Source organism: Thermogemmatispora tikiterensis, assembly GCF_003268475.1.
Taxonomy (GTDB): Bacteria; Chloroflexota; Ktedonobacteria; order Ktedonobacterales; family Ktedonobacteraceae; genus Thermogemmatispora; species Thermogemmatispora tikiterensis.
In genome coordinates this window covers 4,346,692-4,402,682 of the sequence record NZ_MCIF01000002.1, presented here as the reverse complement: position 1 = coordinate 4,402,682, position 55,991 = coordinate 4,346,692, and the positions used below count along the sequence as shown (strand labels likewise).

General features: G+C 61.1%; 58 protein-coding genes and 5 pseudogenes (1 of these 63 running past the window's edge). 18 read left to right on the top strand and 45 right to left on the bottom strand.

All coding sequences use genetic code 11. The features are described from left to right. The 3 genes from sdhA to sdhC form a co-directional block, all read right to left on the bottom strand. On the bottom strand, window positions 1-1,064 hold the 5' portion of the coding sequence (sdhA, locus tag A4R35_RS17645; RefSeq protein WP_112431641.1) for a succinate dehydrogenase flavoprotein subunit. The gene continues 673 nt to the left of window position 1, outside the view; only the first 1,064 of its 1,737 coding nucleotides appear in the window; its start codon is at window positions 1,062-1,064; the stop codon falls past the left edge of the window. Window positions 1,065-1,080: 16 nt separating this feature from the next. After that, window positions 1,081-1,500 carry a succinate dehydrogenase, hydrophobic membrane anchor protein gene (sdhD, locus tag A4R35_RS17640; protein WP_189361984.1) on the bottom strand — a complete coding sequence of 140 codons (420 nt, stop codon included), beginning with the start codon at window positions 1,498-1,500 and terminating at the stop codon, window positions 1,081-1,083. Between the two features lie 405 nt (window positions 1,501-1,905). Continuing rightward, window positions 1,906-2,286, bottom strand: coding sequence for a succinate dehydrogenase, cytochrome b556 subunit (gene sdhC, locus A4R35_RS17635; RefSeq protein ID WP_112431639.1), 381 nt, complete (start codon window positions 2,284-2,286; stop codon window positions 1,906-1,908). Window positions 2,287-3,103: 817 nt separating this feature from the next. On the opposite strand from sdhC, the gene A4R35_RS17630 reads away from it, so the two are divergent. From A4R35_RS17630 to A4R35_RS17615, 4 genes are all read left to right on the top strand, one after another. Further along, the gene (locus A4R35_RS17630; protein WP_189361982.1) at window positions 3,104-3,676 is read left to right on the top strand and encodes an RNA polymerase sigma factor; all 573 of its coding nucleotides are present in this window, start codon (window positions 3,104-3,106) and stop codon (window positions 3,674-3,676) included. A 52-nt stretch (window positions 3,677-3,728) separates the two neighbouring features. Then, window positions 3,729-4,706, top strand: a complete 978-nt coding sequence (locus A4R35_RS17625) for a QcrA and Rieske domain-containing protein (protein ID WP_112431635.1) — start codon at window positions 3,729-3,731, stop codon at window positions 4,704-4,706. Between the two features lie 13 nt (window positions 4,707-4,719). Then, entirely contained in the window at window positions 4,720-5,151 is a 432-nt protein-coding gene (locus A4R35_RS17620) for a FixH family protein (RefSeq protein ID WP_112431633.1), read from the top strand. A 187-nt stretch (window positions 5,152-5,338) separates the two neighbouring features. Next, a complete protein-coding gene (locus tag A4R35_RS17615) occupies window positions 5,339-6,472 on the top strand; it encodes a LolA family protein (protein ID WP_146747253.1) in 1,134 nt (377 codons plus the stop codon). Window positions 6,473-6,511: 39 nt separating this feature from the next. Here A4R35_RS17615 and A4R35_RS17610 read toward each other — a convergent pair whose 3' ends face one another. Further along, entirely contained in the window at window positions 6,512-7,057 is a 546-nt protein-coding gene (locus A4R35_RS17610; RefSeq protein ID WP_112431629.1) for a TRM11 family methyltransferase, read from the bottom strand. A gap of 638 nt (window positions 7,058-7,695) precedes the next feature. Here A4R35_RS17610 and A4R35_RS17605 point away from each other — a divergent pair. Then, window positions 7,696-9,267: an NAD(P)H-hydrate dehydratase gene (locus A4R35_RS17605; RefSeq protein WP_112431627.1), complete on the top strand. Its 1,572-nt coding sequence runs from the start codon at window positions 7,696-7,698 to the stop codon at window positions 9,265-9,267. 59 nt (window positions 9,268-9,326) lie between these two features. On the opposite strand, the gene A4R35_RS17600 is transcribed toward A4R35_RS17605, so the two are convergent. Next, a complete protein-coding gene (locus tag A4R35_RS17600; protein WP_112431625.1) occupies window positions 9,327-9,797 on the bottom strand; it encodes an NUDIX domain-containing protein in 471 nt (156 codons plus the stop codon). 257 nt (window positions 9,798-10,054) lie between these two features. Here A4R35_RS17600 and rny point away from each other — a divergent pair, with 257 nt between their 5' ends. The 4 genes from rny (at window position 10,055) to A4R35_RS17580 (ending at window position 16,386) form a co-directional block, all read left to right on the top strand. Continuing rightward, a complete protein-coding gene (gene rny / locus A4R35_RS17595; RefSeq protein WP_189361980.1) occupies window positions 10,055-11,620 on the top strand; it encodes a ribonuclease Y in 1,566 nt (521 codons plus the stop codon). A 143-nt stretch (window positions 11,621-11,763) separates the two neighbouring features. Next, complete coding sequence (locus A4R35_RS17590) at window positions 11,764-12,648, top strand: PHP domain-containing protein (protein WP_112431623.1); 885 nt, start codon at window positions 11,764-11,766, stop codon at window positions 12,646-12,648. Between the two features lie 146 nt (window positions 12,649-12,794). Continuing rightward, complete coding sequence (gene lepB / locus A4R35_RS17585; RefSeq protein ID WP_112431622.1) at window positions 12,795-13,382, top strand: signal peptidase I; 588 nt, start codon at window positions 12,795-12,797, stop codon at window positions 13,380-13,382. Between the two features lie 664 nt (window positions 13,383-14,046). Then, on the top strand, window positions 14,047-16,386 hold the full coding sequence (locus A4R35_RS17580) for a methyl-accepting chemotaxis protein (RefSeq protein WP_146747252.1): 2,340 nt from the start codon (window positions 14,047-14,049) through the stop codon (window positions 16,384-16,386). A 504-nt stretch (window positions 16,387-16,890) separates the two neighbouring features. On the opposite strand, the gene A4R35_RS17575 is transcribed toward A4R35_RS17580, so the two are convergent. The 3 genes from A4R35_RS17575 to rpmI form a co-directional block, all read right to left on the bottom strand. Beyond that, a complete protein-coding gene (locus tag A4R35_RS17575) occupies window positions 16,891-17,745 on the bottom strand; it encodes a TrmH family RNA methyltransferase (RefSeq protein WP_189361978.1) in 855 nt (284 codons plus the stop codon). 158 nt (window positions 17,746-17,903) lie between these two features. Next, on the bottom strand, window positions 17,904-18,281 hold the full coding sequence (gene rplT, locus A4R35_RS17570; protein WP_112431616.1) for a 50S ribosomal protein L20: 378 nt from the start codon (window positions 18,279-18,281) through the stop codon (window positions 17,904-17,906). A 115-nt stretch (window positions 18,282-18,396) separates the two neighbouring features. Beyond that, window positions 18,397-18,603: a 50S ribosomal protein L35 gene (gene rpmI / locus A4R35_RS17565; RefSeq protein WP_112431614.1), complete on the bottom strand. Its 207-nt coding sequence runs from the start codon at window positions 18,601-18,603 to the stop codon at window positions 18,397-18,399. Between the two features lie 977 nt (window positions 18,604-19,580). Here rpmI and rpsF point away from each other — a divergent pair. The 6 genes and pseudogenes from rpsF to recJ all read left to right on the top strand — a co-directional run bounded on the left by rpsF (window position 19,581) and on the right by recJ (window position 26,719). Next, a complete protein-coding gene (gene rpsF / locus A4R35_RS17560; RefSeq protein ID WP_112431612.1) occupies window positions 19,581-20,207 on the top strand; it encodes a 30S ribosomal protein S6 in 627 nt (208 codons plus the stop codon). Window positions 20,208-20,380: 173 nt separating this feature from the next. Continuing rightward, on the top strand, window positions 20,381-20,788 hold the full coding sequence (locus A4R35_RS17550; protein WP_223258383.1) for a single-stranded DNA-binding protein: 408 nt from the start codon (window positions 20,381-20,383) through the stop codon (window positions 20,786-20,788). Between the two features lie 227 nt (window positions 20,789-21,015). After that, window positions 21,016-21,279, top strand: a pseudogene (rpsR, locus tag A4R35_RS24770) (30S ribosomal protein S18); the annotation flags it as partial. Between the two features lie 714 nt (window positions 21,280-21,993). Then, complete coding sequence (locus A4R35_RS17540; protein ID WP_189361977.1) at window positions 21,994-23,451, top strand: peptidylprolyl isomerase; 1,458 nt, start codon at window positions 21,994-21,996, stop codon at window positions 23,449-23,451. A 210-nt stretch (window positions 23,452-23,661) separates the two neighbouring features. Next, a complete protein-coding gene (gene hemW, locus A4R35_RS17535) occupies window positions 23,662-24,885 on the top strand; it encodes a radical SAM family heme chaperone HemW (protein WP_112431606.1) in 1,224 nt (407 codons plus the stop codon). 25 nt (window positions 24,886-24,910) lie between these two features. Beyond that, window positions 24,911-26,719: a single-stranded-DNA-specific exonuclease RecJ gene (gene recJ / locus A4R35_RS17530; protein WP_112431604.1), complete on the top strand. Its 1,809-nt coding sequence runs from the start codon at window positions 24,911-24,913 to the stop codon at window positions 26,717-26,719. A gap of 95 nt (window positions 26,720-26,814) precedes the next feature. On the opposite strand, the gene A4R35_RS17525 is transcribed toward recJ, so the two are convergent. Both A4R35_RS17525 and A4R35_RS17520 read right to left on the bottom strand, forming a co-directional pair. Beyond that, window positions 26,815-28,068 (bottom strand): Glu/Leu/Phe/Val family dehydrogenase, encoded by a 1,254-nt coding sequence (locus tag A4R35_RS17525; RefSeq protein WP_112431602.1) that lies wholly within the window; start codon window positions 28,066-28,068, stop codon window positions 26,815-26,817. A 535-nt stretch (window positions 28,069-28,603) separates the two neighbouring features. After that, window positions 28,604-30,319 (bottom strand): peptide ABC transporter substrate-binding protein, encoded by a 1,716-nt coding sequence (locus A4R35_RS17520; protein WP_223258382.1) that lies wholly within the window; start codon window positions 30,317-30,319, stop codon window positions 28,604-28,606. 396 nt (window positions 30,320-30,715) lie between these two features. Between A4R35_RS17520 and rocF the strand changes: the two genes are divergently transcribed. Both rocF and A4R35_RS17510 read left to right on the top strand, forming a co-directional pair. Then, window positions 30,716-31,609 carry an arginase gene (gene rocF / locus A4R35_RS17515; RefSeq protein ID WP_112431598.1) on the top strand — a complete coding sequence of 298 codons (894 nt, stop codon included), beginning with the start codon at window positions 30,716-30,718 and terminating at the stop codon, window positions 31,607-31,609. A 214-nt stretch (window positions 31,610-31,823) separates the two neighbouring features. Continuing rightward, the gene (locus tag A4R35_RS17510) at window positions 31,824-32,789 is read left to right on the top strand and encodes a branched-chain amino acid transaminase (protein WP_223258381.1); all 966 of its coding nucleotides are present in this window, start codon (window positions 31,824-31,826) and stop codon (window positions 32,787-32,789) included. A gap of 301 nt (window positions 32,790-33,090) precedes the next feature. Here the strand turns inward: A4R35_RS17510 and rpsI are convergent, their stop codons facing one another. The 9 genes from rpsI to rpmJ all read right to left on the bottom strand — a co-directional run bounded on the left by rpsI (window position 33,091) and on the right by rpmJ (window position 39,425). Then, window positions 33,091-33,465, bottom strand: a complete 375-nt coding sequence (gene rpsI / locus A4R35_RS17505; RefSeq protein WP_112434285.1) for a 30S ribosomal protein S9 — start codon at window positions 33,463-33,465, stop codon at window positions 33,091-33,093. 145 nt (window positions 33,466-33,610) lie between these two features. Further along, window positions 33,611-34,102, bottom strand: coding sequence for a 50S ribosomal protein L13 (gene rplM, locus A4R35_RS17500; RefSeq protein ID WP_112431596.1), 492 nt, complete (start codon window positions 34,100-34,102; stop codon window positions 33,611-33,613). Window positions 34,103-34,260: 158 nt separating this feature from the next. Then, window positions 34,261-35,139 (bottom strand): tRNA pseudouridine(38-40) synthase TruA, encoded by an 879-nt coding sequence (gene truA / locus A4R35_RS17495; RefSeq protein ID WP_112431594.1) that lies wholly within the window; start codon window positions 35,137-35,139, stop codon window positions 34,261-34,263. A 274-nt stretch (window positions 35,140-35,413) separates the two neighbouring features. Beyond that, window positions 35,414-36,040, bottom strand: a complete 627-nt coding sequence (locus A4R35_RS17490) for a bL17 family ribosomal protein (RefSeq protein WP_189361975.1) — start codon at window positions 36,038-36,040, stop codon at window positions 35,414-35,416. 5 nt (window positions 36,041-36,045) lie between these two features. Then, window positions 36,046-37,035 (bottom strand): DNA-directed RNA polymerase subunit alpha, encoded by a 990-nt coding sequence (locus tag A4R35_RS17485; RefSeq protein WP_112431592.1) that lies wholly within the window; start codon window positions 37,033-37,035, stop codon window positions 36,046-36,048. Between the two features lie 62 nt (window positions 37,036-37,097). Further along, window positions 37,098-37,727, bottom strand: a complete 630-nt coding sequence (gene rpsD, locus A4R35_RS17480) for a 30S ribosomal protein S4 (RefSeq protein WP_112431590.1) — start codon at window positions 37,725-37,727, stop codon at window positions 37,098-37,100. A 41-nt stretch (window positions 37,728-37,768) separates the two neighbouring features. After that, window positions 37,769-38,167: a 30S ribosomal protein S11 gene (rpsK, locus tag A4R35_RS17475; RefSeq protein ID WP_112431588.1), complete on the bottom strand. Its 399-nt coding sequence runs from the start codon at window positions 38,165-38,167 to the stop codon at window positions 37,769-37,771. 268 nt (window positions 38,168-38,435) lie between these two features. Beyond that, entirely contained in the window at window positions 38,436-38,819 is a 384-nt protein-coding gene (rpsM, locus tag A4R35_RS17470; RefSeq protein ID WP_112431586.1) for a 30S ribosomal protein S13, read from the bottom strand. A gap of 489 nt (window positions 38,820-39,308) precedes the next feature. Then, on the bottom strand, window positions 39,309-39,425 hold the full coding sequence (rpmJ, locus tag A4R35_RS17460; protein WP_112431582.1) for a 50S ribosomal protein L36: 117 nt from the start codon (window positions 39,423-39,425) through the stop codon (window positions 39,309-39,311). A gap of 160 nt (window positions 39,426-39,585) precedes the next feature. On the opposite strand from rpmJ, the gene A4R35_RS17455 reads away from it, so the two are divergent. Next, window positions 39,586-39,783, top strand: a complete 198-nt coding sequence (locus A4R35_RS17455) for a hypothetical protein (RefSeq protein WP_112431580.1) — start codon at window positions 39,586-39,588, stop codon at window positions 39,781-39,783. Between the two features lie 268 nt (window positions 39,784-40,051). Here A4R35_RS17455 and infA read toward each other — a convergent pair whose 3' ends face one another. The 26 genes and pseudogenes from infA to rpsJ form a co-directional block, all read right to left on the bottom strand. Next, complete coding sequence (gene infA, locus A4R35_RS17450; protein WP_112431578.1) at window positions 40,052-40,273, bottom strand: translation initiation factor IF-1; 222 nt, start codon at window positions 40,271-40,273, stop codon at window positions 40,052-40,054. A 630-nt stretch (window positions 40,274-40,903) separates the two neighbouring features. Beyond that, window positions 40,904-41,653: a type I methionyl aminopeptidase gene (map, locus tag A4R35_RS17445; protein ID WP_112434281.1), complete on the bottom strand. Its 750-nt coding sequence runs from the start codon at window positions 41,651-41,653 to the stop codon at window positions 40,904-40,906. A gap of 105 nt (window positions 41,654-41,758) precedes the next feature. Then, window positions 41,759-42,430 carry an adenylate kinase gene (locus A4R35_RS17440; protein WP_112431576.1) on the bottom strand — a complete coding sequence of 224 codons (672 nt, stop codon included), beginning with the start codon at window positions 42,428-42,430 and terminating at the stop codon, window positions 41,759-41,761. A gap of 51 nt (window positions 42,431-42,481) precedes the next feature. Beyond that, window positions 42,482-43,813, bottom strand: coding sequence for a preprotein translocase subunit SecY (gene secY, locus A4R35_RS17435; RefSeq protein WP_112431574.1), 1,332 nt, complete (start codon window positions 43,811-43,813; stop codon window positions 42,482-42,484). A 279-nt stretch (window positions 43,814-44,092) separates the two neighbouring features. Further along, window positions 44,093-44,629, bottom strand: coding sequence for a 50S ribosomal protein L15 (gene rplO / locus A4R35_RS17430; RefSeq protein WP_112431572.1), 537 nt, complete (start codon window positions 44,627-44,629; stop codon window positions 44,093-44,095). Further along, window positions 44,629-44,811 carry a 50S ribosomal protein L30 gene (gene rpmD / locus A4R35_RS17425; protein ID WP_112431570.1) on the bottom strand — a complete coding sequence of 61 codons (183 nt, stop codon included), beginning with the start codon at window positions 44,809-44,811 and terminating at the stop codon, window positions 44,629-44,631. Before rpmD ends, rplO begins: the two co-directional genes overlap by 1 nt. 366 nt (window positions 44,812-45,177) lie before the next feature. Then, a pseudogene (rpsE, locus tag A4R35_RS17420) lies at window positions 45,178-45,675 on the bottom strand (30S ribosomal protein S5); the annotation flags it as partial. 33 nt (window positions 45,676-45,708) lie between these two features. Beyond that, window positions 45,709-45,864, bottom strand: a pseudogene (locus A4R35_RS25370) (50S ribosomal protein L18); the annotation flags it as partial. A 279-nt stretch (window positions 45,865-46,143) separates the two neighbouring features. Further along, window positions 46,144-46,338, bottom strand: a pseudogene (locus A4R35_RS17410) (50S ribosomal protein L18); the annotation flags it as partial. Between the two features lie 258 nt (window positions 46,339-46,596). Then, window positions 46,597-47,184 carry a 50S ribosomal protein L6 gene (rplF, locus tag A4R35_RS17405; RefSeq protein WP_112431567.1) on the bottom strand — a complete coding sequence of 196 codons (588 nt, stop codon included), beginning with the start codon at window positions 47,182-47,184 and terminating at the stop codon, window positions 46,597-46,599. A 15-nt stretch (window positions 47,185-47,199) separates the two neighbouring features. Next, entirely contained in the window at window positions 47,200-47,595 is a 396-nt protein-coding gene (gene rpsH, locus A4R35_RS17400; protein WP_112431565.1) for a 30S ribosomal protein S8, read from the bottom strand. 228 nt (window positions 47,596-47,823) lie between these two features. Beyond that, complete coding sequence (locus tag A4R35_RS17395; protein WP_112431563.1) at window positions 47,824-48,009, bottom strand: type Z 30S ribosomal protein S14; 186 nt, start codon at window positions 48,007-48,009, stop codon at window positions 47,824-47,826. Window positions 48,010-48,014: 5 nt separating this feature from the next. Next, a complete protein-coding gene (gene rplE / locus A4R35_RS17390; protein ID WP_112431561.1) occupies window positions 48,015-48,557 on the bottom strand; it encodes a 50S ribosomal protein L5 in 543 nt (180 codons plus the stop codon). Between the two features lie 5 nt (window positions 48,558-48,562). Further along, on the bottom strand, window positions 48,563-48,961 hold the full coding sequence (rplX, locus tag A4R35_RS17385; RefSeq protein WP_223258380.1) for a 50S ribosomal protein L24: 399 nt from the start codon (window positions 48,959-48,961) through the stop codon (window positions 48,563-48,565). 28 nt (window positions 48,962-48,989) lie between these two features. Further along, window positions 48,990-49,358, bottom strand: a complete 369-nt coding sequence (rplN, locus tag A4R35_RS17380; protein ID WP_052890664.1) for a 50S ribosomal protein L14 — start codon at window positions 49,356-49,358, stop codon at window positions 48,990-48,992. Further along, window positions 49,355-49,684 (bottom strand): 30S ribosomal protein S17, encoded by a 330-nt coding sequence (rpsQ, locus tag A4R35_RS25365; RefSeq protein WP_399358745.1) that lies wholly within the window; start codon window positions 49,682-49,684, stop codon window positions 49,355-49,357. The genes rplN and rpsQ overlap by 4 nt, the downstream gene beginning before the upstream one ends. Window positions 49,685-49,785: 101 nt before the next feature. Further along, a complete protein-coding gene (rpmC, locus tag A4R35_RS17370; RefSeq protein WP_146747251.1) occupies window positions 49,786-49,995 on the bottom strand; it encodes a 50S ribosomal protein L29 in 210 nt (69 codons plus the stop codon). After that, complete coding sequence (rplP, locus tag A4R35_RS17365) at window positions 49,982-50,413, bottom strand: 50S ribosomal protein L16 (protein WP_069805725.1); 432 nt, start codon at window positions 50,411-50,413, stop codon at window positions 49,982-49,984. Before rplP ends, rpmC begins: the two co-directional genes overlap by 14 nt. A 709-nt stretch (window positions 50,414-51,122) precedes the next feature. Beyond that, window positions 51,123-51,818, bottom strand: a pseudogene (gene rpsC / locus A4R35_RS17360) (30S ribosomal protein S3); the annotation flags it as partial. Window positions 51,819-51,859: 41 nt separating this feature from the next. Further along, window positions 51,860-52,210: a 50S ribosomal protein L22 gene (rplV, locus tag A4R35_RS17355; protein ID WP_112431555.1), complete on the bottom strand. Its 351-nt coding sequence runs from the start codon at window positions 52,208-52,210 to the stop codon at window positions 51,860-51,862. A gap of 61 nt (window positions 52,211-52,271) precedes the next feature. Continuing rightward, window positions 52,272-52,559 carry a 30S ribosomal protein S19 gene (gene rpsS / locus A4R35_RS17350; protein ID WP_052890667.1) on the bottom strand — a complete coding sequence of 96 codons (288 nt, stop codon included), beginning with the start codon at window positions 52,557-52,559 and terminating at the stop codon, window positions 52,272-52,274. 48 nt (window positions 52,560-52,607) lie between these two features. After that, window positions 52,608-53,441, bottom strand: coding sequence for a 50S ribosomal protein L2 (gene rplB / locus A4R35_RS17345; protein ID WP_112431553.1), 834 nt, complete (start codon window positions 53,439-53,441; stop codon window positions 52,608-52,610). Window positions 53,442-53,451: 10 nt separating this feature from the next. Beyond that, a complete protein-coding gene (gene rplW / locus A4R35_RS17340) occupies window positions 53,452-53,751 on the bottom strand; it encodes a 50S ribosomal protein L23 (RefSeq protein WP_112431551.1) in 300 nt (99 codons plus the stop codon). Window positions 53,752-53,754: 3 nt separating this feature from the next. Continuing rightward, window positions 53,755-54,528, bottom strand: a complete 774-nt coding sequence (gene rplD / locus A4R35_RS17335) for a 50S ribosomal protein L4 (RefSeq protein WP_112431549.1) — start codon at window positions 54,526-54,528, stop codon at window positions 53,755-53,757. Between the two features lie 9 nt (window positions 54,529-54,537). Further along, complete coding sequence (gene rplC / locus A4R35_RS17330) at window positions 54,538-55,332, bottom strand: 50S ribosomal protein L3 (RefSeq protein ID WP_262982340.1); 795 nt, start codon at window positions 55,330-55,332, stop codon at window positions 54,538-54,540. Between the two features lie 270 nt (window positions 55,333-55,602). Then, window positions 55,603-55,920: a 30S ribosomal protein S10 gene (gene rpsJ / locus A4R35_RS17320; protein WP_052890671.1), complete on the bottom strand. Its 318-nt coding sequence runs from the start codon at window positions 55,918-55,920 to the stop codon at window positions 55,603-55,605. Window positions 55,921-55,991 lie beyond the last annotated feature (71 nt).

Here is a 55,991-nt window from a genome sequence, read left to right as displayed (position 1 = left end):
TCGGTCGGGATGCCGCCCATCGCATAATGGGCCGTCGGCTGGATCGGCACCGGCTCGCGAATCGGCTCCACGCCCAGGTAATTGCGCGCGAACTCGGTGATATCAGGCAGCTTCTCCGTGATCACCTTCTCGCCCAGGTGGCGCAGGTCAAGATAGACATAATCTTCGCCATTGACGCCGCGCCCCTCCTTGATCTCTTTAATGATGCAACGGGAGACAATATCGCGCGGCGCCAGGTCCTTGAGGGTGGGCATGTAGCGCTCCATAAAATACTCGCCCTTGCCGTTCAGCAGGCGCGCTCCCTCGCCGCGGGCGCCCTCGCTCAGCAGCACCCCCACCTTATAGAGGCCCGTAGGATGGAACTGATACATCTCCATATCTTCCAGGGGAATGCCGCGACGATAGGCGATCGCCATGCCATCACCCATACAGGCAAAAGCATTGCTGGTCACCCGCCAGGCACGACCATAGCCACCAGTGGCAAAGAGGACCGCCTTGGCATGGAAGGTATGAATCTCACCCGTACGAATCTCCAGGGCCACCACGCCACAGACGCGGCCTTCGTTGATCAGCAGATCCAGGGCCAGAAACTCATTAAAGAAGCGCACCTGGTTCTTGATGGCGTTCTGGTACATGGTCTGGAGCAGCATATGCCCCGTGCGATCGGCGGCGTAGCATGAGCGGCGTACTGGCGCTTCGCCGTAGTTGCGCGTATGGCCACCAAAGCGGCGCTGATCGATGCGCCCGTCCGGCGTGCGATTAAAGGGTAGCCCCCGATGCTCCAGCTCATAGATCGCGTCGATGGCATCGCGCGCCAGGATCTCCGCCGCTGGCTGGTCGACCAGATAGTCGCCGCCCTTGACGGTATCGTACATATGCCACTTCCAGTGGTCTTCCTCAAGATTGCCCAGCGCTGCCGCCACTCCTCCCTGGGCTGCACCCGTATGGGAGCGCGTGGGATAGACCTTCGAGAGGACGGCCACGCTGGCGTTGGGAAGCTGCATCGCTGCCATCAGCCCGGCGCCGCCAGCGCCGACGATGACCACATCAAATTTCTGGTACATAACGATTCCCCTCTCTCTAGTGGGTCACACAGGAAGCACCCTGCAATGCACTGGCCACAGGCTGGAAGGTCACAATCGTAATCGTTCCGAGCAAGAAGAACGCCAGCGTCGCCAGCCCTACCAGCGAGAGCAAGAACAGGCGCCAGCCACGACTGCGAACATAGTCATCGATAACAACGCGCAAACCATTCATACCATGCAACAGCGCCAGCGTCAGCAGCAGCCAGTCATAGAGGCGCCAGTAAGGATTTTGATAGCGATGGGCTACAAACTGATAGCTGGTGCAGGCTACATCAGTAGTGACGTGCATGAGAATCAGATGGATGATCGCCAGAAAAATAAGTGCGACCCCTGAGACACGGAAGAAGTACCAGGAAAAGGTCTCAAAGCCGCCGCCCGTAGGACGCGGGCCATAGCCACTGGAAATACGTAACATAGCTACAGCACTCCTCTTCACGAGAGCAAGATCGTCATCATAGCAGGCAGGCGCGACAGTGGGCCGCAGGAGCCGACTGGTCAGCAAGTCCTCGTCTCCGCTGCTGCTCTTCTTTGTTCGACCTCCCCTTCTTCCTTCAGCGACCGCGTCTCCCGCAGGTCTTCCAGCAAAGCAGGATTGATCGAGAGAGAGCTGATGCTCACTGACCTTTCCGCGGCACTCAGTCGCCGCCGCGCTCACCAGGGAGTTGTCGGGGAGCCAGGCTGACTGCGCGGGATGCACTCCCTCGCTGGTTCGCTCGCTCGCTGGCAGGCAGGGCAGAGTGGGCAGTCAGCAGGCGAGGCGCAGGGCACAGGCCCAGGGCGCGATGCCCTGTCTCCTTATCGTCCTCGCCGCCTACTCCTCTCACATCGGCAGCGCCACGGCAGAGGTACCGGGCTGGAAAATGGGCGCCACCACAAAATAGGCCATCGGCAGGAAGCAGAGAATCGTGATGATCATCACTACCGCAAACATGATCCCCTGGTAGCGAGCACCCCGTGGCCAGAAATCAATGAGCATAATGCGCACGCCGTTGAAGGCATGGTAGAGCACGGAGGCGATCAGCCCGAGCGAGATGACGCGCACAATGCCAGTGCTAAAGAGGGCAATGCCTTCGTTGTAGACATCGGGGCCAAAGGAGAGCAATCCAATATCGACGATGTGCACAAGCAGGAAGAGAAGAACCGCCAGTCCTGTCACGCGATGCAGCAGCCAGGACCACATTCCAGATTGTCCTTTATACATGCCGCTCCTCGATTCTCATCAGGCGGAGGCGGGGGAAAAGCGCTGCACGGACGGGCCGGGAGATATTGAAGTCGTTGAAGCCGGGAGCTGTCTCTTCTTTTCCCTTCCTCCTTCCCCCCATCTCGCTTGCATGGCGTACCAGGCGCGGCCCCGCGCTTCACTATCCCCTAGCCTCGGGATGTCTAGCAACGTCGTACCTGCTTGCTGATCTTTGATAGGAAGGCCATCCAGGACAACCTCTTCGAGTGCACTCACCCACCGCTCCCGCCTCTGATGTAGTCGTAATGTTGTGCTGTTGCTTTGCTGGCTTTGCTTCTGTTGATAGCGCTGAACGAGACGCGCCGCTCAGCGCTCAGTCAGACAGCCAGGGTGTGTCGTGTCGTTTTCGCTCTCTGCCTGTCGATACCTCCCCGGTCAGCCCGGAGAGAGCGCACGGGAGGATCAGGCGCGCATCCCTGGCGCTTCGTTCGGTGGCCCAGCAAGCCGATCAGTTGGCGTTCTCTTGCTTGCTTTGCCTGGCCGCCTCTCCTCATGACGCGCTTTCCTTCGCGCCGCAGTGCTCCCCGCGGCGCCCCTCACTGGGTGGGTGCGCCGACGCTCCTGCTGCATTGCCTATTATACTGCAGTTGCCATCGTCACGCAAACCTGGCGCGCCTCAGCTTCCGCTACTCGCTCGCTTGCCCCAACCCAGGGGAACCCTCTTATCTTACTGTAACCCGCTGACGTAATAGGTAGGTGGCTATCTGAGATAGACTGTAACTGATCGACGTAGCTGTTGGGCCTCGGCCTGTGCGCAGGCAGGGCGAGGAGGGCCAATGTGAATACCGCACGCCAGAGCAAACAGGAGCGAAACCTTGCAACAGGACAGGATGCCGTGGATGTGCAAGCATTTCAACGCTTCTATGAGGATAATCTTCATCTCATCTATCGCTATGTCTACAGCAAAGTGGGCAATCGTGAAGAGGCCGAGGACCTGACCTCGCAGATCTTCATGAAAGCCGTGCGCCTGCTAAGCAGCGAGCGCGGCACTGGCAGCCCGAGCTGGCAGCGCTGGCTCTTCCAGGTCGCCAGGACCACTCTGGCCGACTACTGGCGCAGTCATTATCGCTTTCCTCTTGATTCTCTTGAGGAGCTGCTCGATGCCGGCTGGCAGGGGCCAAGCGAGGAAGTGTCGCTCTCCTGCCCTGACGAGCGACCAGCCGAGCGCGTCCAGCGTATCCTGCAGGCCCTTCCCGCCCATTACCGCGAGGTGTTGATCTGCCGTTTTCTTTTGAATCTCTCGATCAAGGAGACCGCCCTCCGTCTAGGGTTGAGCGAGGCCAATGTGAAGGTCCTTCAGTTCCGGGCGCTCAAGCGCGCCGCCGAATTGGAGAGCGTTGTGACAGGCTAACGAGAATGGAGGCATCCGGTGAAGGTAACGGACCGGAAGGGAGGCGAGGTTTATGCCCGAGGGAGACCAGGAACGCTTTGAGGACTATCTGGAGCTAGAGCGCTATCTTGCAGCGTTGCAGGAGGATCGCAGGCCACCGCTGTCCGCGGAGCTGACGCCAGCGCAGGCGCGTCTCTATCGCCTGGCAGCTCTCTTGCGCGCAGCGGCTCCCGGCGCCGCGGAGCCTCGCCCGGAGTTCGTGGCCGAGCTGCGCGCGCGCCTGGAGCGTGAGCTGGCCACCCAGGAAGAAGAGCCGGGCGAGTCGGCGGAGGCCGTCGGGTCGAGTACGGCGAGCGCATCCCCCACCGGGGAACCGCTGATCTTGCCCGCCGTTTCTCCTCCCACCACCTCCTCTCCGTCCCCCGCCGCGAGACGTTCTCGGCTCTCGCGTCGTCGTCTGTTGGCAGGTAGCGCGGTGGCTGCCGCCTCGCTGGTGGCCGGCGCCGGGCTTGATCGCGCCCTCCAAGAGGCCAGTGGCCGGCCTCAGGGGGGGGCAGGCCAGGCCACCCCAGCTCCCACGCCGACGAGCACGGGGCCAGGTGCTCCTCCGGCCTACCCAGCCCTGATCGGGGCCAATGTGCCTTCGCGCTGGCACTTTGTCGCTGAGGTCTCGGCCCTGGGTCAGCAGCCGGTGCGCTTTGTCACCGAGACGATTGCTGGCTTTGTGATCCGTCAGGAGCGCAGCCCTGGCAGCAGTAGCGAGTATGGATCAGGGGCCTGGTCTGGCGGCAATGAGTCTGCGACCGCGACCTCTGGCGAGGAGATCATCGCTTTTTCAGCGGCCTGCACACATATGGGATGCCTGGTCGAGTGGCAGGAGAGCGATGGCAAGTTCCATTGCCCCTGCCACGGCGGCGTCTTCACCGCCAGCGGGGCGGCAGACCCGACCGCCGGACGCCTGCGCTACCTGGCTCCCCTGCCGCGGCTTGACATCCGCATCGAGGATGGTAAGATCTACGTGAGAATTCCCGCCACCACATCATCTTCTTAAGAGTAAAAACAGAATGAGACGCAATTTACTCGTTATACTGCTCGGCCTGCTCTTTCTGGCCCTGCTGACCTGGCTGGGGGGCTTGGTGGCCAACCTCCCACCAGCCTCCTCGGAGTCAGGGCAACAGCAGGTACGTGCCGGCCCCTATGAGGTCACCCTCCAGCTGAGTCCCGACCCGCCTCTCAGCACGCAACCCGCCACCATCGTGTTGCGCATTGCCGAGGTCGCCAGCGGTACGCTGATCAACGATGCGCACGTTCAGGTAGAAAGCACAATGCCAGAGATGGATATGGACCTGCCCACGGTCTCCGCCCTCCCCAGCAGCGACGGCCTCTATCGCGCCCGGGTGCAATTTGTCATGGCTGGCCTCTGGCAACTGCATGTGACCATCCAGCGCTCCGCCCACCCTGATACGTCGCTTCTTTTTCAGGTCACTGCTCACTAATGCTCGTAGCCTCTCCGCCTGCCCTGCCCGTCAGCTCCCTGCTCTCTCTTTCCTACCTCCTTGCCCTTGGGACCCCACCAGCGTAGAATAGGAAGGCATCTTTACGATGCTTCTCTCTGTAGTCTAAAAATTTTGACTTGCATATCCTGATGTAAAGATGTGCCATTCTGCAACGGAGAGGCCCTCTATGTCTACCCTCACTAGAAGATGCTGCTATTCTCTTGCTCTCTCGCTTATGATGCTGCTCCTGTTGGTAGCCTGCAACAGTGGCCAGGCCCAACAGCAGACGCCCGCCAGTACCAGCGGTGCTAATGCTCAACAGCTGTTACAGCAAAGCGAGCAGCAGCTGACGGCAGCACGGACACTGCACGCGGTGGTAACTATTCAAATTGACGGCGAAACCTATCAGGGAGCATTAACAAGTGAGATCTGGAAAGCGGCCCCTGCCAGAAGCCGCAGCCTGATTCTGCGCTCGACTCTGAGTGACTTTCCCGTTGGCGAGCTGACGGTCAGCAACGGGGAGAAGCTCTGGATCTATAATCCCGCGCGGCACATTGTCTACGCCGGAAGCATCAATAGCCAGGGCGGCTCGGCGCTTTTCGGCAGCAGCTCCAACCCGGTCAATCAGTTGACACTCAACTTGATCGATCCCATCTTCAGCCAGAGCCAGGCCACGCTGGCCTCGCAGACGGTGACTGTCGACGGCCATAGTGCCACTGTCGTCCATGTCACCTCTCAGCAATCCGCCGCCTCCGGTCCCGACTATAGCGGCGATGTCTACCTGGATCGCAGCAACGATCTGCCCATCAAGCTGGTTCTCAATCTGCAGGGTTTCGCCCAGGTGACCCTGCAGCTGCCCACGCTGGAGCTGAATCGCTCTCTGGCCGACAGTCTCTTTAGCTTCACCCCACCCGCCAATGCCCAGGTGGCCCCGCTGCTGCAAGCCAGCGCCACCCCCACCAGCGGCACGCTGACCCTTGGCCAGGCGGAGCAGCTGGCCGGCTACCATCTGCTGAGCATCCCCTCCTCGCAGAGCGATTACCAGCTTGAGGGTGTCGATGTGCTCTCGACCGCCAGTGGACAGGTCTTTGTGCTCCACTATCTGAAAGGCGACCAGAGCTTTTCGATCCTCGAAGGCAAGGCTCTGGCCAATGAGCCGTTGCCCAGCGGCACGACGCTCACCCTGCGCGGCACTACAGCGACCTATTCAACAGGCAGCGATAACCCCACCCTGGCCTGGAAAGAGCAGGGTCTGGGCATTCGCATCAGCGGCGATCTCGACGAGCAGGAGGCCATTGCCATCGCCAACCAGCTCAGTTGAATGGGGCTGAGCGCGACGATCCTGGCCTCCTCCCTCCACTCAGGCTTTGACAGCGACGAGCAGGTCGCGCTTTTTGATGACACGATCCACCGTGTGCGCAAATTGCGTGTATGGTGGATCGTTGCGCGTCTGCAGACCGCTGTAGCGTTCAACAAGAGCGCAGATGTCGTGGCGTGGGAGGCGCGTGGCGTTCCAGGCGAGGGCTAGCGTCCCTCCAGGCAGCAGCAGCTCGCTCCAGGCCGGGAGGGCCTGCTGCAGAAGTGCACCGACCTCGCCGAGATGCTGAATGCCATAGGGGAGATCGCCGACAATGGCATGAACGCGCGGTCCTCCGGGAATGTTGCGCAGATGTAGCGGGGCCTCGCTGCTATCGCCATGCACCAGAATCAGCAGGCGCGCCTCGCCGCCCTTGCCCGCCGGCCTGACCTCAAACTGGTAACGCTTGCCGCTGCGACGACGCTCGCAGATCTCTTTAAAGGTAATCCCCTCGCCAGTGAGGTACTGGCGCAGAAAGACCGCCGTCGTCTCGACATCCTGACGCTTCTGCTCGATGCCGAAGGCGTCGTAGCCAGCAGCCAGGGCCACAAAGAGGGTCGTCCTCCGCCGGCCAGGGGATCAAGAATGCGCAGGCGCTCGCGGCTGGTAGCATAGGCTCCGGCGAAGAGGGCCACGTTCAGCAGGACGCGGGTGAAGATTTCGTTGGTCTTGCCCTTGTAACGCCGTACCTCAGCGATCTCCGGCGAGATGAACGGTTGCCAGGGCCAGGCAAGGGGGCGAAGAAAGGGACCCTCGACGCCGCCGACCTCGGCAAAGTATTCGTAAATCTCGCTAATGGTTCCCAGGTGAGCCAGCAGACGTAAACACTCCTCACGGTCGAGCCGCCCCTCTTCTATCCTCGCCAGCAGATAACTCTGCCCACCCAGTACGATGCGCTGCAGCTCCTCGATGGCCGGGCCGAGGGGACTGGCGCGTAGCTCTGGCTCGGCGAGGGTCTCGACCATGTTGCTGTACTGATTGCTTCGCTGCGGCCTGATCTTGAGTGCCAGTCTCATGGAGTGGAGTATAGCAGGTCAGGTGGCCTTTGTCGCGCCTCTTTGAGGTGTATTATTCGCTGTCTCTCTCTGCCTTGCCGGCCGATCCTCACCAGGAAGCCCCCTGAGCTGGCGTGACAGGGCCAGAGCCACCATGTAGAATAAAGAACAGAAAGCAGGGAGAGGAGAACTATGCATATCGTTGACGTTGCCCGCATGCGCGAACTGGAGATGCGGGCGGATCAAGAATACGGGCTGAACACCTCCATCTTAATGGAGAATGCCGGTCGCAGCGCCGCCGAGCTGCTGGCCCGCTATATTCGTGAGCGACAGCGGCGTTCGCTGAGCGAGTGCGAGCTACTCTTTCTGATTGGTCCTGGTAACAACGGCGGCGATGGCCAGGTCATGGCCCGGCATCTGGAGGCCGAGGGAGCGCATATCAATCTCTACCGCTGGAAGGAGCGGCGGCTGACGCGCGAGGGCCGAGAAGTGCCAGCAGAGCAGGTGGAGGCTGAGCTAAACGCCCTGCTCCAGCGCGTCGGCTATGTCGTCGATGCCTTGCTGGGCACCGGGCGCTCGCGTCCCCTGCCCGAGGACATGCGCGCTCTCCTGGCCCGCGTTGAGCAGGAGCGAGCCCGTCGTCCCGGCGAGCTGCTCGTTGTGGCAATCGACCTGCCGACCGGCGTCAACGCCGACACTGGCGAAGTTGATCCTGGCAGTATCCGCGCCGACCTCACCATCACCCTGGCCTGCCCCAAACAGGGCTTTTTCTTCTTTCCCGCTCGCTCCTATCTCGGCGAGCTGTTCGTCGGCAGTATTGGCCTGCCCGAGGAGCTGGAGCGTGACCTCAGCGATGAGATGCTGGATGCCACCCTGGCACGGACGCTGCTGCCGCCACGTCCTCTAGAAAGCAATAAAGGCACCTTTGGACGGGTGATGCTCTTCTGCGGCTCGCCCCCCTATCCAGGCTCGGCTTACCTGGCCGGCAGCGCCGTTCTGCGGGTCGGCGCAGGCTTAGTCACACTGGCCGTCACACCCGACCTGCTGCCCATCTACGCCTCCTCGCTGCATGAGGCCACCTACGTTCTGCTGCCAGCTGGCGAGCCGGGCGAACAACGCGGCCAGGAGCAGGCTCGGACGCTCTTAGAGCACCTGAGCGGCTACCGGGCGCTGCTGATCGGCCCAGGCCTTGGTCGAGCACCAGCCACGCGCAGCGCCATCCTGGCCTTGCTCGACGCTCTGCGCAGCCTGCCCGAGGACGAGCGTCCGGCGCTGGTCATCGATGCCGACGGCCTCAATAACCTGGCCGACGTTGAAAACTGGTGGCAACGGCTGCCGCCGGGCACCGTCATCACTCCTCACCCGGGCGAGATGAGCCGCTTGCTGGGAGAGACCAGGGTCTCAGGCGGTGGTATCGATCGGCTGCAGGTGGCACGCCATTGCGCCCAGGCCTGGAACGTCATCCTTGTCCTCAAAGGGGCCTGTACGCTGATCAGCGAACCAGCGGGACGCCTGCGCATCAACTGGGAAAGCAACCCGGCCCTTGCCAGCGCCGGTACGGGCGATGTCCTGGCGGGCATGATCGCAGGCTACCTGGCGCAACGCCTCACCCCCTTTGACGCTGCCAGCCTGGCCGTCTACTTACACGTGGCCGCTTCCAAGCTGGTCAGCCAGCACTGCGGCGACGCTGGTCTGCTGGCCTCAGATCTGCTGCCACAGATCCCCGCCGCTCGCCTGCGACTGCTCCAGCCTACCTCCACCTGAGTGGCCCGCGCATCGCATCGCGGGTCGCCACTGCGGTGCGGGCCAGCCCACAGCTCTGCTCAGGGCTGGCTCTCACCCCGCTGCGCCGATTCGTAGGCTTCTTTGAGCAGGGGCACCGTCTCATAGCGCTCCAGCTCAGCCGGAGGAATCCAGCGCATGGTCACTGCTTCCCAATCGGTCCGAATAGCCTCGGGGGCCAAGACCTCAAAGAGGAAGGGGTGAATAATCCAGTGGCGGCCCAGCTCCTGATCACGATGCTCAACAACCGCGCCACGTTTGAGCAGGCGCACCTGCTGCGGCCCCAAACCAGTCTCTTCGCGGATCTCCGTGTAGGCCTGCTCCTCGGGACTGACCCCCGGCTCGATAAAGCCACTGATGCCGGCCCAACGTCCTTGATAGCTGCCAACCCGCTGGCTGCGCTGGACGATCAGCAGCTGGGGGCCCCCAGGCTGGTCGAAACGCAGGAGGAAGCTGGTGACCACGGGCGTGGGACGCAGGGGAGCAGTGGACTCCGCTGGTTGCTGTGTCATGATGTAACTCCCGTAGAGATTGATTGCAGCAAACTAGAAAAGGCTGCGAACCTGCTAGAGAAACAATCGATCTTCTCAATTGAGCGTTCTTGACAGCCCCTCAACGCTCTTATATAGTATGCTTGGCGTACTATACGCCTTCTATATAGTATACTTAGCATATACCGTCTCTCGATACGATGGAACACAGCACTCGGTCATCACAAGCCCGGCGGGCGGGTCTGTTTGCCCTTTTATCACTCTGGAGGTAGGCTAACGTGACGCCGACCATCATCGCCATCCTCGCAGCGGGCATTATCCTGGCGGCGCTCCTTGGAGCCGGGATCGCACTTGTCATCGGATACCGCTTAGGGGAGGCCCGAAATAAAAGCAAGTTTGAGGAGCGTCTCCGTCTTGAAAAAGAGGCCAGTGAGCGTCTTCTTCTGGAAATGCAGCAGCAACAGCGTGAGGCTCTGCATGAGGCCCGTGAAGAGACAGCGCGCTTCCGCGCCACCATTGAGAGAGAAAACGCTGAGCGGCGTGCTGAGCTGCAGCGTCAAGAGCGTCGACTGCAGCAGAAGGAAGAGAGTCTGGAGCGGAAGATCGAAGCCCTGGAGCAACGTGAGCGTCGGCTACAGGCACGCGAGCGGGCTGTTGAGGAGCTGCGTCAGGAAGTCGAAGAGCTGAAGCGCCAGCAGCAGAGCGAGCTAGAACGCATCTCCCACCTGAGCGAAGAGGAGGCGCGCGAGCTTCTCTTGAGTCGCATGGAGGCCCTGGTCCGGGCCGAAGCCTCGCGGCGGGCGCGCATCATCGAAGAGGAAGCGCGCGAGGAGGCTGAGGCGAGGGCGCGTGAGATCATCACGCTGGCTATCCAGCGCTGCGCCTCCGACCAGGTCTCTGAGGCTGTAGTCTCGGTCGTCCCTCTGCCCAATGAGGAGATGAAAGGCCGCATCATTGGCCGGGAAGGTCGCAATATTCGGGCCTTGGAGGCCGCGACCGGTGTTGACCTGATCATCGACGACACACCGGAAGCGGTCATTCTTTCGGGTTTTGACCCAGTGCGTCGCGAAGTGGCGCGCCTGGCCCTCAACCGCTTGATTCTTGATGGGCGTATCCACCCCACGCGCATTGAAGACGTGGTAGCCAAGGCCCAGCAGGAGGTCGACAGCATCATCCGTGAGGCCGGAGAGCGGGCGGCGATGGAGGCCAATGTCCACGGCCTGCAGCCCGAGCTGCTCAAGATCCTGGGGCGGCTCCATTTCCGCACCAGCTACGGTCAGAATGTGCTGGCTCACTCCGTCGAAGTGGCTATTCTCGCGGGCACCATCGCCCATGAGCTGGGAGCCGATGTGAACGTCTGCAAGACCGCCGCCCTGCTGCATGACATCGGCAAGGCCATTGATCAGGAGGTCGAGGGGCCGCATGCCGTCGTTGGCGGCGAGATTGCCCGTCGTTTTGGCAAGTCGCCCAAGATTATTCATGCGATGGTAGCTCATCACGCCAGCGAGATGGAACCGCAGAGCCTGGAGGCCGCCATTGTCCAGGCCGCCGATGCCATCTCCGCTGCCCGGCCTGGGGCGCGGCGCGAGACCATCGATCTCTATCTCAAGCGCCTCGAAGCCCTGGAGAGCATCGCCAACTCTTTCCCCGGCGTCGAGAAGTCCTTTGCTATCCAGGCCGGGCGCGAGGTGCGGATCATCGTCAAGCCCGATGAGATCGATGAGTACGGCGCCAATCGCCTGGCCAGCGAGATCGCCCATAAGATCGAGGAGAGCCTTGACTACCCCGGCCAGATCAAAGTCTGCGTGGTGCGCGAGACGCGCGCCGTTGACTATGCCAGATAAGTGGCCTGGCTCGCGCGGAACCCGGAGACAGGAGAGAGGAACGCGCCTGATGTGGCCAGCAGTGGGCGAAAACACAGCCATAGCTCGCTCACTGCCTCAATCCATCCCAGCGATCACGCCGGGTCAATCAGGCTGGAGGAGATATGACCGATTACGCCATTGATCTGCACACGCACTCGACCGCTTCGGACGGCCTCTATGCGCCGCAGGTTCTGGTCCAGAAAGCCTACGAGGCGGGGGTGCGTGTGCTGGCCCTTACCGATCACGACAGCACCGAAGGAGTGGCGGAGGCCGCTGAGGCCGCCACCCAGCTAGGCATCGATTTTATCCCAGGCATCGAGATCAACACCGAAACTTCCGCTGGCGAAGTGCACATGCTTGGCTATTTTCTACACTACCAGCAGGAGGCTTTTCAGCAGGCTCTGCGTACACTGCGCGACGCACGCCAGCGCCGTGGCCAGCGGATGGTCGAGCTGCTCAACGAGCAGGGCATCGCCATCAGGTGGGAGCGTGTGCGCGAGCTGGCTCAGGGAGCAGTGGGACGGCCTCATGTGGCTCAGGCCCTGGTCGAGGCTGGCTATGCGCAGAGCATCGAGGAGGCCTTTGCGCGCTACCTGAGCAAAGGGTGCCCAGCCTACGTACCGCGTTACAAGCTCTCGCCCCAGGACGCGGTGCGTCTCATTGTTAGCGCCAGGGGCCTGCCAGTGATCGCCCACCCTCTGGAATTACCAGGCCCTGAGATCCTGCGGCAGTGGCTCCCCGAGTTATGTGCCCTGGGACTGGCGGGCCTGGAGGTCTACTATGGTCCTTATACCGCTGAGCAGGAGACGCTGCTGCTCACCCTGGCGCGCCAGTTCGACCTCATCCCCACGGGCGGCAGCGACTATCATGGTCCTGGCATCCATCCGACGCCCTTGGGGGGCCACCCTGTTCCGGCTGAGAGCGTGACGCGTTTGCAAGAAGCAGCGGCGGCTCGCAGCCACCAGACGCCGCCTCCATTCACGCTTCCAGAACCGGCTGCCGAGTAAGCTCAGCTGTCGATATGCCAACACCGCCGGTAGAGACCGCTCTTTATGAGCGGGCCAGGGAAGAAGGGGCCTCCATCGGCAATGCTTCTTCCAAACAGATCGTCGAGCACTGACCCTAAGATAGAATAGGAGGCAAGGCAAGGGTTTTGAGCGCAAAACCAGAGAAAGAGGAGAGGGGCCACCGGCTCCTGCGTGACATCCTGGAAACGGTAGCATTGACGCTACTGTTGCTCCTCGTGGTACGCCTGACAGTCCAGCATTACTATATCGATGGGCCAAGCATGGAGCCGACGCTGCATAACCAGGAATATATCCTTGTCGATCGGCTCGCTTACCTTTTTCATCCGCCACAACGCGGTGATATTATTGTCTTCCACTATCCACGCGACCCGAGTGTAGACTATGTGAAGCGCATTATTGCTGTTCCCGGTGACACCATCACCGTCATCGGCCAAACGGTCATTGTCGATGGGGTCACCCTGCATGAACCGTATACCAATCCCAACGACCCGGCCAGCCTGGCCGTCTACCCGCCGATCCGCAACCTGGTTATCGGCCCTGATCAGTACTTTGTGATGGGCGATAATCGCGGCGACAGCTCTGATTCGCGTCAATGGGGCACCGTCCCCAAACAAGATATCGTCGGCAAGGCCACCCTGGTCTACTGGCCGCTGGGAGCCAATAACTTTGGCCTGCTACCCGACGAGAGCAGCGTTTTCGCCGGTATTAAATGATTACTACCCAGGAGGCAGCGGGCCAGGATGGGCCCCCAGGCAGAGGAGTGAGCAAGCTCTGCCCCCAATGGCAGCAGGGCTTCTTCTCCTCTGCCGCTTGCTTTCCTGATGATCAACTAACTGGCCCCCTTCCTCCGCTCCCTTCAGGACAGGCTATAGCGAGCATGAGAGAATCTAGCCAACAGCTAGCTAGATAGATAGAAACATGACATCATAAATCAGCAAAAGAGGCACGAAGGCCAGAGGCGCGAGAGCTTGCCAGAAGGGAGGAGAGGCCGCCACCAGCCGCCAGCTCAGAGAGCACCCTATGAGGGGAGAACGCTTGCTGGAAGCGCCCTTTTCGGCTATCGTTAATACAGTGTAGCGCAGGCAGTGATTCGCCCACCTCTGCCGCCAGCAGAGCGGAGCGGAGTGGCAGAGCCTTATTGCTTCTTACCCCCATGCTGTCCGCGCCACGCATCTAGGAAAAAGAGGGTAATCTCTCACAAGAGAGTTTCAAAATCGCCCAGGGTGGAGTACACTACCTTGGGAGTCTTTTGTCAGGTTGTTCCAGGTCTCATTGACGTTTGCCCATACATCAACAACAGGCTGGCAACGGCAAGGTCCATTCCTTTAAGCAATACAGAGATCATTGCGTACCTTCTTAGAGGGGGCGAGAGCTGTCATGAGAGCAATTACGCGCATGCCTATTTTTCTCCGGCTCTTCCTGGCCTTCGCGCTGGCTGCGATTATTCCCGCCATCGTGATTATCGTGCTGGGAACCTTCTTTCTGAACACGCTGACCGTTCACGGCCAGGCAATGCAAGTAGCCAACCAGGCGACGACGATCTCCATGCAGGCCATGTCTGATCTCGAGCGCATGAACGCACTGCTGGGCGAGTACCACTCGACGCTCTATGCTAACGATGGCCCCTACGGCCTCAATAGTGGTGCTATGACTCGCATGGCCACCTCTGCCGAGACGGAGATCCTCGACCTGGAGCACAGCTTCGGCAACGAGTTGAGCACCTACCAGCAAAATTTCCTGCTGGGATCGTCCCCGAATATGGACAGTGTGCGCCGGAGCCTTCCGGGCGATATCAATAGCCTGGCCTCCAATCAGGCCCAGGTCTTCCGCACGGCCAGTCAGCAGTGGTCGGATTATAAGCAGGCCCAGGACGCTGAGCTGACAGCGCTGAAGGCCAATCTCCCGCACAGCCAGACCCATAGCCTCCTCGAACAGGCCAACACCAAGTACGCCTCGCTCCTCACAAGCTGGCAGCAGCTTGTGACTACGACCCAAACGATCAGCAACGAGGTGACCTCCATCGGCTCTAACCAGATCGGGATGATCACCCTCGGCACGGTCATCGCCATCCTGGCCACAGCAATGGTGGTGATCACCATTGGCTATATCATTAACCTGACCATCACCCGCCCCCTGCGCCAGCTCGCCAACCTGACCAAGCGCATCAGCAAGGGCGATACGACAGCCCGTGTCAAGATCAACAGCCGCGATGAGATCTACATCGTGGCGAACTCGATGAACAATATGCTCGATAACATCGTGCGCTTGATTCAGGAGACCCAGGCGCAGCGCGATAACCTGCAGGCCCAGGTGGAGAAGCTGGTGAGCGAGGTCAGCGGCGTCGGTGAGGGCGACCTGCGCGTGCAGGCTGAGGTGACAGCTGATGCCCTCGGTGTGCTCGCGGACTCCTTTAACTACATGGTCGAGGAGCTGGGGAATCTGGTGATCCGCGTTAAGACGGTGGCCCGCGAGGTGGAGCAGACCACAAGCCAGCTGATCGATGGCATGACCCAACTGGTGGAAGAGGACGACATGCAGATCCGCCAGATCAGCGAGGCCGCGGTCGAGGTCGAGCAGATGGCCGAGGCCAGCCGCCGCGTGGCTGAGCGCGCTCAGCTGCTGCACAACGTGGCCGTCGAGGCGCGTAAAGATGCGCAGGGGGGCCGCGAGGCTGTGGAGATGGCCGTCGCCGGGATGGGCCGCATCCATGAGAACGTGCAAGCGACTGCTAAGAAGGTCCAGGTGCTCGGCGACCGCTCGCGTGAGATCAATAATATCGTAGAGGCGATCTCCAGCATCGCTCATCAGACCAATCGTCTGGCTCTCGACGCCGCTATCCAGGCCGCCATGGCCGGTGAGCATGGCAAGGGCTTCGGCGCCGTCGCCGCCGATATCCGCCGCCTGGCCGAGCGCGCCAAGGAGCAGGCCAGCAACGTGACGCGCATTGTCCGCAGCGTTCGCGAGGATATCGGGGCTGTGGCTGTGGCTATGCAGGATACGGAGCGCGAGACGGAGGCTGGAGCACGCCTGACCCAGGAGGCCGGTAGCGCCCTGGAGACAGTCTTTGCGGTGATCGAGCAACAGGCCCACGAGATCGAAACGATCAACCAGATGGCTAACCAGCAGCTGGAGTCATCCAGCTCTGTGGTGCAGATTATGCACAGCGTCTCGGAGGCAACCCAGCGCAGCAGTACGACGACACGCGAGGCCGCCCAGGCTATGGGGCGCCTGGCTCGCCTGGTGGAGCGCTTGCGCGCTTCGGTAGAGGCGTTCAAGCTGAATGAGGATCAGAGCTACCTGTCGACTACGGGCTTCACCGATGCCCTGACGGTCCAAGACGGCGTGGAGGGTCAGCAGTCCCTGAGCGGCGCTTTCCGTACAGTCACGGCCACCGCTCAGGCCCAGCCGACACCAACCCATGCTGGCATGTATAATGCTCTCCCCCCGGCCCGCCAGCCAGGCGCTGGCCCAAGTCCCGAGGGTTTCTCGCCCTTCCAGCCGCTCTCGCCCTCTCCCTCCTCCACCGGTAACAGCGAGTGGAGTCAGCCGCTGCCTTCAATGCCAGCAGGAGGCAGTGGCCCGCAGCCGGGCTGGCCCTACTCACCACCAGCGACTGGCTTCCCCACTACGCCAACTCCCAAGGCGGCACCCTTCGAGCAGTCTCCGTATGACCCCTGGAATCCCGGGATGCCCGGCAACGGCAGCGGCCTCCCATAAAGACCGCTCGCCAGGCCAATGGCTCCCAATTTAATGGAGCTACCAGGCTGGGCAGGCTAGCAGGCGGATGCATGGAAGGCCGGACGAACAGGTAAACCGACAGAGGGAGCGGGAGCCAGTCCCCTCAGAGCTGCGCCTCGGGGGATTGGTCCCCGCTCTTTTTCGCCAAGGCCAGCTGGCGCCTGCCAGCCAACTCAGAGGCGGGTTCTTCTTCGCTTGACCCGGCCCACCTGGCGTTGCCCTCCGGCCTCCTTCCCTACTATAACCTTTTTGTTATAGATAGTATCTGCAACCTCTATCTTGTTTCATAGACAAGCGTCTAATTCCTCTGTTAGACTGATGATGTAGGTTATAGTTAGCGAGAGCCGGCAGACTGCCGACCACCTCTTGCAGACTACTTCTTCTCTGGCTAACGACACTGCCCCCTCTTACCCGCAGAAGCGGCAGGGCTTACGACGAGCGTCGGCGCCGTAGGTCCTGCCGTCTCTGTTATCTCTCCGGTCGTCATTGCTTCTCAGTGGAACGACGCTGGCGCTGCTGACGCACGGCTTCGTAGAGCAGGATGCCGGTAGCCATTGCCGCATTGAGCGACTCAACCCCGTTGGCGAGGGGAATGCTCAACTGGCTGGTGGCCAGGGCGCGAGCCGCCGCTGAGGGGCCGTGAGCCTCATTGCCAATAATGAGGGCAAACGGCTGACATAGGTCCTGCTCGTAATACAGCTGCGGCGCTCCTGCCTCAGCCAGAAAGACCCGCAGCTGCGGACCGCAGTGCTCTCTCACCCGTCGCCCAATTTCGTCCCACTGCTGTTCCTCAGCGAGCGGCAAGGCCAGATGGGCCCCGGCAGCCGCCCGCACGACCTTGGGACTGAAGGCGTCCACACAGCCCGGCGTCAGCAGAACCGCGGCGACATCCGCCGCCAGGGCCGTGCGCAGGATTGTGCCAAGGTTGCCCGGATCAGCCAGCCGATCGAGGATCAGCAGGGTGGGCCGCAACGCGGGAGGCCGGCGTGCCGCTACCTCCTCATAGCTGAAGGCCGCGAGCGGCAGTACGGCCACTACCCCCTGTGAAGTCTGCGCGTCTCCTAAAGCCTCTATGACACGCACACTGACCTGGATCAGGGCCTGCTTTGCCACAGCCCCGGTGAGTAGCCGCTCTAACAGCGCCTGCCCCTCAGCCGTGCGCGCCAGCAAGTCGGGCTGATAGTAGACTTCGAGAGGTAAGACAGCCCGGTCGAGTAGCTCCTTGAGCAAATGCGGCCCTTCCATCAGAAAGAGGCCGTGCTTCTTACGTCCGCGCGGCGTGTGCAGCTCACGCAGGAGCGCGACTCGGGGATTGAGCGGACTGCTAATTACCGGCATGGGAGAGCCACCTCCCTGAAACATGCAGAAGGGGCGACCGCCGGAGCAGTCGCCCCTTACACCGCTTCTGCACTGCACTGTCCCGCCTGGCAACATGAGAGGCAACCTCAGCTTTGCCAGATAGATAGGACAGCCCGAGCAGAATACCAGCCTTGTTGCTAGCCTTGAGGTTGATTCTGACTCTGCGCCGCGGCCAGGGCCGTTTTGACCAGCTCGGCAAAGGCAGGCCGATCGTTGACCGCCATCTCAGCCAGAATCTTGCGATCAACACTGATGTTGGCCACGCGAATCGCATGCATCAACTGGCTGTAGGTCACACCGAACATGCGAGCGGCAGCGTTGATGCGTGTGATCCAGAGCCGACGCATATCGCGCTTGCGGTTACGCCGATCACGATAGGCATAGGCCAGGGCGTGCATCATGGACTCACGCGCCCTCTTGATCAGACGGCGGCGTGTGCCACGATGGCCCTCCACAAACTGCAATACCTTTTTATGCTTCTGACGCGCCGTAACGCCTCGCTTTACTCTTGGCATGGCGTCTTTGTCCTTCCCTCTTCTTCTTCTTTCTGCTTACGAAGTCGACGAAAACGTGCGATCAGGGTGCCCACCTCACTCAGAGCCGACGAGCCGGCAGCAAGGGGGCCAGGCCCTACCGACCAGCATAGGGGAGCAGGCGACGAACGCGACGGGCATCTCCCCGCGCCAGGGCAAAGGCCTTATCAGCCGCACGAACCGAGCGAGAAGCCTTGTTACGGCGCAGGTGGCTGATCGCAACTTTGCGGCGCAAAAGCTTACCGGTGCCTGTGATCTTAATACGTTTGGAGATGGCTTTATGTGTCTTAAGTTTCTGCTTCATGAGATACACACTCTCTTTCTTTCTTCTCGTGCGGGGCGGTGGGCAACACAGCACTTGACCTCTCCCTGACGGCCCTCCCGCCAGGAATAAAAGGAGGGAGACCGCGACCAGCGAAAGACGAGGCTGTCGGCTCACAAGAGAGAGGAGCTTGTATGCCCGGCGCAAGCTGGACTGGCGGGCTGGGCCTGTCAGCCAGCTCTTAGTGCGCGCGTGACAGTGTCATAGAGAAGAATAGCTCCATCGAAGGCGCAGAGAAGCCTTTTTCAAGAGCAAAGAAGCCCCGCATGCCGTCTGCGAGTATAGCACAGATTGCCCCCGCTGTCCAGTAGGGGGCGGCCCCTCTCTCATCTCACGCCTTCGGCGATCAGATTAGCAGGGCAGTGCCTTGCAGCCTGTCCGACCGACTGCGCGCCCGGATCTGAAGGGAACGGCGCGTAGCCCGCAGGCGTTACGGTGAGCAGTCAGGGGCAGTGAACAGGGTCGCAACATTTCCACCTCAGCAAGCAGCGCCAAGAATAGAAGAGCAGGAGAGAGAGATCAGCAGGGGGCAAAGCGCCGGGCCGAACGAAAGTCCGCCCTGGCCCTGGCCGTGGCTCTCGCTCTGGCGAATAGGAAACGGCCTTCTCCCGTTCCTTAGCTCCGTCCTGCCCCATCCCGTCAGCACGCCGGTTCACCGGAGGACGGGGCGGGGTGGGCCAGCCGCTCAGCAAGATGGGCCTTCTCTTGTCAGACAGGGAGGACAATGCTATAATAGCGGGGCACTGTACCGACTCTCTCAACAGCCATAGATCACGCCTGCCCGCCAAACGTGCAGAGAGCAAGAGTGGTTGGCAAGAGTAAGAGCAAGAGAGGTCAAAAGACAGCGGCAGAGCGGATGGCGAAGATAGAGATCGCCATACTCCACCTGCTCCGGCAGCAAGACGAGTCCAGATAACCGCGACTGACCGCGAGCAAACCCAGAGGAAGGAGGTGGCTTCGTGAGGAGAGACTACGAGCTTGGCTTTATTCTCCATCCCGAAGTCAGTGAAGAGCGAACACGTACTATTCTTGAACGGATCGAGCAGATCGTAACCGCCCATGACGGCCAGGTTGTCAGGGTGAATTACTGGGGGCGGCGACGGTTGGCCTACCCCATCGAGCATCACCGCGATGGCATTTATGTCTTTGTCGATATGAGTGTCTCCCCTGAGACCCTCCCGGAACTGGACCGTACCCTCAAGGTATCTGAGGAAGTGCTGCGGCACCTGATCAAACGACGCGATCCGCGGGTGGTACAGAAGGAGCGCGAGGCCTACGCCGCCGCCAGCGCCGCCGGGGCTACCCCAGCCCCTGCCCCTGCCAGCGTCGCGAGCGAGGAGCTTGCCGGCGCCAGTGCGGAGGCCGAGGTCGCTGCAGCAGGCAGTGCCCCCGAAGCCGAAGCGGAAGCTGAGGCCCCTGCCGAGGCCCCTGAAGCAGCTGCCCTGTCAGAATCATCGGAATCAGAGTCATCGGAATCAGCAGTAGGAGATCAAGAGGCGCCCGCCGTCTCGCATGAGGAGATGGAGAGTGCCCCTCCCGCGCTCGATGAGCAGCCAGCCCCAGCCTCCGAGGCTGAGCAGGCTTAGGCGCTTTAGCGATCGGTTCGGGAATGAGCACACAACAAACGAGACAATGGTTCGCTCAGACAGAACGCCAGTGAGTAGCAAGCCAGTCAGGAGTGGGCCAGCCAGCCCTGCTCCCATCTGACTTCAGCGAAGGATGGTGCGGCGTCTCCCAGTGCGACGAAAGGATCTAAGCGATGCTGAACAAAATCATGCTGATCGGCAACCTGGGCCGTAATCCGGAAATGTCCTATACCGATAATGGGACAGCTGTCACTCGCTTTTCGCTGGCAGTCAGCCGTACCTATAAGACCCCCAGCGGCGAGAAGCGCGAGGAAACTGAATGGTTCAACGTGGTCGCCTGGCGCTCGCTGGCCGAGCGCTGCTATCAGTACCTGCGCAAAGGCAGCAAGGTCTATGTGGAAGGGCGGGTCGCACAGCGCAAGTATACCGATAAGAACGGTGTCGAACGCACCGCTTTCGACGTGATCGCTACTGATCTGCGCTTCCTCTCGCCTAAGCCACAAGAGGCCGATGTCTCGGATGAGTTCCCGACCGATAGCGGCGATTTCCTTGAAGATCTGGACGATTCTCAGCCCTTCTAATTGCCACCAGGCAGCAGAGCTGGCGAATCGCCCTCTCAACGAGACGTACCCTGTCGTGTGTTCGAAGGAGGAGAGGACAGTCCGTGCAAAAACGTAACGAAGCGGCCAATCAGCCAACAGCATCAGCCGCCCAGCAGGCTACTCAGAGCCAGGGCCAGTCAACGCCAGCCGGCAGCGCCAGCGCTCAAGCCCCAGGCCAGGGCCAAAACCAGGGCCAGGCGCCCGCTCAGCCCCAGACCACTGCTCGCCAGGGCCGCCGCGAGGGCGTCCGTGGCCCCCGGCGCAAGGTCTGCCAGTTCTGCCACGACCGCGTGCGGGAGATCGATTATAAAGATGCCGCCCGCTTTCTGAAACGCTACATCTCCGATCGCGGCAAGATCGAGCCTCGCCGCAAGACAGGCACTTGCGCCAAGCACCAGCGCGCACTGAGCCGCGCGCTCAAGCAGGCCCGTTTTATGGCCCTGCTGCCCTATACCGCAGAGCATATGCGCAGCATGTAGCGGCAAGCTAGATCTTCAGCTCAGCTTAGCACAAGAGGCACGCTTCGCTGCCGGCAATGGCAACGGCTGCGCCGCTCGCCCGGGCGGCAGACAGATAGACAGATAGACAGACAGACAGACAGACAGGCAAGAAGAAGAGAGGTGGAGGCACCCAGGCACACATTAAGGGAGACGAGGGACGGGACAGGAATCGCCCTCACAGGCCAGAAGCAGCCACTCCTGTGATGTCCCGCTCTGCAGCGTTTTGTGCCGCCTGCGCCTCCATCTCTCACCCGCTCCTGCTACGGGCAGGAGTCCCAGCAGCTGATCTCTGTTCGGTCTTCGCTTGGCTCTGGCCACACCACAGATGATCAGGCTGGGATAGTAGACCAGGCCAGCAGGGAAGAGAAGAGAAGAGAAGAGAAGAGACTGACAGAGGCCAGCGTAATCAGGCCGGCCTCTGCTGGAGGAGAGCCTGTAACACAAGGAGGAACTGGCTCATCCATCAGGCCGAGCAGGCCAGGTCAGAACAGGTAAGAGATGAGCTATGGCTCCACGCACGCCTCCTTCTTTTCTAGGCCAGGAGAGCAGTACATGGATTGCTCGCTCGTCTCCCTGGCTTGTTCTGACGTTGGTCGACGCTTGCCCTCTTGTCTCATAGGCCATTCCTGTGTATCATGGAGCCATGAGCAGCCATTGCTGAAGGCAGGAAAGGGTTCTTCCACTATGACGAGTCAAACAGCGCGTGCACCCCAAAACCAGCGGTCAACGCGAGCAAGCCGCCCGGAGAAGGCCAAGCCCCGGCGCTATGTCCGCCAGACTGCCCTTGTGGCAGCCCGACGAGATGGCAAACCCCTGATCTTCGGTTGGGGCAGCCACCTCTCTCAGAGCGAGAAAAACCGTATCCGCGTTCGGGCTACCTGGGCCCTCACCATCCTTATCTTGTTAACCATCGTCGGCGTTCTCATCGGTTTCTGGATCAACATCAACGTGATTGTGCCAAGTCTGCCGATCACGTCGGTCAATGGCCACGACATCCCCCAGTCCGAGTACCACAAGCTGGTGGTCCTGCAGACACAGCTGGAGATCAATAAGCTCTACGGGCCCAATGGCCTCTTCGCCCAGCGCACGAACCTCGAAAAGGCCGTCGCCCAGCAACAGCAGGCGATGAATAACGCCTCCAAGCAGATCGACGATCTCAATCAACAGCTCAGCAAGCTACCCGCTGGTCCCAGCCCCCAGCGCACCCAGCTCACCAAGGAGCTGAACGCCGCCAAGCAGACCTACGCCAACGCTCAGTCGCAGCACGATAAGCTGCAGTCTCAGCTGAACAATCTGACCCAAAATACCATTCCTTTCGAGCAGGAAGGTCCTTTCACACAATCCCAGATCGGCAACGATAGCGCGACCTGGCTCCAGGATGATGAACTGATCCGCGAATGGCTTCAGACGCAGCCCGCTTCGGTCCGCGCCCGCATCGAGCCGACCCCCGCTCAGGTCGAGCGCGCGCTCAACGACCTGAAGGCCAATATGCCAAAATCGGGCCAATATGCGCGCACCTATCAGCAGATGCTCGCGCAGGACGGCGTCACTGATGCCGATATGCACGAGATGATGGCCCTGAAGCTGCGCCGCGACAATATGCAGAATTACCTGGCCTCGCAGATTAAGTCGCCCACCTACCAGGTGCTGGCTCGTACGATGACGCTCAGTACCAAGGCCGACGCACAGAAGATTCTGGATCAGCTGAAGAAGGGCGCCGATTTCGCCACCCTGGCTCGTCAGAAGTCGGTCGATACGACGACGAATACAAAGGGCGGTTACCTCGGTTGGCTGGCTCGCGGCCAGTATGCCCACCAGGAGGGCCAGGCCTACGTGGATAACTGGCTCTTTGACCCCGCCCGGACGATCAACGAGATCAGCCCGATCATTATGGAGAATGGCGCTTATCACATCGTCCAGATCCTCGGGATCGATCCGTCTCGTCCCCTGGACCAAAGTACACTCCAGACCCTGAAGGATAATGCTCTCTCCGACTGGTCTCTTGAGATCCGAGCTTTGCCAACGACGCATATCACACCCGCCGATCAGAATCGGCTCTTTGATCCAATCAATATGCCGACTGAGCTGCCTGTGAGCGGTCCTTCTCAGAACAGCGGCGGCTTGACGGCACCGAACCAGTAGTCGCCCCAGAGGCTGTATCATCTAGTGAGGGAGGGAGCTGGCCAGCTTCGGCCCCTGCTCCTCGGCCTGGCTCAACTCAGGCCGCCAGGCAGGGAGGATAAGGCCGCCAGCTCCTTCCCACTCCTTCCCTCAACGGTGGGGCAAGCAGGAGCGTGGCAGGGCAATGGCTATCCTTGTCTCGCTCTTTCTCTCTCAAGTAGGCAGGAAAGTATGTCAACTACTCTCAGCAGCGCTCCTTACACAGTGTTCTTCGATGAGCCGCTCTCAGCTTTGCTAGAGAGCGTTTCACTTTACTTGCATGTCCCTTTCTGCCATACGCGCTGCTACTATTGTGATTTCAACACGTATGCGGGCCTGCTGTCGCTGCGCGAGCCATACGTGCGCGCCTTGTTGACCGAGATCGAGCTGGCAGGAGAAATGGCCCGCACTGCCGCAGGCGCCCCGCGCCGCGCTCGCACTATCTACTTCGGTGGCGGTACCCCCAGCCTCCTGAGCGCTGAGCAGATTCGCCGCCTGCTAGATGCCTGCCGAGCAGCCTTTGCCGTTGATCCAGAAGTGGAAATCTCGCTGGAAGCCAATCCAGGCAGGCTGTCCCGCGCGCATTTGCAGGCCCTGCGCGCAGCGGGAGTGAATCGTCTGAGCCTGGGGGCGCAGAGCTTCGATCCTCACTTGCTGAAGCTCCTTGGACGCACCCACTCTCCCGAGGATGTAGCGCAGGCCGTGCGAGCGGCACGCAGCGCCGGCTTCGATTCCCTCAATCTGGACTTGATGTTCGGCCTGCCAGAGCAGACGATGACTCAATGGCGCGAGACTCTGCTGCGCGCGCTTGAGCTGGGTCCTGATCATCTTTCGCTCTATTCGTTGATTGTGGAGGAGGGAACGCCCTTCTTTACCTGGGTGCAAGAGGGGCGACTGGTTCCCGCCGATGAGGATCTCTGCGCTGAGATGTACGAGTATGCCGACGCGCTGCTACAGGAGGCAGGCTATGCGAATTACGAGATCTCGAACTGGGCGCGCCCCGGCCACGAGTGCCGTCATAATCTGACTTACTGGCTCAATCTCCCTTACCTGGGCCTGGGCGCCGGCGCCCATTCCTGCTTCGCTGGACGGCGCTTTTCCAATGTGCGCGAGCCACGCCAGTATCTGCGTCTCCTTGCCTCCCGTCAACGTCCAGAGGCGGAGAGCGAGACGCTCTCTTTCGAGACGCAGATGGCCGAGACGGCCATTCTGGCTCTGCGCACCGCCCGCGGCCTGCATTTGCCGTCTTTCCGCGAGCGCTTCGGCCTGGATTTCTGGCAGTTTGCCGGGCAGCGCTTACGACATGTCTCTGAGGCCGGTCTGTTGGAGTACGATGGAACCTGGCTGCGCCTGAGCAAACGCGGGCGCCTGCTAGGCAACGAGGTCTTTCTATGTCTGCTTCCCGACGAAGACTAGCTGCGAGCAGAAGAAGGATACACCTGTGGAGCCGGAGAGAGCATCGCCCCTAAGCTGGCGTGTCTGTGAGCTGTTGAGCGCCAGTCAGTTTCGGCGCTTCCGCGCGGCGGGCATCGAGCCTTTGCATGCCCAGCTGCTTTATAATCGGGGCCTGCGCACACCAGAGGAGATGAAAGCCTTTCTGGAGGCGCGCTACGAGCAGACACCTGATCCCCTGACTTTGATCGATCTGCCGCGCGCTCTGGAGCGCATTCGCCGCGCGCTGCTGGCTGGCGAGCATATCACGGTCTACGGCGACTTCGATGCCGATGGGGTGACTGCCACAGCTCTCCTGATGCGGGCTTTGCGCCGGTTGAAGCGTGCCGAGGCCCCCCTCGATTACTATATTCCGTCGCGCATCGATGAGGGGTGCGGTCTCAACGTCGGGGCCCTCGACTGGCTCAAGCGCCAGGGCACGTCGTTGCTTATTACTACCGATTGCGCCAGCTCAGACGTGGCCCAGGTGCGTTATGCCCACGAAACGCTTGGCATCGAGGTGATTATTACCGATCACCATCGTCCCCCGGATGAGCTGCCACCAGCCTACGCTCTGGTCAACCCGTGGCGTCCCGACTCGACGTATCCCGAACGAGTGCTGTGTGGGGTCGGGGTGGCCTTTAAGCTGGTGCAGGCGCTCTACCGCTCTTTTGGTCTACCGCGCGAGGAAGAGCTGGCCCTGCTCGATCTGGTGGCCATCGGCACGATCGCCGATGTGGCGGAGCTGCTTGGCGAGAATCACACACTGGTACGGCTGGGTCTGGAACGCTTGAATCAGACCACCAGCCCGGGCTTGCTGGCCTTGATGCAGAGCGCCGGACTGCAGCCTGGCCAGCTGCGCGAGCGCGACGTGGCCTTTGTGTTGGGGCCACGCCTCAACGCCGCCGGACGTATGGAAGATGCGCGCCTGGCCTGCGAGCTGCTGATGACGGACGACCCAGCTGAAGCTCAGAGCTATGCCGCCCACCTGGAGCGCCTGAATCACCTGCGCCAGGTCCAGACAGAGGAGCTGATGAATCTGGCGCGCGAGGAGGCCTCACGCCACCCGGACGACGCCGTGGTGCTGGTCAGTGGCGATAACTGGCCCGAAGGAATCATCGGTCTGGTGGCCAGCAAGCTGGCCGAGGAGATTCGCCGCCCTGTGCTGGTCTTGAGCCGTGGCAAAGACTTCAGCCGCGGCTCAGCGCGGAGTCGCGAGGGCTTCAATATGATCGCCGCTCTGCGCGGCTGCGCCCATTTGTTCGAGCGCTACGGCGGTCATGCTCAGGCGGCTGGCTTTACCATCGCCAATCACTACGTTGCAGAACTGCATCAGCATCTGTTGAGCTGGCACGATAGCCAGGGTAATGGCGCGGAGCCAGCGCTGCTACCGATCGAGGCCAGCGCCTCGCCCGGTGAGCAGGAAAGTGTGATCCTGCCCCCTGCCAATACCCTCATGGTCGATCTGGTGCTGCGCCGTCCTGAATATTTCCAGTATCAAACCTACAGTCGCATCCGTCAGCTCAGTCCTTTCGGAGCCGCTAATCCTGAACCGGTCTTCAAAGCCGAGAAAATGCGCCTGCTCAACTACTGGAGCAGTGGGCCGGCAGGACGCAACTTGCGCGTGCGCCTCGGCATCGGCAATGTGCAGGTCATGGGGACTTTCGTGCGTGGAGCTGCCCACATGAGCGCTCTCAACGGCGCTTCACACGTCGACGTGATTTTCCGCATTGAACCAGCCTGGAGTCCCCAGGAGGGCGAGAGCACGCGCGAGATCACGCTCAAGATTCTTGCTATCGCACCCTCACCCTCAGTCTGAGTTGCCAGGATCGAACGGACGAGCTGGCCAGTCAGTTAGTTAGTCACCCAGCCAGCTAGTCAGCCAGACCCAAGGGTCCCTCCTGCCCCTCCAGCTCAGGGATAGATACCACGTGCTTCGGTGGCCTCGGCGACGCGCGCCACAGCCAGCAAGTAGGCCCCCATGCGCAGGCTGGTGCGCTGGCGCTCAGCCCGGTCTTGCACTGCCTGGAACGAACGCACCATGATCCGCTCCAGGCGCTGATTGATCTCGTCCTCCGACCAGAAGAAGCGCTGCAAGTCCTGGACCCATTCGAAATAGCTGACAGTCACACCGCCAGCATTGGCCAGGATATCGGGTACCACCGTGATGCCGCGGTCCTGGAAGATGCGGTCGGCCTCGGGCGTCGTCGGTCCATTGGCAGCCTCAACGATCAGACGCGCTTTGACACGCGAGGCGTTCTGAGCCGTTAGCTGATTTTCCAAGGCCGCCGGGATCAGGACATCGCAGGGCAGTTCCAACAGCTCCTGATTGGTCACCTGCTCACTGTCGGGCAGGCCGCGCAGACCACCATGTTCCTGCGAGTAACGCAGCGCGCGCATGACATCAATACCGTTGGGATTATAGACGCCGCCGCTGATGTCGCTCAGGCCGACAATCTTGCAGCCGAGAGACTGCAGCAGGCGGGCCGAATTGCCTCCCACGTTGCCAAAGCCCTGGATGACGACCCTGGCCCCTTCTACCTGCATGCCCAGACTCAGCAGGGCCTCGCACGTCACCACCTGCACGCCGCGCGCTGTCGCTTCCAGGCGCCCCTCGCTACCGCCGATCGAAAGCGGCTTCCCTGTGACGACCTCGGGGACCGAATAGCCGCGATGCATGGAATAGGTATCCATGATCCAGGCCATAATCTGCGGGTTCGTGTTCATGTCGGGGGCTGGAATATCGCTATTGGGACCAATCAGGATGGAGATCTCGGTTGCGTAGCGCCTCGTGAGCCGCTCCAGCTCGTTGCGCGAGAGCTTATGCGGATCACAGACTACTCCCCCCTTGGCGCCGCCAAAGGGGATGCCCACCACCGCACACTTCCACGTCATCCACATGGCCAGGGCTCGCACCTCATCCAGAGAGACATCAGGACTGAAGCGAATGCCGCCTTTCGCCGGGCCACGATTGATGTTGTGCTGCACACGGTAGCCAGTGAACATCTGCACGTCGCCGTTATCCATGCGCACGGGGAAATTGACGATGAGTTCTCGTTTGGGCTTACGCAGAATGGCGCGCATGGCCTGCGAGAGGCCAAGCATTTCGGCTGCTTCATCAAACTGAGCGACCGCTACTTCATAGGGATTGAGGATATCAACAGCCATCGAGTCTAGAACCTCCTCTGAAATGCACCTGACCAGGAGAGAGACCGCGGCTCGTCAGTCAGACTAGCCAGCCTGCCCGCGCTGCGCCGGGCATCTTCCCTTCCGTCCCTCCATGCCATTCACAGCGACCTACCTCGTCCAGGCCAGGCCCGTATGCCTCGCTGCATACTAACAAGACATGCCTCGCATGGAAGCGTCTTCGCTTCCCGCCCCCCGGCAGCGGGAGAACAAGAGGTTCTCCAAAGGGAGCCTTGACAACCCGACTCGGGCCGACTCAGATCGACCGGGATCGACAGATCCCTGCAGGTTGTAGGACAGGAGTCGAGACAGCCCCCGACTGCCACACAATAAAGCCCGCCGAGGGCGGCGGGCGACACGATTGGCGGGCGATGCGCCCTGCTTGCGTTCAAGCATATAAGCACGATGATGAACGTTGTAGCTCTATTATACCATCGCAGCGTGGCGGCCTTCAAGACGGTGACTGCCGCGCTGGCTCTTGCTCAGGTTCTACCCACCCTGGCCTGGTCGGCACCTTCTAATGCTGGAGCAGATAGACAGCCGACCAATCGCCAAAGTAGAGGCCCAGGCCGTTGAGCGTCACGCCATGCAGCCAGGGCGGAATGACCGCCGCCAGCGCCTGATGGTCCAGCGGCAACCACCCCACATCTTCGATTGCCACACGCTCCGCCTCATTGTAGGTACGCAAACGCGCCTCCCCGCTTTCCTGATCGGCCTGCGCCACCAGCCGATCAAACTGCGGATTGCTCCACTCACCGTTGTTATTGGGGGAGCCACTGGTGAGGTTAAGGGTCAGCCAGTCGTAGGGATCGGGGAAATCCGCGGTCCACTGAATAAAACCCATCTGCACCAGATGCTTCGACAGCTCATCGTTGTAGGTCGTCAAGTCCATACCCTGTAGCCTGACCTGGAGGCCGAGGGCGCTCTGCCACATCTGCTGCAAGGCCGCCGCCTCGCTCTGCGAGACCTGAGATGAGGGGTAGGTGAAGACCACAGGTGGCATTGTACGGATATCGGGATAAACCGACTGCAGCAGACGACGCGCTTCGGCCCGATCATAGGGAATGCCGGCGTAATTGGCCTGGTAACCCGGCATGCCAGGAGGAATAATAGTATTGGCCGGCAGCACCGCATCTTTAAAGATAGCGTGCGCCAGCGTCTTCTTATCAATGGCATAGGCAAAAGCCTGCCGCACCGCGGTCTTATCGAAAGGCGGCTTGCGTGTATAGAAGAAGAGCAGATCGGTCTGCAGCAGCGCACGCTGGATGAAGCCCGGCATCTGACGAGCACGCACCAGCTCGTCGGGTGGAATATTCCAGATAAAGCTGTACTGATGCGCTTCATAGGCTTTAAAGGCCGTGGCCGGATCGCTCACAAAGAGCATATCGACCTCGCGCAGCCGTGGCCTCGGACCATAGTAGTGAGGATTGGGCACCAGAACCATCTTGACAGCATGGAGCCAGCTCTTGACCATGAATGGCCCCGAGCCAATGGCATTGCCCGCCGCCTGGCTTGCCCAATTGACCTGACCATACTTTTGGATCAGAGCAGGATTCAAGGGATCAAAGAGCGGATTGGTCAGCACCTCCAGAAAGAAAGGAGTAGGCCGGGTCAGCGTGATCTGCAGCGTCTGATTATCCAGCGCCCGGACCCCGCTCAGCGTCCGGCTTTTGCCGGCGGCCACCTCCGCCGCGCCTTCGATAAAGCCCTCAAAGAAGGAGGCGATCGGCGACTTGACTTCCGGCAGGAGCTGCCGCGTCAGCGTAAAGACATAGGTCTGGGCGGTGATCGGCGTCCCATCGGAGAAGGTAATACCAGGCTTGAGGTGGAAAGTGTAAACCCGTTGATCGGGCGAGACCTGCCAGGTCGCCTGATCGGGCACCACGCTCAAATCGGCGGTCGTACGAACCAGGCCGCTGTAGAGCATGCTGACGGCCAGCGCCGAATTAGCGTCCGGTCCCTGGGCCGGGTCAAGAGTACTAATATCCTTTGTGCCCACGTTCGGGAAGATCAGTACCTGCTGCGCTGCGGCCAGCGGCTGCTGACTGTTGGAGGATGGTGAAGAACTGCCGCCGCAGGCAGCCAACAGTATCACCAGTACCCAGAGCGCAGCGCCCGGCCACAAGCGTTTCGGCCAGCAGGAGGAAGCCGACCTCCTTGTCGGCAGCCGGGTTGAAGCCGCCACCTCTCCCTGATGGCGGCCAGCGTAGAGAGACTGCAACCAGCGAGACACGACAAGCGCCTCCTTCCTTGCAGAAAGAAAGGTCGAACCTTCCTTTCCGCTGCTCTCGTTGGCAATGCCAGTCCACCACCGTGCAAACCTGGCGGACAGAGGTAATAGCACCAGGTCAGGTAGCCTCTATTGTATAGCGCCCCTCGCTCCAGCGGCAAGGAGCGAGGAACAAGCCGCCAACTCGCCTAACCGTCACCTCCCTTTCCCTCCGCCCTCACCCCGCACCAGGTCCAGGTCAAATTCAGCCTCGCTGGTCTCGTTCGAGCGGTATGCAATGGCTTCCCTCGGCCCGCGACTCTGGGAGCAATTGGCTGATGGACAAGGTCCTGGCCCAGGGCTATAATGGAAGGGAAAAGATCACACTGTTCAACGGCGAACAGGAGGGTAAGCGAACAGATGCAGATTCGTGTGATTGGCGTGCCGATGGATCTGGGGGCAGATCGACGCGGCGTGGATATCGGGGTGAGTGCTATCCGCTATGCCGGCCTTCACGAGAAACTCCGTGCACTTGGCCACAGCGTTAAAGACATCGGTAATCTGCACGTCCCCCTTCCTGAAAACCAGCCAGCCGGTGATCCACATGTCAAATACCTGGAACCGATTATTCAGGTTGCCGAAGAGCTAGCAGCAGCCGTCAGCGAGGCATTGCAAGCGGGAGACCTGCCGCTCGTGCTGGGTGGAGACCACAGTATCGCCCTTGGCTCTATTACGGGCGTTGCCAGCTTCTACAATGACATCGGCGTTATCTGGATCGACGCCCACGGCGACTTCAATACGCCAGAGACGACGCCCTCTGGCAATATCCACGGTATGGTGCTGGCCGCCCTGGCCGGTCTGGGTCACGAGCGCCTCGTCCATCTGGCTGGCCGCGTTCCCAAGGTCAACCCCCAGAACATTGCAATCGTCGGCGTGCGCGACCTCGATCCCGGTGAGCGTGAACTGCTGCGCGCCAATCGCATCCATGTCTTTACGATGACCGACATCGACCGCCGCGGCATCTCAGCCATCATGGAAGAAGCCATCACCGTGGCCGGGCACAATGGCAGACGTATCCATCTGAGCCTCGATCTGGACGCCCTTGATCCCAGCGAGGCGCCCGGTGTAGGAACCCCAGTGCGTGGCGGCCTCAGCTATCGCGAGGCCCATCTCTCAATGGAGCTGCTTGCCGCCTGCGGTCAGATCTGTTCCATAGATGTGGTCGAGGTCAACCCGATCCTGGACCGCGAGAACGCAACCGCCTCGCTCGCCGTCGGGCTGGTGCTCTCCGCTCTGGGAAAAACTATTCTCTAGCCAGCGCTAGCCAGCTGGCTGGCAATCTGCCAGTTCGCCACGCCGGCCTGGTTTGCCTTTCTTTCCAGACGCGGACCGGCTCGCTTCAGCAGTCCAGCGAGCGAACCTGTGCTGTGCTGTGCTGGGCTGGGCTGGGCTGCGCCAGGCCGGGCTGAGCAGGTCACAGAGAACCAAGCAAGAGCTTATTCTGAAGAAGGAGGGAAGGCAGAGAGCAATGGAGCTTTCTGCCACAACAGCGATGGAAGCCCAGGAACTCTTCATGAACGGTGAGTTCATTCCCGTCGAGCGCGGGGTGATCTCTGTACGCACGCACGGCTTTGCCTATGGCACTGGCTGCTTCGAGGGTATCCGCGGCTACTGGAATGAACAGGATCAGCAGCTCTATCTCTTCCGGGCCCGCGAGCACTACGAGCGTCTGCTACGCTCTTGCAAAACGCTGCAAATCAGTCTGCCCTACACCGTTGAGCAACTGCTAGAGATCACAGTCGAGCTGGTACGGCGCAACAACCAGCGTCAGGACATCTACATCCGGCCCGTCGCCTACAAGAACGATCAAACGATCGGTGTGCGTCTGCATGGCATCAGCGACAGCTTCCTGATCACCACGGAACCGTTCGGGGACTACGTGGCCACTACTGGTCTGCGCTGCTGCGTCTCAAGCTGGAGGCGGATCGATGACAACGCCATTCCCGCGCGTGCCAAAGTTTGCGGCGCGTATGTCAACTCAGCGCTGGCCAAAAGCGAGGCCCTGCAGAATGGCTACGACGAGGCCATCATGCTCACCCACGAGGGCCACGTCTCCGAAGGCAGCGCCGAAAACATCTTTTTGGTGCTCAACGGCGAACTGGTCACGCCGGCCCCCACCGAAAACATCCTGCTCGGGATCACCCGCGACACTGTAATGGAGCTGGCCCGTCGCGAGCTGGGACGCATTACCCGCGAGCGCAGCATCGATCGCACCGAGCTGTACAACGCCGAGGAGATCTTCCTCTGCGGCACAGGAGCCCAGATCGCCCCCGTGGTCGAGGTCGATCACCGCCCTGTCGGCAGCGGCCAGATTGGCCCCATCAGCAAGGCGCTTCAGGACCTCTACTTCGAGGTCGTGCGCGGCAAGCGCCCAGAGTACCGGGCGCGCTGGTGCACACCTGTTTACAGCAGCGTCCCCGCCAGCGCCAGCTAGGGCCATCTTCCACTGGGATCAGTGACCAACCCACCTGGCAGCAGACCTGGCTCAGGCGCATAAAAAAACAGGTGCGGGGTAGTCATCTTCCCCACGCCTGTTTTTTTTATCTGTGTTGCCTCCGTACCCGTCGTCCGCCAGCAAGGCGGGCCGGATCAGCAACTGGGTGCTCGCTTGCTTGTCTCCCTCTCCCCCTCTCCCGACCTCGCCTGTGGTCATTCATCCATCTGCCCTCCTAAGAAAAGCAGATAGAAGAAGCAGGCGAAGCCAACAGCAGGAGTGGAGCCAGACAGAGCCAGACTTAACGCTTGGTGTACTGTGGCGCCTTGCGTGCGCGCTTCAGACCTGGCTTCTTGCGTTCCTTCATGCGAGGATCGCGTGTCAAGAAGCCAGCCTTACGCAAGGTATTCTTCCAGTCGGGATTGACGCGTAGCAAAGCCCGCGCCAGAGCATGGCGAATAGCGCCGGCCTGGCCACTCAGTCCGCCGCCAAGCACACGCACCGAGATATCATAAGCGCTGGTCAGGTCCAGCAGGCGGAGCGGCGCCAGGGCGGTTGCTACCACCGATTCGCGGTTGCCAAAGTAGTTCTGAAACTCACGCCCATTGACAATAATTCTACCGCTCCCATTGGGATAAAGACGCACGCGAGCCACAGACGTCTTGCGTCGTCCCATCCCGTAGTAGTACTCCCCTTTAGGCAGCTCCAGTTTGGTGCTTTCAGCCAAGGTCCGTACTCCTCTCCCTTCCTTGTCTCATCTCATCTCGATCGGTAAGGTCAGCAAGTAACAACGAGAAGAAGCGATAGCTCCTCATTTACTTTTACTTTTCGCCAGAGGTCGACGGCTGCTCCGAGAGATACTCGTCCAGCAGCGCCTGTGGCCCACGCCAGGGAACAGGCTTTTGAGCCTGATGCGGATGGGTTGGGCCAGCATAGACCTTCAGCCGCCGCATCAACTGGTTGCCCAGGCTATTGTGCATTACCATACCGCGCACCGCATGAATCAAGGCGCGTTCAGGGTGAGGACCCTCCAGCACCTGGCGGAGCGTCTGCAGCTTCACGCCGCCCGGGTACTGGGTATGGCGGAAGTAGACCTTCTTATCGAGGCGCCCGCGCGTTACGGCGATCTTATCGGCATTGACCACGATCACATAATCGCCGCAGGGCATATGTGGAGTGAACGTCGGTTTATGCTTGCCGCGGAGAATGGTTGCGATCTGCGACGCCAGCCGGCCCAGCACCTGCCCCTCGGCATCAATCACATACCATTGCGGGCGCAGGTCAGCAGCCCTGGCGCTATAAGTCTTTCTCATAGGACACATCTCCCAAAACGCAATCTTGCTTGCTCACTTACTCACACAGCTTCACAGCGCGGAGCACCGGGGCAAGGTGCTTCCTCCCTAGCCGTCCATCTTCGCGCTCCACGCTTGCCGCCCAGTCCAGTAAGGAACAGGTGAGCCGGGCCTGTTTATCAGGCTGGCGGGCCTTCATCAGAGACTGGCTCAGCTCCAACGCCCGCCAGTGCGGGCCAAACAGCAGAGGCCAGGGTGGTCGTAGTCGCCGACGATCCTGGCAGGCCGAGTTCCCTGGGGTAGGAGACCCCGACCAGGCACAGCCCACGCGCCGGCACCGCTACCCCTGGATGAGAACGGTCAGCGCGCTGGACAATAGCCGCGAACTCCTCCACGCTGAGCCGCCGCTGACCGACCAGCAGCAGTGTACCCACAATACGGCGCACCATGCCTGTGAGAAAGGCATTGGCCGTAAAGTCACAAAAGATACAGGCGCCGTGGCGGACGCAGGAGGCCACCAGCATCGTACGGATACAGTGATGTGGGCCAGCCTCATCGGGATGAGAGGCATCCTCGGGACTATGCCCAAAGGCCCCGAAGTCCTTCGTTCCCAGCAGACACCTGCAAGCCTCAGCCATGAGATCGACCGCCAGTGGCTGAGCGCGATGGTATGTGAAGCGAGCCAGGAGCGCCGTCGGAATCGCATCATTCCAAATCGTATAACGATAAGAGCGACTGATAGCGCTGAAACGAGCATGGAAGCGCTCTGGCACCTCACGCGCCCAGCGCACGACTACCGTCGCTGGCAAGGTAGCATTCAAGGCCCGCACCCAGGTCTCGGGAGCTAGTCGCGCCTTCGTATGGAAGTTGATCACCTGGCCCGAGGCATGAACGCCCGCATCAGTGCGCCCGGCACCGTGCACCACAACCCGCTCACCAGCAATGCGCGCGATAGCGGTCTCCAGCACCCCCTGGATCGTAGGGCCGTGAGCCGCCGGCTGGCGCTGGAAGCCATGATAGTCCGTGCCATCGTACTCAATGCCACAGGCAATATTCATGCGATCTCGTCTATCCGCCTATCCCTATCCGTCTAGCGCCTCATCGCCTAACCGCAGGCAACCCCTTCCAGAGTGTGAGCTACCTACCTCACGCGAGCTGAGCGAGGTAGAGAGCCCGCCCCCGGCCCTCCTGGCTCGTTCACCCATCCAGTGGCCGAGACTGGTGACCAGTCACGCGCCCGCTGAGGGGTCGAGGTAGCGCCAGAGCCGCCAGGCCCGAGGGAAAAGCAGAGGCGTCCGCCTCCTCTTCTTCCTTTCTCGCCGCCCGCAGACCCTAGACCAGAGCGATCTGAGCGACCTCGGCGGCATCGCCCTTGCGCCGCCCCAGCTTCGTAATGCGTGTATAGCCACCGGGACGGCCCATATAACGGGGCACCAGCTCATCGAAGAGGCGACGCACCACCAGCTCATCGGGTAGATGGCTCAGCACATAGCGGCGGGCACGCAGCTCAATCACCAGTGCCTCATAAGCGGCGCGCAAAGCCCGCTCCGCCTCGTCTTCCTTGGGAATAATGCGCAGGAGCTCCGTACGGCGCTCCTTCAGCTTATTCTCCAAGAACTTACGGCCCTGCTCCGTCAGCGGGGGCATGCCCATAGCCGCGCGCTCCTCGTTCGTCGCCACCTCATCATGGAGCGAGAAGCGGCCACGGCGCGCAAAGGCCAGCAGCTTGGCCGCCTTCTCCTCATCGGGAACCACCTGCGCCAGATGGCGCTGAGCCGCGGCGCGGCCCTCGACGGCGGTCGCGATCAGCCGCTCGACCTCGCCGCGAATCGCGCGGGCGCGGGCCAGGGTGGTATTGATCCGATCGTAGCGGAGCAAACCAGCCATCAGGCTGCGGCGGACAGCACGACGGCGGTGCTCCGGCATTCCCAGCTTGTTACCGGCAACACGATGCCTCAACTTAACTAGCCCTCCCTTTCGTGATCGCCGTTCATCTCGGCCCCGACCGTGCTGGCGCGCAGATTCGTCGGGAGGAAGTTGCGCGCAATCAAGCGATCGCGCAACTCCTGCAAGCTCTTCTCGCCAAAGTTGCGCACGCCCAGCAGATCTTCCTCATTCATCGAGAGGATCTGGCCGACCTTCGTAATATTGCTGCGCTTCAAGCAGTTATAAGCGCGCACCGAGAGATCAAGCTCCTCGATGGGCGTATCGTAGATTTTCTGAGGAATCGGCAGACTGCTTAGCGGCGGTTTCTCCTGCTCGGTCGTCAGGGTCGTATGATAGTTGGCGAGCTGCGAGAAGAGACGCACCAGGATATCGGCCCCCTGCCGCAGAGCCTCCTCGGGCGTAATCGTGCCATCGGTCCAGATTTCCAGGACCACCTTTTCATAGTTGGTCATCTGGCCGACGCGCGTATGCTCCACGGTGAAGTTCACTTTCTCGACTGGGGAGTAGATGGCATCGACCGGGATGACTCCAATCGGCTGGTCCTCCTTCGAATCGGCGGGGACATAGCCGCGCCCGGTCTCGACCACCATCTCCATATCGAGGCGCGCATTCTCGTTATCCAGCGTCGCAATGTAGAGATCAGGGTTGACGATCTCCACCGTGCTTGGCGCCGTGATGTCCGCCGCCGTCACCACGCGCTCACCGGAGACGTTCAGGTGCATCGTCACCGGGTGGTCCGAGAAGCAGCGCAACCGCAGCTTCTTGATGTTGAGCACGATATCCGTCACGTCCTCCATGACGTTGGGGATATCCTGAAACTCGTGCTGCACCCCCTCGATGCGAATCGACGTCACCGCCGCGCCCGGCAACGACGACAGGAGCACGCGCCGCAGGGCGTTGCCTACCGTGACGCCGTACCCCGCCTCCAGCGGCTCGATGTCGAAGCACCCGTAATTGCCCTGGGTTTTCGTATTCCTGATGCGCGAAGGCAGAGTGATGTCTTGCAAGGTTCTAACCTGCCTTTCTTGTACTACCACCGCCTACAACAGCTTTGCTTTGCTTCTTCTGGCTAACGAACCTGATAATACTCAACCACCATTTGCTCTTCAAAAGGCAGTTCGAGATCGGTGCGCGACGGCAGCGAGAGCACACGCCCGCTCATGTTCGCGATGTCCAGACTGAGCCAGCCTGGCACAGCCTTCTGCGAAAGCTGGAGCGCGCGCGTCTTAAAGTACTCCAGACTCTTACTGCGCTCACGCACAGTGATCACATCCCCGGGCTTAGCCACAAACGAGGGGATATCCGTCTTGCGGCCATTGACCTCAAAATGGCCATGCGAGACCAGCTGACGCGCCTGCGCCCGCGAATCGGCAAAGCCCAGGCGATAGACCAGATTGTCCAGGCGCATCTCCAGAATCTGGAGCAGATTCTCACCCGTGCGGCCCGGACGGCGCAGCGCCTCATTATAGTGACGGCGGAACTGGCGCTCCAGCACGCCGTAGGTGCGGCGAATCTTCTGCTTCTCGCGCAGCTGCGCTCCATAGCCCGAAAGCTTACGCTGGCGGCTGCCTCCATGTTGACCGGGCCGGGTGTTGCGCCGCTCCAGGGTACAATTCGTCAGGCACTTCTCGCCCTTTAGAAACAGCTTGACCCCCTCACGTCTGCACAGCTTGCAAACAGGGCCTGTATAGCGTGCCATCTTTAGCTCATCCTCCTCACACGTCCAATCGCACAGCGCCCCTACACACGACGCCTCTTCGGCGGGCGGCAGCCATTGTGCGGAATCGGCGTGACATCAGTGATCGAAACGACGTTGAGACCGGCGGCCTGCAGCGAGCGGATCGCCGCCTCGCGGCCAGAGCCTGGCCCCTTAACATAGACCTCGACCTGGCGCATGCCATGCTCCATCGCTTTCCGGGCCGCAGCCTCTGCCGCGACCTGGGCCGCGTAGGGAGTGCTCTTGCGCGATCCCTTGAAGCCCTGCGAACCGGCACTGCTCCAGGCCACGACATTCCCATTCGGGTCGGTCACGGTCACAATCGTATTATTAAAGGTCGCTTGAATGTGCGCCTGGCCACGCGGCACCGATTTCCGTTCACGCCGGCGCGGCTTACCCGCCTGCTTCTTTTTCTCGGCCATGTTCTCTTTCTCTCTACCTCCGATGAGACGTCTGCTTGTCAGGAATTACCTGCAGCTCTATCCTATTGTTCAAGCTTTTCAGGAATACTCACCGGCTAACCGGTTCAGCGTACGCAAAAGACCGCGAGCAGCCAGCTCACTCAGCCCTTCTCCTCGCCCGCGCCCGGCCCGCCGGCTGGCCAGCGCCACCGTGAGGGCTGGAGCTGACGACAACCAGAGCAGAGCGCTCGGCCAGGAAGAGAGGAAGCCGCCGCTGAGGCAGCCATGCTTACTTCTTGGCTGTAGCCTTCTTCTTGCCGGCCACCGTCTTCCGCGGTCCGCGGCGAGTACGCGCATTCGTTCGTGTTCGCTGGCCACGCACCGGCAGATTGCGGCGATGGCGCAGGCCGCGATAGCAGCCGATCTCAATCAGGCGCTTGATATTCTGCTCGACCTCGCGCCGCAGATCGCCCTCGACCTTGTATTCGCGGTCAATGACCTCGCGAATACGGTTGACCTCGTCCTCGGTCAGATCCTTGACCCGCTTGGAGGGATTGACATGGGTCTTCTCCAGGATCTGCCGGCTGGTCGTAGGGCCAATCCCATAGATATAGCGCAGCGAGATCTCGACCGGTTTCTCGCGTGGGATATCGACTCCGGCAATTCTAGCCATCTTCTCCTCCAGATCAGACAGGCCGGGGCCTTGGGCCTGGCCTCTGCCCCGCCTTTCTTCTCCTCGCCTGAGCTTTTCTACTCACACCGTTGACTGATAGGGAATTCGCGCGATCGCTTCCGGGATCTGGTGATCAAGGCGCCTGACAACTCCAGTTCTCAGTCCCGTGCCTGACCACTACTGACAGAGCATACTGGTAGTGCTTGTTCCACCGTCTCCCAGACCTTGCCGCGCGCGCTCGTTGATCAGCAGGCTCGCCGGGGGAGGAGAGGCTTCCCGTCAGCGGGCCTGTCGTGAGAGACGACACGGACCAACGAACAAAGATAAGACCAACACAGGCCCAGAGCGGCGATCGCTGATGGACAAGCGGGCAACAGTCAGCTGCTCTTCGCCGCCTGCCCAGCCTGATCCGGCAGCCAGGCCAGCCAGGCCGCCCAATGCCTGTCGGCTACCATTACCGCTACGGCGCAGCCCTTCCCCGAGCATGCTCTAGCCCTGACGCTGCTTATGCTTCGGGTTCTTGGTACAAATCACGATCACCACGCGATTGCGGCGAATGACCTTGCAGTGCTCGCAGCGTGGTTTCACCGAGGCGCGTACCTTCACGGCTCCCTCCTTCCTTCGTTTCTGCTCTTCACTTTGCCATTGTTAAAGGTTGTCGTGTTGCGCCGAAGCGCTCATCTGCAGCATCTAGTCATGTCGAGCCAAGCGAGAGAAACGAGGCCGCAGCAGCGCAGAGTCAGACCAGCCTGACTGGAGCAGGCAATTGAAGACGAAAGGGCGAGTGCCGACGCGCCACAGGCGCTGGCTCTCTCCCGACCTGCTCCTGCCCTCGCCCCGCCGGGCCTGGCGCTGGAGCCGTCCGCTTGCTCAGATTGTCATGGACGGGCAGCCGCCAGTCTGGCTTCACCTGCCCCACGCGCAGCGGGGGCCAGGGGCAGGGGAGCGCGGGAGCTATCCCTGACGATGCAGAAGCTGCACAGACGAATCTGAGCTGTGACATGGGAGCGAGGCGCCGGGGCCAACGGGCTGTGGGCCAGCCGAGCCACGTCATAGCAGGCTCCGGCCCAAGGCTATCTGCTCTCTGTCTGCTCTCTGCTGATGCTGAATAGCTCGCTCGCCTTGCCATAGTAGGAAGCGGCGCCACAACCAGGCCGGTTCTGTCTTAGCTGCCTCTGCGGCTGGGCGGCTGGGCGGCTGGGCGGCTGCGGCGATCCAGGGAGCCGCTTCGGTCAGGGCTTGACGCGCCAGGTGATGCGGCCCCGTGTCAGGTCATAGGGCGAGAGCACCACTTTCACGCGGTCGCCGGGGACGATGCGCACGAAATTCATGCGGATGCGTCCCGACAGCGTGGCCAGAACCTCATGGTTCTCGTCGACCTTGACCCTGAACATCGCATTTGGGAGGGCTTCGGTCACCTCGCCCTCCACCTCGATCTCATCCTTTTTCGGCATAGCACCCTTTCGTCGTCACCTGTTGCAGTGGCTCATCGAAGCGTTCCAACAGCAGGTTGTGCGCAAACGGTCCACTTCACTCACCCACTCTACTCTGCCGCCGTCTTCCTCTCCTCTCCTCTCCCTCGCTTCCTGCTGGCGGTGGCTGGCTCGTTGGCTGACCGGCGGATAAGGATTCCTCACACGAGACTGCCGGGCCGACCTGCCTTGCTGTGGGCCTCGCCACGGACCTGCCCAGCCAGGCCGGGAGGCGGATAGACAGGTCACCCACTCCTGTACTACGCCACATATGAGGAAACAAGGCGAGTTCGCTCTCTATGAGAAGGTCGTTTGTCCCTACGACTTGTGTGCTTTTCCAGAGTGGCAAAAAGCAGCAGGGAAGACTGCTGCGACCAACTGCGAATTATAGCACAAACCTTCGGGAAAGTCGAGGGGCAGACCCTCTTTCTACCAGAACTGGATCTCTTCTTCCCCGGCCCGGCCGGGTTAGCCAGTCGTCACCTCGCTGTAGCACCTGGCTGTTGGTCATCGCCTGCTCGTTCGTTTGGTTGCTCGCCTGCTTCATTGTGGTGAAACGGAACGAGCCAGCCCTGTTGGTCTCGTTATGTCTGTGTGCTACTTGTCACTCTCTCAGAGAGTCAAGATCTCGGCATCGCCTTCCGTGATAGCAACGGTATGCTCGAAATGCGCAGAGTAGCTATGATCAGCCGTAACCACGGTCCAGCGATCGGGGAGGACGCGTGTCTCCTTCCCGCCCATATTGACCATTGGCTCGATCGCCAGCACCATCCCGGGCCGCAGAGCCGGATTGGGTAGCCCAGGTTCGACGTAGTTCAGCACCTGGGGATCTTCATGCATACTGCGCCCAACGCCGTGGCCGCCCCACTGACGCACCAGCGAGAAGCCGGCGCTCTCCACGAACTGCTGAATAGCGCGGCTGATATCCAGCAGGCGATTGCCGGCCCGAGCCGCGGCAATCCCGCGATAGAGGGCATCCTCGGTCACTTTGAGCAGGCGTTTCAGTTCGGGGCTAATCTCGCCCACGCCGATGGTGATAGCGGCATCGGCATGCCAGCCCTGATAGTTAGCGGCGAGGTCGAGGCTGATAATATCGCCTTCCTGGAGCACGCGCTTACCCGGGATTCCATGCACCACCTCATCGTTGACCGACGTACACAGGTGGCCAGGGTAGCCGTGGTAGCCAAGCGAGCTTGACTTTGCTCCATAGCGCTGGAGCGCCTCCGCCGCCAGGCGGTCCAGGTCGCCAGTAGTGATCCCGGGGCGAACGGCGCTGCGTAGCTCGGCCAGAACCGCGGCGACAATCCGGCCCGTCTCCCGAATCCGCTCGCGCTCTTCCTTTGATTTTATGATAATCGCCACAATCAACTCTCCTCATGGGTGGCCGGGCTGGGGCGAGCCAGAGCCAAAGCCCGCACCGCCAGCCCTCCAGGCCCGCCTGCGGTGGGCAGGCGACGAGGCGACGGATCAGGCCGACCCATGCTGACCTTGTTCATAGCCTTTGATAGTCGAGAGCAACTCCTGATGAACCTCGTCGATGCTCTGATTGCCATTGACCTTCACCAGCTTCCCCTGGGTCGCGTAGTAGTCGAGCAGGCGGATTGTCTCCTTAAAGAAGATATCCAGTCGCCGTTCGACTGCCTCGCCGACATCGTCGGAGCGCTGGTAGAGTTCGCTTCCATCGATATCGCAGACACCCGGAACCTTAGGTGGCTTGCTATAGATGTTGTAGACATGCTGGCAGGCGCGACAGATATAGCGACCCGCCAGCCGCCGCACTAGTTCCTCACGTGGTACCTCCAGATAAACGGCCAGATCGACCTGCCTCTGAACGGCTTGCAGCCCTTTATCCAGAGCCTCCGCCTGGGGAATGGTTCGCGGGAAGCCATCCAGCAAGGCCCCCCTGGCACAATCGGGACGGGCCAGTCGACCCAGGATCATTGTGATGGTCAGCTCGTCAGGGACCAGCTCACCGCGATCCAGATAGTCTTTGGCTTTCAGGCCCAGCTCAGTGCCTTCAGCGACTTCCTTACGAAACAGATCTCCGCTGGCAACGTGCGGAATCCCAAGTTCCTGAGAGAGCGCTTTCGCCTGGGTCCCTTTGCCCGACCCTTGAGCGCCAATGAGAATGATCAGCACCGTTTCTCCTCCGATGGAAGCGGACGAGGCGCACCATCGCGCCTCGCCGACCTACGACAGGAAACCCGAGTAATTGCGCATGACAACTTGTGCTTCAAGCTGTCTGATGGTATCCAACGCCACCGCCACTACGACCAGTAGGGCGGTCGAGCTGAGCATCTGGGTTCTGGCCAGATAGGGCAGGACCGCCAGCACGCCCAGGAAGAGCGCGCCGCCGAGCGTCACCCGTCTCAGCAGCGTTTTCAAGTAGACGCGTGTCTGCTCGCCTGGGCGATAGCCAGGAATGTGAGCGCCCTGCTTCTGCAGATTCTCGGCGATATTCTGCTGGTCCCAGACCAGATCGGCGTAGAAGTAGGTGAAGAGGACCACCAGCACAAAGTAGAACAGCCAGTACCAGGGCAGCGTTGTATTGAGCGCGGTACTGCTGAGCCAACTCGCTGCCGTCGTGAGCCAGCTGGCATTGCTGCTGGCCAGATACTGGGAGATCACGGTCGGGAAGAGCAAGACCGAGTTGGCGAAGATCAGCGGAATCATGCCGGCGCTATTGACCATCATGGGAATATAGGTGGTCTGTGCCGAGCCGACCAGCATCCCTCGTCCGACGATGCGCTTGGTAGGATACTGAATCGGAATACGTCGCTGTCCCAGGTAGATATAGACGATGCCGGCAATGGTGATCACGGTGATCAGCCCGAGCGCGACCAGGTTGAGAATGCTGCTGCTCGTGCCGCCCGTCGTGGTGCTGGAGAGGTAGCCCTGCTGCACCAGGGTCGGCAGGCGGGTCACAATGTTCCCCAGGATGATGATCGAGATGCCATTACCGACGCCATACTCCGTGATCAGCTCGCCGAACCAGACCAGGATCATCGTCCCCGTGGTCAGCGAGAGCAGAATAGCCAGCGTCTGCAGCCAGTTGGGGCCAAAGAGGTTGAAGGTGCTGGCATCGAGAACCCCCACCCTCACAAAGATGGCCGCGCTACCCAGCGCCTGGAGAAAGGCCAGAGGGACCGTGATGATGCGCGTGATCTGGCTGAACTTGAGCCGTCCGGCCTCGCCCTCTTCCATGAGGCGATGGAGCGCCGGAATGATCGGTGAGAGCAGCTGCATCACGATGGTCGCCGTGACGTAGGGGTAGACGCTCATGGCGATGATCGAGTAGGTCTGGAGCGATCCCCCTGAAAAGATGTCCAGAAGGCCGAGTAACTGGCCCAGATTCTGATTTTGACCGCTCGTGAAGAGGCTGGCCAGCGTTTGCTCCTGCTGGTGGGTCAAGGGGACTGTGATGTGCGCCAGTACCCGCATGAGCAGCAGGATGATCAGCGTAAAGATAATTTTCTTGCGCAGGTCGGGAATAGACCAGACACTGAGCAGCCGTCCTAACATGGATGGCTCCTTTCACAATAAGCAAGCGTCACGCGGATAAGCAGCTTCCTGGCCCTGGCCCAGGACCTGGGGTCCTTCCCTTCCCGGCCAACAGTAGCCCTGGCCGCGCTGATCGTTGGGTCTTTCTTGCCCTCATCGTACTCATCAGCAGAGAGAGATACACCGCCTGGCCGGCTGCTGCTTACCGCGTCAGACCAGGCTGGCCGACCAGCGATCTGCGATCTTGGTTGACCCGCCTGGATGGAAGACAGGAAAAACCGGCTCAGGCAGGTACCAGGCTTAAGCCTGGGCCTGCGCCCCCTGAGCCAGCTTCCCCTGATCTTTGCGGCGCTTCGTCTTCTCGTAGACCTTGACCGGGATCACTTCGATTCTGCCACCGGCGGCCTCGATCTTGGCCCGCGCGCTTTCTGAAAACTTGTGGGCCCGGACTGTCAGCGGGCGATGCAGCTCGCCATCGCCCAGGATCTTGACCAGGCCGCGGCTCTCGGTAGACGAGAGCAGGTGCTTCTCGGCCAGGGTTTCTGGTGTAACCTGGGCCCCTGGCTCAAAGAAGCGCTCCAGGCTCTCGATATTAACAATGGCGTATTCCTTCCGGAAAGGAGCGTTGCTATTGCCAATGCCTCGCAGGAACGGCAGGCGCTGCGACAGCGGCGTCTGACCTCCTCCAAAAGCCTGGCTGACCTTTCCACCGGTGCGCGCCTTCTGACCCTTGGTACCGCGGCCTGCCGTCTTGCCACGTCCCGAGCCATGTCCTCGCCCAACTCGTCTTGACCGCTTATGCGAACCAGGAGCTGGTCGCAGATCAGACAGTTTCATTATGCTATCTCCTCCACCTTGACCAGGTGTCTCACCTTCTGAATCATACCGCGAGTCGTGGGCGTATCCTCGCGCACCACTTCCTGCTGGAGCTTGCGCAGTCCGAGCGAGCGGATAGTCTCCCGCTGATCCTGCGCGTAGCCAATCGTACTCTTCACCCACTTAATGCGCAGCTTTGCCATAACAGTCTCTCTCCTCAACACTCTGGCGCTCATCTTGCCCTGCTCAGCATCGCTCTGCTCTCCCCCACCTCCGTCTCCCTCCAGGGCCACAAGACAAGCTGCAGCATCTGCAGCGTCTGCAGCGTCACCGGGTCAAGCCGAGTCGGGCTGGGCTGAGCCGGGCTGAGCTGAAGCGAGCGAGAGCAAGCGAGTGGGGTCTGTCTAGCGACGGCGTTCCCCACGACGTTCCGCGCGCTCGGCGCGTTCGCGGGCGGCACGGCGCAGAGCGCGCTGCTCACGCGCCTCCTCCTCGCGGGCAGCGCGGAGGGCCGCCGCCTGCTCGGCAGCGCTTGCCGCCGCTGCCGCCAGGCGCTCAGCACGGCGCCGTCCCAGCAGCTCGACCACTGTCTTACCGCGCAGGGCCGCCACTTCCTCGGGCGAGCGCAGCTCCTTGAGGGCCTCAATGCAGGCGCCGACGGTATTGGCGCGGTTGGAGCTGCCAATGACCTTCGTCAGGATATCGCGAATACCAGCCAGCTCCACCACGGCGCGCACCGCCGCCCCAGCGATGACCCCGGTACCGGGCGCGGCGGGTTTGAGCATCACCTGCGAGGCTCCAAAGGTCGTCTTGACCATGAAGGGGATGGTCGTACCAGTCAATGGCACATGAATCAGATGCTTTTTGGCATCCTCAGCGGCCTTGCGAATCGCTTCGGTATACTCGGCGGCCTTCCCCATGCCATAGCCAACGTGGCCATTGCGGTCCCCAACTACCACGAGCGCCCGGATGCTGAAGCGGCGCCCGCCCTTAACGACCTTGGAGACGCGGGTGACTTCGACCACGATCTCTTCCAGGTTCAGCTTCGACGCATCTATTCTCGGCATGTTCCTCCTCGTGCTCGTGCCTACCAACGTGACCTAGAACTGGAGGCCGCCTTCACGCGCCCCTTCGGCAAGGGCGGCTACGCGTCCGTGATAGGCATAGCCCCCACGGTCAAAGACGACCTTCTCGATCCCCTTCTCTTTCGCGCGCTGCGCGAGCAACCTGCCAACCTCACGCGCAATAGCGACTTTGCGATTGTAGGCAATAGCCGCTAACGCCTCGACGGGCGTTTTCTTCTCGCCTTTTTGAGCGCTGGGTAGAACAGTCTTGACCTGCGTCGGCGGGCGACCCCGTTGCTGCTGACTACCTTTACCGCCTCGGGCCTGCTGGCTCTGGGCCTGGGTCCGCGCTGCAGCTCGTGCCGCCCGGCGTGAAGGCGCAGCCTCCGCCGCGCTTTCGACGACTACCTCCTCCTCTGGAGCGGCTTCCGCCTGGGGGGCCACCGACTCAGGAGGCGGCGCCGGCTGGAAATCGCGCAGAGCTGCCTCCAACGAGGAGGCCGAGACAAGTGTCTGACCCAGGGTATCGTCGATAATCTGAGCATAGATATGACGAGCGCTGCGGAACACATTCAAACGTGGTCGTTCCGCTGTGCCCTTGACTCGGCGACGTATCCGCTGGTGCCGACGCAGCCGCGCCTTGTTCGCATTGAACGTCTTGATCATGAGAACGTGCCCCTGTTCTTCTCTATAAGAGTAATAAAGAAAGATGAACCGACGCTGCAAGGGACGTGATCGGCACTACGTCCCTCCTTATCGCAGATGTGCTTGTTTGCTTACTTGCCTGCGCCAGTGATAGACCGATTGATTGATTGATTGATTGATCGATCGATCGATCGATCAATCGGCTCCAGTGAGCTGGCCCGTCTAGAGGCCAGCCAGGGGTAAGACCAACCCAACTGGCTTGCCAGCAGATGGCCGCCGTTACTTCTTCTTACCGCCGCCGGCCTTGCCCGTCTTGCCGGCCTTACCGGCCTTACGCCGGATCTCCTCGCCAGCGTAGCGGATGCCTTTGCCCTTGTACGGCTCCGGCTCGCGAATGCGGCGAATGATGGCCGCCATCTCGCCTACCTTCTGCTTATCGATCCCGACCACACTGACCTTGGTGGCCTTGGTCACAGGGTCAACCCCGTCGACCGTGAAGGAGATGCCTGGCGGCGGCGGCACCTCAACCGGGTGGGAATAGCCCACCATGATCACCAGGTTATCGCCCACCTTGGTGGCACGGTAACCAGTACCGTGAATCTCTAGCTGCTTGCTGTAGCCCTGGGTCACGCCGACCACCATGTTATTGATCAGCGTGCGGTAAAGGCCATGCTGAGAGCGATGCAGCTTATTATCGGACTGGCGCGCCACCTTGAGCGTGCCATTCTCCAGGGTCAGCGAGAGAGACGAGGGGATCTTGAGGGACAGCTCGCCCTTTGGGCCTTTGACAGTCACCAGATTGTCCTCGTTCCAGCTGACCTCGACCTTCGGCGGGATCGGGATCGGCATACGCCCTATACGCGACACGTGTCTACCTCCCGTCTACCAGACGTGACAGATAACCTCGCCCCCAAGACCGAGCTGATAGGCTTTGCGTCCCGTCATCACGCCCTTGGGAGTGGACAGAATGGCAACCCCCAGCCCACCCCGCACCAGGGGAATATCCTTGCGCTTGGTATAGACACGCCGCCCGGGCTTACTCACACGCTCCAGCTGGGACAGCACCGGCTTCTTATCGACATAGCGCAAGGTGATGCGAATCGTCCCCTGGGGATTATCCTTGATCACTTCGATATCTTTGATGTAGCCCTCTTCCTTGAGCACACGCGCAATGGCCAACTTCATCTTGGAGGCCGGAATCGAGACCCGCGTGTGCCGCGCGATGATCGCATTGCGGATGCGGGTGAGCATATCCGCGATGGGATCGGTCATGTTCATAGTACAACACCTCCACGATCATGAAAGAACGAGCGTTCGTCGGTCACTGACACTCTCACCCAGTTCATTCATTCGTTCGTTCGTTCGTTCGACCGTCTAGCCCAGCAGTCGCGGGCAGGCATCTTACCTGCTGGAGCCAGGCAGCCCAGCGGCCCGCCCCGTCGCAGCCAGCCCGTACGCACATGCGCGCTCGCTCTTTCACACTGCCGACCTGGGCGATTGCTGAACCTACCAGCTTGATTTCGTCACACCGGGCAGCTCACCACGCAAGGCCCGCTCACGGAAACAGATGCGGCACAGGCCAAACTTGCGCATGTAGGCACGCGGGCGACCGCAGACCCGACAGCGGTTGTGCTGGCGCACCTTAAAACGGGGCTTGCGCTGAGCCTTGACGATCATCGAGATCTTGGCCATCGATCCTACCTCCTGAAAGGCATCCCGAGCAGGCTGAGCAGACGCCGCCCTTCCTCATCGCTGCGTGCCGTGGTCACAATGCTGACCTCCATGCCCCGGACCTTATCGATCTTGTCATAGTCAATCTCGGGAAAGACGAGCTGCTCACGCAAGCCTAGCGTATAGTTGCCACGCCCGTCGAAGGAATCCGGAGAGACTCCCTGGAAATCGCGCAGACGGGGCAGAGCGACATTCATGAGCTTATCAAGAAAGTAATACATGCGCTCGCCCCGCAGCGTCACCATGCAGCCGATCTGCATGCCCTTACGCACCTTGAACGAGGCCACCGAGCGCCGCGCATGGGTAATGACCGGGCGCTGACCGGTAATGAGCGAGAGATCGTTCACCGCCGCTTCCATCGCCTTGGCGTTCTGAATGGCCTCGCCCATCCCAATATTAATGACCACCTTGTGGATGCGCGGCACCTGCATCGGATTCCTGTAATTGAACTCCTTCTGCAGGGCCGGTACCACCTCCTTGAGATACTTCTCCTTCAAGCGTGCTGCCATAATCTCTACGCACTCCTCGTCCGATCAGCAATGACCTTGCCACATTTCTTGCAGATACGCACCGGGCGGAGCTTTTGATCAGCTCCCATCGGACGACGCTCATGGGCCACGCGCGTTGGCTGACCGCACTCTGTGCAGATCAGCATGGTGTTAGAGACATGGATGGGCAGGGCTTTCTCAATGATGCCTCCCTGACGCAGCTGCCCCTGTGGCTTCTGGTGCCGCTTCACAAGGTTGACTCCCTCGACGATGACCTTGTTGAGCTGCGGCAGCGCCCTGACCACGGTCCCCTGCTTGCCTCGATCCTTGCCCGCGATGACCAGCACTGTGTCGCCCTTCTTGATGTTCATTTTGGCCCGGTGCAGAGGCCGCTTCTCTTCCTTCGCTTTTGTCTTGACAGCCATCGTCTCTACCTTCTTTCCTCACCTTCCCTCAGAGCACTTCTGGCGCGAGCGAGAGGATACGAACATAGTTTTTCTCGCGCAGCTCGCGGGCCACCGGACCAAAGATACGTGTTCCTCGGGGGTTGTTGCCAGCGCCAATCAGAACGGCGGCATTATCGTCAAAACGAATGTGGGAGCCGTCCGGACGCGCGTACTCCTTGGCGACGCGCACCACTACCGCGGTGACCACCTCGCCTTTTTTAACCTGACCGTTGGGAGCGGCACTTTTGACGCTGGCCTTGATGACGTCACCTACCGTGGCATACTTCTTGTTTGAGGTGCCAAGGACACGGATGCACATGATCTCCTTGGCCCCCGTGTTGTCGGCAACCTTGAGACGAGTCTGGGGCTGGATCATTCGGCTCCCTCCTCTGCTTGCTGCTCACGCTGCCCGCCCAGCGCCACCTGGCCAGCACCCTGCTGGACCCGCTCCAACTCACTGGTGATCTCCTGGCCCAGCACCTGCTCAACCGGGACAACACCGCTGCCGCGCTTGATCACCTCGATCAGGCGCCAACGCTTGAGCTTGCTCAGCGGGCGGCATTCCTCGATGCGCACGATATCCCCAATCTGACAGATGTTGTTCTCATCATGCGCATAGAAATGTTTTGTCTGACGATAGGTTTTCTTGTAGAGCGGATGCATCTTGAGCCGCTCTACAGCAACGACGATGGTCTTATCCATCTTGTTGCTGATCACCAGCCCCACCTTCTGCGGGCGCCGGCGCAGCGGACGCCCTCCGGTTGAGCTGAGCGTGGCCGCATTCTGCTCGGTCGTTCTCTGGGTCATTGCTCAGCCTCCAGCTCTGAGATATGGTGAAGCAGGCGAGCGATATCTTTACGAGTCTGAGCGAAGATGCGCGTGTTTTTGACTTCCCCGCGCTGCTTCTGCAGGCGCAGATTGAAGAGCTTGGTACGCAGCTCTTTCAGCTCGCGCTGGGCTTCTGGCAGCGACATCTCGCGAATCTGCTGGCGACGCTCCTTAAGCTTCGGCACGCTCCGCCTCCCCTTTGACTACAAAGCGTGTGGCGATTGGCAACTTATGACTTGCCAGGCGTGCGGCTTCCCTGGCGACCTCCTCGCTCACACCACTGATCTCGAAGATCATATGTCCGGGCTTGACCACCGCTACCCAGTGGTCGAGGGCGCCTTTCCCCTTGCCCATGCGCGTCTCCGCAGGCTTCGCGGTCACGGGCTTATCGGGAAAGACACGAATCCAGACCTTGCCGCCGCGCTTCATGAAGCGCGTAATGGCAATACGAGCGGCCTCGATCTGGCGCGCTTCCAGCCAGCAGGGTTCCAGGGCCTGCAGGCCATAATCGCCGAAAGCGATCGTATTGCCGCGATGAGCGGTCCCCTTCAGGCGACCGCGATGCTGTTTGCGATACTTTGGACGTCTCGGTGCCAGTAACATGGCTGCCTTTTCTCCTCTTTGCCACAGGTAGCCCCGCCTCTTGATCTGCCTGCTGTTGCGGCCCGGGCCGGTCGGGGCTGATGCGTCTGCTCTCCTCGTCTGTCGCTAGCTACGCCAGCTTACTCTCCGCTGGACCTGGCTCGTTCGCTCGGAGACGCTGGCCTACCTGTCCACCGCGTGCCCTGATCCAGCCTGCTTACTCCTCAGCACCGCCCGCAGAAGACTGCTCGCCGCCCCGTGGCTGCTCAGCGGCAGTCGGTGGGGCTGCCTGCTCAGAAGGAGCAGTCGGTGTCGGCGCCGGGCCCTGGACAGACTGCTGCTGCTGTTGTTGCTGTTGTTGCTGGTGCTGATGATGCTGCTGTCTTTGCTGATGCTGCTGGTGCTGAGCCGACGGCTGCGACTCGGGCTGCTGGGCCTGGCGTCCCTGCTCGCCACCGCGCTGACCCTGATCAGCCCGTGGTGGACGAGGCGGACGCTGCGGACGACCCTGGCGCCCCTGCCCCTGCTGGCCCTCGCGCTCGCCGCGTGGCGGACGCTGACCTCGCTCACGCTCCCCCTGAGCCTGACCCTGCTGACCACCCTGAGCCTGGCCGCGCTCACGCCCAGGACGTCCCTGAGCGTGCTCAGGCCGCGGACGCGGGCCGCGCTGCTCGGGTCGCTCGCGGCGGTCGGGTCGCTCGCGGCGGTCGGGCATGCGCCGCTCGCCCACGCCGACCTCACGCGGCAACAGCGCTGGCTGCGGGGCAGCCTCCTGTCCCTCGGGACCCGGGCCTTTGCCGGGGAGCACGTCCCCCTTGTAGATCCAGACCTTGACCCCAATCACACCATAGGTCGTGTGGGCCTCCGTCTGTCCATAGTCGATATCGGCGCGCAAGGTATGCAGGGGAACCTTCCCCTCGACCTCTTTCTCGCTACGTGCGATCTCCGCACCTCCGAGGCGCCCGCTCACAATGACCTTGATCCCTTTGGCATTGGCGCGCATGGCCTTCTGCACAGCCTGCTTCATTGCGCGCCGGAACGAGACACGCTTCTCAAGCTGCTCAGCGATCGTGCGACCAACCAGGTAGGCATCCAGCTCCGGCTGACGAATCTCCACAATGTTGAGGCGCACTCGCTTATGGATCTTCGACTCCAGCAGATTGCGCAGCCGGTCCACTTTCTCGCCATTCTTACCGATCACGATGCCCGGCCTGGCGGTATGAATAGTCACCGATACCTGCGTCGCCGCCGCACGCTCGATCTCAATGCGCGAGACCGCCGCGTTGGCCAGCTCGCGATTGATCGTCTCGCGGATCAGCATGTCCTCCGCGAGCAGGTCTTTGTAGTCACGCTCAGCATACCAGCGAGAAAGCCAGGTTTTGATAATGCCGAGCCTGAACCCTGTGGGATGAACCTTCTGTCCCACTGACGTGCTCCTCCTTCACTGCACTTCGCTCGCTCAATTCGTTAGCGTCCCAGGTCGGCTCGATCATCCGAAACGATGACTGTGACATGACTGGAGCGGCGGATGATGTACGACAATCGTCCGTGTGAGCGGGCCTTGAAGCGCCTCTGACGCGGCCCTTCGTCTGTCACAATGTTAAGAATGTAGAGCTGGTCGGGATCGAGATTGTAGTTGTTCTCTGCGTTCGCTACCGCCGACTGGATCACCTTCTTGACCGGCCTGGCCCCGGCGTTGGGCAGGAAATCAAGAACCGGCAGCGCCTCGCTGACGCGCAGTCCCTTGACCGCATCGGTGACCAGGCGCAACTTACGCGGCGAAATGCCTATGTTTCTCGCAATAGCCCTGACTTGCATCTCCTACTCCATCAAAGACGGCTCCGCTGGCCTTCCGCCAGGGGCGGGAGGAGAGAGCAGGCTAGCGAACCGAGGTGGTCCGCTCGCTCTTTCCCCCCGAGTGACCGCGGAAGTGCCGCGTGGGAGCGAATTCTCCCAGCTTATGGCCTACCATGTTTTCGGTGATATAGATCGGCACATGGGTTTTGCCATTGTGCACGCCGATGGTCAAGCCAACCATCTCGGGGAAGATGGTTGAGGCACGCGACCAGGTCTTGATCAGGCGGCGCTCACCGCTGCGCCGCATCGCCAGGACCTTCTTCCTCAGCGATTCGTGAATGTATGGACCCTTCTTACGCGAGCGCGACATGCTTTCTTTCTCCTCCTCCTACCTGTGCCTGTCTGGCCAACTCACTCGCTAGCGTCGACCAGCGTTGCGCCGACGGACAATGAAGCGATCAGTCCGCTTGTTGCGCCGCGTTTTGACACCGAGGGCGGGCTTGCCCCAGGGTGTCTGCGGCTGGCCGCCGCGCGGCGCGCGTCCTTCGCCACCGCCGTGCGGATGGTCACAGGGGTTCATGGCCGCGCCGCGCACCGCAGGCCGTCGGCCCATGTGGCGGGAACGGCCCGCCTTGCCGATGGTGATGTTCTCATGGTCGGGATTGCCGACCTGACCAACGGTGGCCATGCAGCGGCTGTGCACGTAGCGCAGCTCGCCCGACGGCAGGCGAATGAGAGCGTACTCACCCTCCTTAGCCATCAGCTGCGCCCCCACGCCAGCGCTGCGCACCAGTTGGCCCCCGCGCCCGGGCACCAGCTCAATGTTATGAATGGTGGTGCCAACCGGAATGTTCTTGAGCGGCAGGGCATTGCCCGGCTTGATGTCGGCCTCTGGCCCCGCCATCAGGTAGTCACCCACCTTCAGCCCGAGCGGAGCAATGATGTAGCGCTTCTCACCGTCAACATAGTGCAGGAGGGCTATGCGAGCCGAGCGATTAGGGTCGTACTCGATCGCGGCCACTTTGGCCGGCACGCCCAGCTTGTTGCGCTTGAAGTCGATGATCCGGTAGGCTCGCTTCGCACCTCCGCCTCGATGGCGAGTGGTGATCCGGCCCTGGTTGTTGCGACCGGCATGCTTTTTGAGCGGCTTGATCAGCGACTTCTCTGGCTCCGTCTTCGTGATCTCTTCGAAGGTCGAAACCGTCATGCCGCGCCGCCCGGGTGTCGTTGGCTTATACTGCTTTACTGGCATTGTTTTCCCCTTATGCCTTCAACGCCTCAATGGTCTGACCCGGCTGGATGGTCACGATGGCCTTTTTCCAGCGCTGCCCGTGGATGACGCGTGGCAGGGCCCCCCGCCGGCGCAGGACGCGCTTCTTGCCGGGCACGTTGATGATGTTGACCTTGAGCACCTTCACATTGAAGAGCTGCTCGACGGCGCGGCGCACGTCGATCTTCGTGGCCTCTGGCGCCACCTTAAAGGTATACTGGTTGTGCTGCTCCTGGAGTTTGACCGATTTTTCCGTGATGATTCCGTGACGCAGAACCTCGGTGATCTCCACGGCCTACCCCTCCTCGCTGTCGCCGGCGGCCTCAGCGTCGGCACTGGCCTCGCTCTGAAGCTCTTCCTGCGCCGCAGCCTCCGCCTGGGCCTCGACCTCGCCCTCGGCTTCGGCAATTCGTTGGCTGGCCTCCTCGGCGCTCAGTCCTTCACCGAAGACGTATTCCAGCCAGCGCACAGCCGGCACCGGCATGATGACACTGTCGTGCTTCAGCAGCTCTACGACATTGATGGCACAGACATGCTCAACCTTGGTGCCTGGAATATTGCGCGCCGAGAGCAAGACGTTCTCATCGCGCTGCGGCAGCATCAGCAGCACGCGCTTGCTGTCGCCGACAGGCAGCTTGCTGAGCACCTCTAGCATATCCTTGGTGCGGGGCCGCTCCAGCTGGAGCCGGTCCACGACAATCAGGCGATTGTTAGCCACTTTATCCGAGAGCACCGAGCGAATCGCTAGGCGCCGCATCTTGCGTGGCACGTCGTGATGATAGATGCGAGGCCGCGGTCCAAAGACCACGCCACCGTGGCGGAAGTGGGGCGCGCGAATGCTTCCCTGGCGCGCCCGACCGGTTCTTTTCTGCTGGTACGGCTTCTTGTTTCCTCCCGAGACCTCGCCACGGCGCTTGGTGGAGACGGTGCCCTGGCGGCGGTTGACCAGCTGGGCGGTGACCACCTGGTGGAGCACCGGGATATGGGGCGTGATCCCGAAGACCTGCTCGTTTAGCTCAAGCTCTCCCACGGCCTCGCCGGCCATGTTATAAACTGTTGTCGAGGGCATCGCCGTTACCTACCTCTTATGCTTCCTAATCATGAGCAGGCCGCCATTCGCACCGGGCACCGAACCTTTGACTACCAGCAGATTGCGCTCCGGGTCGGCCTGAATGACTCGTAGCCGTTTGACTGTGACGCGCGCATTGCCCATGTGGCCGGCCATGCGCAGGCCCTTGAGCACGCGCCCGGGGGTGGTACCGGAGCCAATGGAGCCGGGTGCACGATGACGATCCGACTGTCCATGCGTCTTGGGGCCGCCAGCAAAGCCGTGGCGCTTGACGCCGCCCTGGAACCCCTTTCCTTTGGAGGTGCCGATCACATCCACGAATTCACCGACCTTAAAGAGGCTGACGTCAAAACGGGCGCCCAGCTCTAGTTTGTCGGGCGAAGCCCCTTCCTCAAGTTTGACCTCACGCAGAATGCGGAAAGGTCCCAGCTCCGGTCCCGGACGGCGCTGGCGGTTCTCCTGCAAGGCCAGGAGCTTCTGAATCTGCTTGTCTGGCTTCTTTTCCTCGGACGTCTGCGCTGCGCTCCCGCTCTTGGCCCCTTCTTCCTGGTCGCGGGCTTTGGCGCGCTGCTCCTGCTGATACTGCTGCAGACGGCGGCGCTGGGCTCTTAAGAGCGGCAGCCGGTGACCAAGGTGCCCAAGTAGCGGGCGCGTCGTACGCTTGACGGGGATCGGCTCAAAGCCAATCTGGACTGCTTCGTAGCCATCACGGGCAGTGGTCTTGATCTGGGTAACGATGCACGGGCCTGCTTCAATGACGGTTACGGGGATGGCATTGCCATCCGGCCCGAACACCTGCGTCATGCCCACTTTCCTGCCCAACAATCCATTGAGCATACTCTCTACCTACTCTCCTCTGTAGGGAGGGATGGAACCAGACGAAGGCTCCTCGCTCTGACCCGCATCAGTCCGCCTGACCTGGTGCAAGATCATCTCCCCTCTTATTAAGGAGAGTGAACGGGACTGAGCGACCCGCGCGACCGCTTGCGGTGCTGCCGTTCTGTCCCGTTCGCTTGCGCTCTCCTGGCAGGCTGACGGCCAGAGGCGAAGTTGCTTTCCTTCCGGCCTATCCACCTACAGCTTGATCTCGATGTCGACACCTGCGGGCAGATTCAACCGCGTGAGCGCTTCGACCGTCTTGTTGGTTGGGTCGACGATGTCGATCAGGCGTTTGTGAGTGCGAATCTCAAACTGCTCACGCGAGTCTTTATCAATAAAGGGCGAACGGATCACGGTGAATTTCTGGATCTCCGTGGGCAGCGGTACAGGCCCAGAGACGCGCGCTCCGGTCTGCTGCGCTGTGTCGACGATCTGCATCGCCGACTGATCCAGAATGCGATGGTCGTAGGCCTTCAAGCGAATGCGAATGCGCTGTTTCGCTCCGGTAGCCATTGTCTCTTGCCTCCTTTTTGGCCTGGCCTTTGCCTCTGATCGAGTGAGCCTCTGGCTCTGCCGCTTATTCG

Excerpts from the sequence above, each read along its gene's own strand:
- sdhD (WP_189361984.1), bottom strand. The coding sequence starts at position 1,500 with ATGTTACGTATTTCCAGTGGCTATGGCCCGCGTCCTACGGGCGGCGGC.
- sdhC (WP_112431639.1), bottom strand. The coding sequence starts at position 2,286 with ATGTATAAAGGACAATCTGGAATGTGGTCCTGGCTGCTGCATCGCGTG.
- A4R35_RS17625 (WP_112431635.1), top strand. The coding sequence starts at position 3,729 with ATGCCCGAGGGAGACCAGGAACGCTTTGAGGACTATCTGGAGCTAGAG.
- A4R35_RS17620 (WP_112431633.1), top strand. The coding sequence starts at position 4,720 with ATGAGACGCAATTTACTCGTTATACTGCTCGGCCTGCTCTTTCTGGCC.
- A4R35_RS17615 (WP_146747253.1), top strand. The coding sequence starts at position 5,339 with ATGTCTACCCTCACTAGAAGATGCTGCTATTCTCTTGCTCTCTCGCTT.
- A4R35_RS17605 (WP_112431627.1), top strand. The coding sequence starts at position 7,696 with ATGCATATCGTTGACGTTGCCCGCATGCGCGAACTGGAGATGCGGGCG.
- A4R35_RS17600 (WP_112431625.1), bottom strand. The coding sequence starts at position 9,797 with ATGACACAGCAACCAGCGGAGTCCACTGCTCCCCTGCGTCCCACGCCC.
- A4R35_RS17590 (WP_112431623.1), top strand. The coding sequence starts at position 11,764 with ATGACCGATTACGCCATTGATCTGCACACGCACTCGACCGCTTCGGAC.
- A4R35_RS17580 (WP_146747252.1), top strand. The coding sequence starts at position 14,047 with ATGAGAGCAATTACGCGCATGCCTATTTTTCTCCGGCTCTTCCTGGCC.
- A4R35_RS17575 (WP_189361978.1), bottom strand. The coding sequence starts at position 17,745 with ATGCCGGTAATTAGCAGTCCGCTCAATCCCCGAGTCGCGCTCCTGCGT.
- rplT (WP_112431616.1), bottom strand. The coding sequence starts at position 18,281 with ATGCCAAGAGTAAAGCGAGGCGTTACGGCGCGTCAGAAGCATAAAAAG.
- rpmI (WP_112431614.1), bottom strand. The coding sequence starts at position 18,603 with ATGAAGCAGAAACTTAAGACACATAAAGCCATCTCCAAACGTATTAAG.
- A4R35_RS17550 (WP_223258383.1), top strand. The coding sequence starts at position 20,381 with ATGCTGAACAAAATCATGCTGATCGGCAACCTGGGCCGTAATCCGGAA.
- A4R35_RS17540 (WP_189361977.1), top strand. The coding sequence starts at position 21,994 with ATGACGAGTCAAACAGCGCGTGCACCCCAAAACCAGCGGTCAACGCGA.
- hemW (WP_112431606.1), top strand. The coding sequence starts at position 23,662 with ATGTCAACTACTCTCAGCAGCGCTCCTTACACAGTGTTCTTCGATGAG.
- A4R35_RS17525 (WP_112431602.1), bottom strand. The coding sequence starts at position 28,068 with ATGGCTGTTGATATCCTCAATCCCTATGAAGTAGCGGTCGCTCAGTTT.
- rocF (WP_112431598.1), top strand. The coding sequence starts at position 30,716 with ATGCAGATTCGTGTGATTGGCGTGCCGATGGATCTGGGGGCAGATCGA.
- A4R35_RS17510 (WP_223258381.1), top strand. The coding sequence starts at position 31,824 with ATGGAGCTTTCTGCCACAACAGCGATGGAAGCCCAGGAACTCTTCATG.
- rpsI (WP_112434285.1), bottom strand. The coding sequence starts at position 33,465 with ATGGGACGACGCAAGACGTCTGTGGCTCGCGTGCGTCTTTATCCCAAT.
- rplM (WP_112431596.1), bottom strand. The coding sequence starts at position 34,102 with ATGAGAAAGACTTATAGCGCCAGGGCTGCTGACCTGCGCCCGCAATGG.
- truA (WP_112431594.1), bottom strand. The coding sequence starts at position 35,139 with ATGAATATTGCCTGTGGCATTGAGTACGATGGCACGGACTATCATGGC.
- rpsD (WP_112431590.1), bottom strand. The coding sequence starts at position 37,727 with ATGGCACGCTATACAGGCCCTGTTTGCAAGCTGTGCAGACGTGAGGGG.
- rpsK (WP_112431588.1), bottom strand. The coding sequence starts at position 38,167 with ATGGCCGAGAAAAAGAAGCAGGCGGGTAAGCCGCGCCGGCGTGAACGG.
- rpsM (WP_112431586.1), bottom strand. The coding sequence starts at position 38,819 with ATGGCTAGAATTGCCGGAGTCGATATCCCACGCGAGAAACCGGTCGAG.
- infA (WP_112431578.1), bottom strand. The coding sequence starts at position 40,273 with ATGCCGAAAAAGGATGAGATCGAGGTGGAGGGCGAGGTGACCGAAGCC.
- secY (WP_112431574.1), bottom strand. The coding sequence starts at position 43,813 with ATGTTAGGACGGCTGCTCAGTGTCTGGTCTATTCCCGACCTGCGCAAG.
- rplO (WP_112431572.1), bottom strand. The coding sequence starts at position 44,629 with ATGAAACTGTCTGATCTGCGACCAGCTCCTGGTTCGCATAAGCGGTCA.
- rpmD (WP_112431570.1), bottom strand. The coding sequence starts at position 44,811 with ATGGCAAAGCTGCGCATTAAGTGGGTGAAGAGTACGATTGGCTACGCG.
- rpsH (WP_112431565.1), bottom strand. The coding sequence starts at position 47,595 with ATGAACATGACCGATCCCATCGCGGATATGCTCACCCGCATCCGCAAT.
- A4R35_RS17395 (WP_112431563.1), bottom strand. The coding sequence starts at position 48,009 with ATGGCCAAGATCTCGATGATCGTCAAGGCTCAGCGCAAGCCCCGTTTT.
- rplE (WP_112431561.1), bottom strand. The coding sequence starts at position 48,557 with ATGGCAGCACGCTTGAAGGAGAAGTATCTCAAGGAGGTGGTACCGGCC.
- rplX (WP_223258380.1), bottom strand. The coding sequence starts at position 48,961 with ATGGCTGTCAAGACAAAAGCGAAGGAAGAGAAGCGGCCTCTGCACCGG.
- rplN (WP_052890664.1), bottom strand. The coding sequence starts at position 49,358 with ATGATCCAGCCCCAGACTCGTCTCAAGGTTGCCGACAACACGGGGGCC.
- rpsQ (WP_399358745.1), bottom strand. The coding sequence starts at position 49,684 with ATGGATAAGACCATCGTCGTTGCTGTAGAGCGGCTCAAGATGCATCCG.
- rplP (WP_069805725.1), bottom strand. The coding sequence starts at position 50,413 with ATGTTACTGGCACCGAGACGTCCAAAGTATCGCAAACAGCATCGCGGT.
- rplV (WP_112431555.1), bottom strand. The coding sequence starts at position 52,210 with ATGCAAGTCAGGGCTATTGCGAGAAACATAGGCATTTCGCCGCGTAAG.
- rpsS (WP_052890667.1), bottom strand. The coding sequence starts at position 52,559 with ATGTCGCGCTCGCGTAAGAAGGGTCCATACATTCACGAATCGCTGAGG.
- rplB (WP_112431553.1), bottom strand. The coding sequence starts at position 53,441 with ATGCCAGTAAAGCAGTATAAGCCAACGACACCCGGGCGGCGCGGCATG.
- rplD (WP_112431549.1), bottom strand. The coding sequence starts at position 54,528 with ATGCCCTCGACAACAGTTTATAACATGGCCGGCGAGGCCGTGGGAGAG.
- rplC (WP_262982340.1), bottom strand. The coding sequence starts at position 55,332 with ATGACGCAGGTGTTCGGGCCGGATGGCAATGCCATCCCCGTAACCGTC.
- rpsJ (WP_052890671.1), bottom strand. The coding sequence starts at position 55,920 with ATGGCTACCGGAGCGAAACAGCGCATTCGCATTCGCTTGAAGGCCTAC.